Source organism: Aquiflexum sp. TKW24L (genome assembly GCF_023502205.1).
Taxonomy (GTDB): Bacteria; Bacteroidota; Bacteroidia; order Cytophagales; family Cyclobacteriaceae; genus Cognataquiflexum.
The window spans coordinates 57,672-109,613 of sequence record NZ_JAMFLG010000015.1; the positions used below are offsets into that span (position 1 = coordinate 57,672).

The window sequence follows — 51,942 nt, forward strand, 5'->3', positions numbered from 1 at the left end:
GACGAAATAGAATTTTCGATCAGCAAAAGGGAGTTTGTGACCCACACCGGTTATTATAAGGGCAAAAGACTGACTGTGATGAGTACCGGAATGGGTACCGACAACATCGAGATTTTTATGACCGAGTTGGATGCTCTAGTAAATATTGACCTGCAAACAAGGATCCCAAAGGAAAACCATACCACGCTCAACATTATTAGGGTGGGCACTTCCGGGAGTATGCGAAAGGAAATCCCTGCAGGAACGATACTTGCTTCAGAATATGGCATCGGGCTTGACACCCTAATGGCTTTTTATAACACTACTTACACTGAGTTAGAGCAAAAAGTTGGAAGGAAAATAAAGGAAGATCTTGAGCTTTCATTTACACCATATTGCGTAAGGAGTTCAAAAAAACTTCTAGATCTTTTGGGAGAAGGACTTTTGATTGGAAATACAGTTACCTGTCCGGGATTTTTTGGCCCTCAGGGAAGGGAAGTCAGAATCAAACCTGCCATTCCTGATATCATCGAAAGATTAGGGAATTTGGACTTAGAGGGATTTAAGCTGACCAATTTTGAAATGGAGACCTCAGGGTATTATGCGATGGGAAGGCTTTTGGGCCATGAAGTTTTGAGCCTTAATGCCATCATCGCAAACAGAATTACCAAAGAATTTACAAAGGATGCCTATGGCATAGTGGACACGCTGATCCAACATACACTAAAAAAATTGGCGGACAATTAGTCCGCCAATTTTTGTTTATGCATTGCTTTTCAAATAATAATGGTCTTTATCAAGCTTCAGGTGGTCCCAATCCCTGTAATCGATATTTTTAATCATCTCGTTCATTGCTTCCAGACATTCTTTTTTGGCAAGGTAAACGCCAAAAATCGCATCGTTGTTATTGACCAAAAATATCCTGTTGGCCTCAAACAATTTTTTCAAACTTTCCCACTGAGACAATACCAAAAGTTCGTCTTCATTACTGACAGACTGAATTATTTTAAACATTCCAAAAGTACAATGAATATTCATTTCTTTGTTATTAAATAATTTATCGAAAAATAACCCTATTCTGTGACAATTTCAACACATATTGGTACTTAATATTATGGATTAACAACAAAAATTAAAATTTAGTATAAAATTTCTTAATTTTTTACTGGATCAAATCTAATATGTATCTATAAAATTGGTTAACAGATTATTTTCAAGGACAAAAATATTGCCAAATCAAATAAATAATAGTGCAATAATTTACCTTTCCTTAACACATAAAAAATTGAAAGTCAGTTTGATTAAGGCTATTTCCTGTTTTGAAACTCCCGATATATCCTTCAATGAAGAATCACGAATATTTATCCGATAGCATATAAATACAATTCGATGGACTATTTCAACGAAATCCAAGATGCCCTGAAAACCTTGGCAAATCCAGAAAAAGCAGCCTTTCTGCCTAAGTTTTTCAAAACAGGAGTTGGGCAATATGGAGAAGGAGATTTATTTCTGGGAGTGATTGTGCCTGAACAGCGGCAGGTTGCGAAACATTATTGGAACATTGTCAGCCTCGAGGATTTAGAAAAATTGATCCAAAATCCTTTCCATGAAGTCAGACTCACTGCAATATTCATGTTGGTCATGAAATATCAGAAATCTAAAACACAGTCGGAAATGAAGGTTTATGTTGATTTCTACCTCAAACATAGGAGTCAGGTGAATAATTGGGATTTGGTGGACAGTTCGTCCCACCTCATCCTTGGGGATTACCTCTTTGACAAAGACAGAAGCATACTCTACGATTTAGGAAAATCCGGGATACTTTGGGATCAAAGGATTGCGATCATGAGCACTTTCTATTTTATCAGAAAAAAAGATTTTGGAGACACATTAAAAATTGCAGAAATCCTGCTCCATCATCCCCATGACCTGATTCATAAGGCTGTCGGTTGGATGATACGTGAGGTTGGCAACCGTGATTTCGAAACTGCAAATCAGTTTTTACTGAAGCATTATCAAACCATTCCCCGAACGATGCTGCGGTATGCGATTGAGAAGTTTAACCCAGAGGTAAAAGCATTTTTTATGAAAAAGGATTAAATCAGTCTCAAATCCATTAACTTAGGGCAACAACAAACCCTTCAGCCATGAAAACTTCCCTCCTATTTTCCGTCCTTTTTATTCTCGCTTTCTCCACCTTTGCCCAATCCATTCCTTCCAAGGAAGTACAACTCAAAACAGCCTTGATGGCCGCTCCTGAGGATAAAAGAGAAGGTGCGACGGTTTATGGGTTTGATGAAAAAGGGGGATTTATCGTATTGAGAAAGGGATCCAATGAAATGATTTGCCTCGCCGATGACCCAAACAGCCCCGGATTCAATGCTTCATGTTACCACAATACTTTGGATCCTTTTATGGAAAGAGGGCGACAGTTGAAGAAAGAAGGAAAAACCGCCAAAGAAATTTTTGACATCAGGGAGGAAGAAGCCAAATCTGGCAAACTGATCATGCCTAAAGATGGTGCAACTTTATTTGTCTTGAGTGCCGATGCGGCAGATTACAATCCCGAAACAGGTGAAGTGAAAGATCCTTATTTGCGGTATGTGGTGTATATCCCTTGGGCCACGGAAGCGAGTACAGGTTTGCCGCTGAAGCCATCAGGTCCGGCCATGCCTTGGATCATGGATCCCGGAACGCATAGGGCACACATTATGATCAATCCGCCGAGGGATTAAAAAACCAAAAATCCTCCGAATTTACTCAATTCGGAGGATTTTAATTTAGAGCATTTCAATAACGCAGGACTGCCATTATTACTTCTTCCACTTTGCCTGCGTCTTCATCTGGTTTCTATTTCTCTTGGCTTTGGAGTTTTTGTTGCCACGTTTCTTTTCGACTTTGTTGGGATTCGCTTTGGGAATGGCTTTTTTCTCGTGGAATCCCCCTTTGAAATCTGGATTCATTTTCCTCTTCTGCCCATCGATTTCCCTTTCGTATGCTTGCTTCTCTTCAAAAGGTGTTGGCGCTAACTCCACCTCCACCGGAATCTGCACGGTTGGCACCTCCATCCTGATGATTTCTTCTATTTTCTCAAAATGGTACTCTTCCGCCGGATTGACAAAAGTGATGGCAATTCCTTCATTTTCTGCCCTTCCCGTCCTGCCGATGCGGTGCACATAATCTTCATAGATAAGCGGCACGTCAAAATTGACGACATGGCTGACCATACTGATATCAAGGCCTCTTGCGGCTACGTCTGTCGCCACCAAAATCCGCACATCCCCTGCCTTGAAATCCTCCATGGAATTGATCCGGGTATTTTGGCCTTTGTTGGCATGGATGACACGCATAGACCCGAGTTTCTTTTTGTCCAGATAGCTAAATACCAACTCAGCATTTTTCTTTGACTTGGTAAATACCATGATCCTTTTGACATCATGTGCTTCCAGGATATGGATCAAAAGGTTGGTTTTGGTTTTGATATTGGGGATCAAATATTTGACCTGATGGATGGTTTCGGCGGTAGTAGCCTGCGGAGATACCTCTACGCGCTCAGGAAATTCCAAAAACTCGTAAGAAAACTTCTCCACCTTTTGTCCAAATGTAGCCGAGAAAAGCAGGTTTTGACGCTTTGTGGGGATGATCTCTAGGATAGACCTGATCTGCGGCATAAAACCCATGTCCAACATTTTATCAGCCTCGTCCAAGACCATCGTTTTGATCTCTTTGGTGACGATTTCTCCTTTTCTATATAAATCCAAAAACCTTCCCGGTGTGGAAATGATGATGTCCACGCCCTTTTGGAGCTTTTCGATCTGGGTTTTTGGTCCAAGTCCTCCATAAAGAGAGACGAACCTAAGGTCCGTATTTTTGCCAAAAACGATCACCGCCTCTTCGATCTGCATGACTAGTTCCCGGGTTGGTGCCAATATCAATGCCCTTGGAAGCATGTCTTGGGCATATTTGATTTTCATCAGGATAGGAAGAATGTAGGCGGCAGTTTTGCCGGTTCCTGTTTGGGCGATGCCCAATACATCATGCCCGGCAAGTGCCAAAGGGATTGCCTTTTCCTGAATCGGCGTGGGCTTGGTATATCCGGCCTCCTTGACAGCATCGAGAAGCTGCTTGTTTAATTTAAAATCTTCGAAATTTGGAAGGCTATCGGACATGTTTTGTATTTTTGAAGGGAAGAGAAACACCAAAACAGAAATTTAGCTGCTTTATATAATTCCTGTTAAAGGAAATTCAGCGATGCATTTCAGGTGTTAATTGGATCAAATTTTGGATTTCATAAAGAACTTTCATGAAAAGTATTTTAATCACAGGTGCAAATATAGTGAATGAAGGCAAGATAACCCTCGCCGACATTTTTGTACAGGACGGAATGATCTTTAATATAGGTCCGGATCTGTCAGATTTTGAAGCAGATATCCATATCGATGCTACAGGCAAATATGTGTTTCCGGGACTGATTGACGATCAGGTGCACTTTCGAGAACCGGGATTGACCCATAAGGCGGATATTTACACCGAAAGCAAATCCGCTGTAGCAGGTGGCGTCACCTCCTACATGGAGATGCCCAATACGGTCCCCCAAAGCACTACTATTCCACTTTTGGAAGAGAAATACAGCATTGCAGCCAATAAATCCCTTGCAAATTATTCCTTCTTTTTCGGCGCCACTAATGACAACATAGCCGAAATTCTTAAAGTCGATCCGGAAAATGTCTGCGGCGTCAAGGTGTTCCAAGGTTCCTCGACCGGAAATATGCTGGTGGACAATCCTGAAAGCCTCGAAAGAATTTTTGCACAGTGCAAATTGCTGATCGCCACCCACAGTGAAAATGATTTGATCATCAAAGCCAATCTGGAAAAGTATAAAGCCGAATATGGTGAGGATATCCCTGTCAAGTTTCACCCCAAAATCCGGAATGCAGAGGCTTGTTATGATGCCTCAAAGAAAGTGGTAGCATTGGCCAAAAAACACGGAAGCAAACTCCATGTTCTGCATATCAGCACGGCCAAAGAAGTTGACTTATTTGACAATTCCCTTCCATTAGAACAAAAACGTATTACTGCAGAAGCTTGTATCCACCACCTTTGGTTTTCGGAGGAGGATTATGAGGCAAAGGGAAATCTAATCAAATGGAATCCTGCAGTAAAGTCGGCTCAAGACCGGGAAAGAATTCTTCAAGGTGTATTGGAAGACAGGATAGATGTCATTGCTACTGACCATGCCCCTCATACTTTGGAAGAAAAATCAAGAAATTACAGCGCTGCCCCCTCCGGTGGACCATTGATTCAGCACAGCCTTGTCGCCATGCTTGACCTCTACCATAAGGGTAAAATCAAGCTTGAGCAAATCGTTCAGAAGATGTGTCACAATGTTGCCATTCTTTTTGAAATTGATAAAAGAGGTTATATCCGCCCCGGATATCATGCGGATTTGGTAATCGCTGACTTGGAAAGTCCTTGGAAAGTCGAAAAATCTAATATCCTCTCTAAATGTGGTTGGTCTCCCTTTGAGGGTCATGTCTTCAAATCAAAAGTCACACACACAGTGGTTTCCGGACATTTGGCTTATGAAAACGGTGTTTTTCATGAGGAAAAAAAAGGGGAGCGTCTAAAATTTTCAAGAAAAATTTGAGAAAGGTTATTGCTTTAGGGTTAGTGAAATATTACCTTTGCAGTCCAATCTGATAAAAGATCAGAATCCAATAAAATGGTGGTTGTAGCTCAGCTGGTTAGAGCGCTGGTTTGTGGATCCAGAGGTCGCCGGTTCGAACCCGGTCTTCCACCCCAAAACCCCCGTTATGAATGGGGGTTTTTTTATTTTTTACTATTTCAATGAACCCAAATGGCACAAATTTTGTATTAGTGGCTAAAATTAAATTTGGAAGGCAATGTTTACGTTATTTAAATCTTCTCCAAGATTTCCCAAGGTCAATCCGGTAAATCTTAAATTTGTGCAACTTTACTTTGTCAAATTTGAGGAATCTCTCCGGAACTTTGAGGAACTGCAAAAAGAGGGGGCACTCTCTTAATTAAGAAATAATTCAAGGTTATGGAAACATAACCTTTTTTTTTGTCCCAATAAATTTTTCTTTCACATGCAAAAAAGTATTTTTATAAAAATCTCAAACTTTTGAACAAATGAGTTACATCCACTTTGACAAAACCCAATTAATTAACCTCAATTACTCACTAGATAGGGAAATAATTCGAACAAATAGGGGAGGCTGCTATACAAGCACAACCATAATCGGGTGTAATACAAGAAAATATCATGGCTTATTGGTGGTACCTCAGCCTCAGATTGACGAACAGCTTCATGTTATGTTATCCACTCTGCATGAGACAGTTATTCAAAGAGGAGCAAGCTTTAATCTCGGGATCAGCAAGTTTCCGGGAAATTATTCACCTAGAGGCCATAAATATTTAGAGGATTTTGATACCGAGCCAATTCCAAAACTCACCTATCGTGTCGGTGGGGTATTACTTCAGAAAGAAATCATTTTGGATACCAACAGAGACCGTGTCATGATCCGATACACTTTATTGGATGCACATTCACCCACAAGAATCAGGATAAATCCTTTTTTAGCATTTAGGGGCTATCATAATCTGTCGAAAGAAAATGACAGGATTAAAAAAGACTTCGAGAAAGTTCCTAATGGCGTCAAATATCAACTTTACCCTGAATATTCACCGCTTTATTTGCAGCTGTCGAAGAGAACTGACTTTATTCCCAAACCTGAGTGGTATTTCAATATTGAATACATCATGGAAAGAGAAAGAGGATATGAATATCAGGAAGACCTTTTTGTGCCAGGATCATTTGAATTTGATATTGAAAAAGGAGAATCTGTCATTTTCTCAGCGGGGCTTACAGAAGCAGATACGAGTACCAGACAAAGGGCATTTGAAAAAGAGCTTGCCAGAAGGATTCCTAGAAATAATTTCATCAATTGCCTCAAAAACTCTGCGGGCCAGTTTATCCAAAAAAGGAATGGTAAGACCCATGTCATCGCAGGCTATCCCTGGTTTGGATGGTGGGGTAGAGACACTTTCGTCGCAGCTCCGGGCTTGGTTTTGACCCAAGGGGACACCGACACCTTCCTTGACATCATGGATACGATGGTAGCGGACCTCCATGGACCATTATTCCCCAATGTGGGAAGCGGTGTAATGAGGAACATGGCATCGATGGATGCGCCACTTTGGTTTTTTTGGTCTTTGCAGCAATACATTAAATTTACCGGTGATACCAAATCAATCAAGAAAAAATACCTTGACAAAATGAAAGGTATAATCGATGGATTTAGAAAAGGTACCGATTATAATATCCACATGCTTGACAACGGGCTAGTGTACGGAGGTCAGGAAGGGGTGGCGCTTACCTGGATGGATGCAGTCAATTCTGATGGTCCTGTGACACCAAGAATCGGTTGCCCTGTCGAGATTAATGCATTGTGGTACAATGCGCTTTGTTTTTATCATGAGTTAACCAATGATGCTGAAATCAAGGATTTGTCCGAGTTGGTCAAAAAATCCTTTAATGAGATATTTTGGGAGGAGAAGAAAGGTTATTTGGCAGATTATGTGAACGGAGACTTTAAGGATTGGTCAATAAGACCGAGTATGGTATTGGCCACCTCTCTACCATATTCTCCCTTGGAAGAAAGCCAAATGAAAAGTATCTTGGAAATTGTAAAGTCAAAACTTCTTACCACAAGGGGTTTGAGGTCTCTCGCTCCGGATGATCCTGGTTATAAGGGGTATTATCATGGAAATCAGTATACGAGGGATATTGCCTACCACAATGGGACAGTATGGGCTTGGCTTTTAGGGCCTTTCGTTGAAGGTTACCTAAGGCTACACGGCAAAGCAGGAAAACATTTTGTAGAAAAAATAGTGCAGGCATTTGACGATGTTATGCCGCAGTACGGTATAGGAACTATCGCTGAGATATACGATGGAGATCCTCCACACAGACCAAAGGGAGCTATTTCCTCGGCTTGGTCCATCGGTGAGTTATTGAGAGTGATGTATATTTTGGAAAAAGTTTAATTCGGTTTTATGAAGGTATTAATGTTCGGCTGGGAGTTTCCTCCACATATTTCCGGAGGCTTGGGCACGGCTTGTTACGGTTTGGTCAAAGGCCTAAACCATCACAAACAAGAGGTTATTTTTGTTGTGCCGAAGTTGTGGGGTGATGAAGAACCATTGGCAGATTTTGTCAATGCGAGTGATGTTGTCATTGATTACCGAGAAAAAAAATTTAAGAAAATATGGAAAAACCTCACCTACCTTGAAGTGAGTAGTTTTTTGGTTCCTTATTTAGGTCCAGAAGAATTTAAAAAATATACCGATTTTTCCATCCATGACAGGACTGATGTCGATGAGAGCGTTTTTTCCAACAAGTTTGAGTTTAGTGGAAAATATGGAAAGGACCTGATGAAAGAAGTTTCCAGATATGCCCTCGTCGCCGCTCAAATAGCCAAAGCCAAAGAACATGATGTCATCCATGCCCATGATTGGCTGGCATTTCCTGCAGGGATTGCTGCCAAAGAAATCAGTGGAAAACCGCTTATTGCGCATATCCACGCCACGGAGTATGACCGATCAGGTGAATCAGTAAACAAACCTGTCTATGACATTGAAAGGGCAGGAATGCATGCAGCCGACCATGTCGTGGCAGTAAGTCACTTAACCCGAAATGTAGTAATCAATAAATATGGGGTACATCCTGACAAAGTAAGCGTCCTGCACAATGCGGTTTTGGATGCCAGCATCATTCACTCTGAAACCAGGAAGCATGTTCCAGAAAAAATCGTCACCTTTTTGGGAAGGATTACATTCCAAAAAGGTCCTGAGTATTTTGTAGAAGCAGCCAAAAAAGTAATTGATAGAGATCCTAATGTTAGGTTTGTAATGGCCGGTAATGGCGATCTTCTCAATAAAATGGTGGAGCGTGTGGCAGAATTAGGCATGGGGACAAAATTTCATTTTACAGGATTCCTAAAAGGGAAAGATGTGGATGATATGTATGCCATCAGTGATGTCTATGTGATGCCCTCTGTTTCTGAACCATTTGGAATCGCTCCGCTTGAAGCTGTAAGACACAACACCCCTGTCATCATCTCTAAACAATCAGGTGTTGCAGAAGTGCTTATAAATGCTATCAAAGTGGACTTTTGGGATGTTGATGCCATGGCCGATGCAATTTTTGGATTGCTGCACTATGAAAGTATTTCAAAGATGTTTAAGGAGCTTGGAAGTGAAGAATTGAAAAAATTGAAATGGGAGCATGTCGCCGCCAAACTAGTTAAAGTATACGAAAAGACATTAAAACAATAGCCATGAGAACAATCTGTTTTTACTTTCAGGTTCACCAGCCTTTAAGAATTAAGCCTTATCGCTTTTTTGATATTGGAGATGACCATTATTATTGGGACGATTACAGTAACAAAAGTATCATCCGAAAAGTAGCCCAAAAATGCTACCTGCCCATGAATGCGCTTTTGCTTGACCTTATCCACCAACATCAAGGAAAGTTCAAAGTGGCTTTTTCCATATCAGGCGTTTGTTTAGACCAGTTTGAAGCATTTGCACCCGATGTACTTGAAAGTTTCAAAAAACTTGTAGCCACAGGACATGTTGAAATCCTAAGTGAAACAGATGCCCATGCCCTTTGCTCCCTGAAAAGTAAAGAGGAATTCAAAAGAATGGTCGGCAGGCATACCGAAAAAATAAAAAGGCATTTCAACGGCTACACGCCAAAGGTTTTTAGAAATACAGAATTAATCTACTCTGACAAAATTGGTGGAATGGTGGCGGAGATGGGTTTTGAAGGGATTCTGACCGAAGGGGCTAAGCATATTTTGGGTTGGAAAAGCCCAAATTTTGTCTACCAAAACTCAATAGATCCAAACCTGAAGATTCTTCTTAAGAACTTTCAGTTGAGTGATGACATCGCCTTCAGATTCAGCAACAAGACCTGGGCAGATTATCCTTTGACTACTGAAAAATTTGTCATTTGGCTCAATGCTGTGCCAAAAGAACAGGAAGTGATTAACCTGTTTATGGATTATGAGACTTTCGGCGAGCACCAATGGGCAGAAACCGGGATTTTTGAATTCATGAAAGCACTTCCAAATGCTGTTTTCAAGTATACAGATTTCGGATTTTCTACACCTTCGGAGGTGGTACAATACGGTACAGCTGTAGCTAAGATTCAAGTGCCAACACCAATTTCATGGGCTGATGAGGAAAGAGATTTGACGGCTTGGTTAGGAAATGACCTTCAAAATGAGGCTTTTTCCAAGCTTTATGAAATGGAAAACCGGGTCAAAAAAATTGAAGATGTTGAAATCCAAAGAGATTGGAATTACCTTCAGACCTCGGATCATTTCTATTACATGTGTACAAAATTCTTTTCGGATGGCCATGTTCACTCCTATTTTAGCCACTATGACACCCCATATGATGCCTTTATCAACTATATGAACGTTCTGAGTGATTTCATTCTCCGTGTCAAAACGAAAGAGTCTGAAATGGCTGAAGCGGAAAAATAGAGTAATATTTTATAAAAAATTAAAAGGCTTGGTAACACAAGCCTTTTTAATTCCCTCAAACTTTGAGCGATGAAAAGAACATTTTTCCTGATACCGATATTTGCCATGCTTGGATCTTGCACGGTCACAACAGAAAATAAAGTGGCTGTTGAAGAAAAAGAAGAATACATTGTCAGGTATGACAGACCTGATGCTGCCATTCTTCGCGGAGTTTACATCCCACAAGGAAAGGAATATTTTTACACTTCAGGTTTGGTTGCTCCTGTAAGGGATGAGAATGCTGTTGCCGGAACTTATGGGAGGTATGGCAATACCTATGAGCAAAGTATCGGAATTTTGAAAAGGATAAAAGACACTATTGGGGAAGGAAATTTTACAATGGAGGATGTAATCTTCCTGCGAGTCTATCTTGCACCTGATAAGGATGGGAAAATTGATTGGGATGCTTGGTTCAATGCCTATGGGGAGTTTTTTAATAATGAAGAAAACCCAAACAAAGTGGCAAGATCGACAATAGCTGTTCATTCCTTAGCCAATCCGGAATTATTGATAGAAATAGAAGCGGTTGCAGCAAAATGAGAAAATTTATTCCAATTTATTCTCTTGTCATTTCTTTATTTATAAGCTCTTGTGCTTGTGACGGGGAGACTATGGTCAAAGGAATGATGTGGGGATTTAATAAAATCGCGGGAGAAGGCTATATCCCCTCCAACGAGATTATGGCATTGGGAGAATTTGAAAGTGTGGAAGTCAATGTCTCCCAAATTTACGCGGATGGCGAAGATCAAAGTACAATCGAACTCAGACTTTTTAATGGAAAAAGTCCTGAAATGAGAGTGAGGGAAGATAACGTAGCGAGGAAATGTGCTGAATTGTATGCTCAAGGATATTCAAAAATCGAGGATTACAAGATCATCAAAATTTCATTTATCCAAACCGACCCTTTCAATGCTGAAAATTATGCCATCAGCGAATATACATTTGAAGTAAAAGACTTATTAACTTCCCAAAACCCTGAAGAAAATGGAATTTGACTATAATGCTGAATTTAAGCATCCAACCGTAAAAGCAAGCGATTGGTTTTTAACCATATTAATTGCCAATATTCCTGTCGTAGGATTTATCATGCTCATCGTCTGGGCAGTGGACAAAACAGGAAATCCAAATAAGGCAAATTGGGCAAAAGCCAAACTGATCTGGTATGCAGTTGGGTTGGGTATATTGGTTTTGTTTTTACTCTTGATTGGATTTGGAACGATTTCAGGTGTATTTGATGAAATCGATTGGAAGGATTTCTAATAATCAATTAAATCAATTTCTCCCCACTTTCGGAATCATCTATTGCTTTAGAAAGAAAATCATGAAAAGACTTTATTAACCTGAAGCCTTCAATTGCTTTTTTCTTAAAATCTCCAGAGGAAATATCCGAATCAGCAATTGGGTTGGATACAATGAAGCTTTTGTGTTTTAACAATTCAATGTATGGATGATCCTGTTCATAGCCTTTGGGCATATTTTTGAGTTTGTCTCCTTCCAATCCTGAAAATATCTTTTTAAACTTTGGCTCATTTAAAATGGATTCCAATTCCTTGCCCGAATAATCGATTTCCTGACGGATTTTTTTTAGGCTTTCCGATTCAGGCATCCATATTCCTCCGGCTAAAAAGCTTTTGCCAGGCTGCACATGTACATAGTATCCAGGCCCAAGGGATTTCTTTCCTCCAACGGAGAAATAAGCGGCAAAATTGGTTTTGTAAGGATCCTTATTCGCAGAGAACCGTACATCTCTGTTTTGTCTAAAAACACAATCCTTTGCCTTGAAAGAGGAAAGCGCTGGTTCCCAGACCGAAATCTGTGCAAGCATTTCGCCGACATCATTCAAAAATTCTTCTTTGACGGCTAGATACCAAGATTTATTCTCATCCATCCAGGATTTTTGGTTGTTTTGAGAAAGTGCCTCGAGAAATTTTAAGTATTGATTAGCCATATCCAAATTTAACTAATAACAGGAAAGGGAGTGATAAGTTTTTCCAAATTTAGCTAATGAAAAAAGCCTGATTTTATGATCAGGCTTTTTTCTATTTTGTAATTTCAATTATTCAAAATGTGTTTATTCACCCATTCAATCTCTTCCTGACGGATGGTGTGCTGCATGTCGGCAAAAATCAAAGTTTCCACGTATGCCCCGAGTTTTTTCATCAATTCCGCTGAGGCCTCGATCCTACTTAGAGGAACATGTATGTCTTGTTGACTCGATCCGATAAAAACAGGGGTGCCAAGAAAATCACCTTTGTACTTTGAAGGATTCAATTTTTCACCTATCAATCCCCCTGTGAATGCAATCACTCCTCCATATCTTTTGGCATTTTGTGATGCATATTCTAAAGAAAGACAAGCTCCCTGAGAAAACCCGATAAAGTAGATTTGATCAGAAGTGAATCCTTTTTCATGAATGTCTTGGATAATTTCATCTATGATTTGCATAGATTTTGAAAAGGCAGGTTCATTATTGGCGTCCGGAGCCATAAAGCTAAACGGATACCAGGAACTCGCGAGAGCTTGTGGTGCCAATAATGCAAATTCATCCAAGTTTAGATATCTGTTCAATCCCATGATACTGACAGGGTTTGCCCCTCTTCCATGGATCATGACCGCAACTTTTGTCGCTTGTTCTAATGGCATTCCGGCTTTTGTAATTTCAGGCATATTTTTCAACATTCAGTTCAACTTTAGCCAATCTTGCTTCCAATTTTGACCTTTGAGACTCAATCCACTCAGGCAATTTCAATAATTCACCCAAATGTGCTTCATCCTCATCGATCGCAAATCCGGGTTCGTCGGTCGCAATTTCGAACAAAACACCACCCGGTTCCCTAAAATAGATAGATTTGAAATAATTCCGATCTTTCACTTCTGTGACCTGATAGCCATTTCGAATCAATTTTTGTTGGATCTCCAATTGGCTCGCTTCATTGGCTGTACGAAAAGCGATGTGATGGACGGTCCCTGCACTTTGGGTCCCTTGTCTTCCATTTGGATCGATGACAATGTCAACAATATCTCCGGGATCACCTTTTGTTCCAAATCGATACCGTCCACCATCCTCCGCAATAAATCTGTAATCCATAAATTGGGTAAGCAACTTTTCTGTCAACTCTTTAGCTTTCAGATTTAATGTAGCCCCATAAAACCCCCTGACCGCAAATTCCAAAGGAATGTTTCCATAAGTCCAACCCTTCCTTTCGTCCTTGTTTGTGGCAATCAATTCAATCCCCATACCATCATGGTCTTCAAACCTTATCAATTTTTCACCAAATCTTGATAAAGGCGTAGAAAAAGGAATGTTGTATTTGCCCAATCTTTCCATCCAAAACCCTAGAGCATCCAAAGGGACAGAAAAAGCAGTATAGGTCAATTCACCTGTACCTTTGGTTCCTTTTCGCGCACCTTCAAATGGGAAAGTCGTGAACACTGTTCCCGGTGCACCCAATTCATCTCCAAAATAGAAATGATAGACATCAGGAGCATCAAAATTGATCGTCTTTTTCACTAGCCTCAATCCCAAAATACCTGTATAGAAATCCAGATTTTTTTGTGGATTACCTGCAATAGCCGTGATATGGTGGATTCCAGAGATTAGAGCTGCCATAGAGTAAGGGTTTTTAGTTGAGTTATTGGTTATTGGTTATTGGTTATTGGGGTAATTTCCAATAACCATTTCCAAAATTACTGTTTTACAATCTGAATGTTAGCCAAAATTCTAACTTGGTCACTGACGACTATGCTTCCGGCTTCAGTCACTGCATTCCATATTAAACCAAATTCTTTTCTGCTTATTTTTCCTTCTAATTCAAATCCTGCTTTGGTTTGGCCATATGGATCCTGCACGATGCCACCAAAATCAGCACTTAGTTCAACTGTCTTGGTAACATCCTTGATGGTCAATTCACCTACTAATTTGTCTCCTTCCAAAACTCCGTTAAAAGACATTTTAGGATATTTCTCAGCATCGAAGAAATCTGCAGATTTTAAATGGTTGTCTCTGTCAGATTGGTTGGTATCAATACTAGAGATATGGGCGTCGAAAGAAATTTCTGCTCCCTGAAAATCATCAGAAGTACTTTCCGCTCCACCTTCAAATGATTTGAAATTACCGGTTACAGTCGAAATCACCAAGTGTTTTACTTTGAATGATACTTCTGAATGTGTTGGGTCAATAGCCCATTGTGTTGCTGTTACTGTTGCAGTGCTCATAATTTTGATTGTTTTAGTTAATTATAGTTTAGATTTTATTCCTGTTTAATTTATCCTTGATTCGATATTTTGAACTTTGCTTTTATTGAACGTTCTAGACATTAAATGTATAGACACGTTTTTATTTAAATTTTTTTTATCCTCTCAATTTATCCAAAAGCATATTCAATTGTTTCACTTCTTCTTTTTCCAATTGGATCAGAGCTTGGTTTTGGATTAATATTTCTTCCTGAAGTTGGTTTAGCAATTCCAAACCTTTGTCAGTAATCATGATATCAACTTGCCGTCTGTCTAAAGGACATTCGTTTCTTTCGAGTAATCCTTTTTGCTTCAGTTTCTCGACCAACCGCGATGCATTAGACATTTTATTAAGCATCCTATCCTGAATCGAAGAAACTGTAATCGGATTTCCGTTTTGTCCCCTCAAAATTCTTAAAACATTGTATTGCTCAGGAGAAAGACCAAATGGTTTGAAAAGACTATTTTGTTTTGTGACGATAAAGCTGTGTGTGAAAAGGATATTCACGATGGCTTTGTTATGTTCATCTTTAAATTCCTTCTGCTGTATTTCGTCTTCTAACTTCATTTGTATAAAATGTCTTTGTATTAATTGTATATACATACAAATGTAACAAAAGGTTTTGAAAGAATTACATTTTTCTAAAATTTATTTGATTGTATCCAAAAAAAAAATCAAAACTGCCTCATCCAATCCCCCATGAGCCTATTGATTTCATCCGGTTTTTCGATGCAGCTACTGTGGCCCGCTCCCAGAACCATGTGCAAAATCGAATTGGAAATCGACATTTGGATAAACTTTGCTTTTTCGGGTTTGGTAGCCACATCTTCATCTCCCACTATGATCATGGTAGGACATTTGATTTGTCTGATTTCATCTTCTATTCCCTTCCTGTGGATTACAGCCTCCACGGATTTGGTGATGGTTTTTTTATTGGACTGAAGTTCTTTGATCCATTTTTTATAGGCCTCTCCGTTTTGCGGATTTTCGAGCCAACTTTGTGCAAACATAATCTTCATCACCGAACCTGCGACGGTAGGAATAACACCAAACCATTTGACGATCCCATTCAGAAGTTTATACTTTGGAAAGTTTTCTACCGGTTCAGGACTTGCCGATGTTTCTAATAAAACCAGACTTTTGACTTTATCAGGAAATCTGGCCGCCAAGCGCATTCCCACAAATCCTCCCATAGAAAGCCCAACAAAATGGACCGGTTTGCCCACAAGTTTGTCTATCAACTCCATAGCATCTAAAGTCAGCAAATTTATGTCAATAGCTCCGTCAGTTACTTCAGATTGACCCTGTCCTCTGTGGTCATAGGCAATGACAGTATAATTTTGCTTCAAAAAATCAACCTGACTTTGAAACATCTTATGGCTCCAAAGCAATCCATGAGAAAAGACGATTACTTCTTCGCCCCCTCCTTCTTGGATATAAAAAAGCTTGGTAGAATTGAGTTGAATGTGTGACATAATATTGTTGTACGAAGTATAGTGTACCAAGTACCAAGTATTGGAAAATATATTTGGATTAACTTTCTGATTCCGGCCCCATTCATTTTAAACCTAAGTCAACCTGAGCTTCCTTGGTACTTCGTACTTGATACTTAGTACTTGTACTTGATTTTTGATTCTTGCTACTCATTTTCACCAATCCAAACCAGGCTGTTTCAATTTTCTATATTCTTCCCGTTCTTTGTGCTGTTGTACGACAGTACGGACATCCTGCAAGAGTTGTTTGGCATCATAGACTATCCCATCTTTCACGGTATATTTCACGCCTCCTACCCTGATAGGCTCATTGTTTTCATCTATCCGTATGGCACCCGTCCCATAGAGTACTTTGAGGTTTTGAAGGGGATTTTCTTCCAAAATCACAAAATCAGCCAACTTCCCAACTTCCACAGTTCCGATTTCATTTTCCATTCCCAAAGCCTCCGCAGCATACATGGTCGAGGACCTGATGACTTCCAAAGGATGAAATCCAGCTTCCCTGAGCAATTCCATTTCCCTGATATAGGCAAATCCATACAATTGATAAATGAAGCCGGAATCCGAACCGGTAGTCACGCGGCCACCACGGTTTTTGTATTCATTGACAAAGGTCATCCAAAGGCGGTAATTTTCCTTCCATTGGATCTCCTCCTCCGTGGTCCAATCAAACCAATACGATCCGTGCGATTCTCGGCTTGGTTTGTAAAAGCGCCATAAAGAGGGAAGTGTATATTCCTCATGCCATTCCGCCCTTCTTGCCCGCATCAGGTCACGGTTGGCTTCATAGATATTGAAAGTAGGGTCCAAGGTAAAATCCAGGTCCAAAAGCTCCTGCATCACCTTGTTCCAATGCTCTGAATATGGCGGTGCGGCCTGTTTCCACAGTTTCCCCGCTTCTGCAAAACGATGCTGTTCATTCTGATAATTATAATCCAGCCTGTAATCCTGAATGGTCCTATCAACAAAAAGTGCTTCAGGAAGGCCATACCAGTGCTCCATTGTAGTCAGTCCTGCCCTTGCAGAATGGAGGACATTCCATCTCGCCACGTCCATCTGCGCATGATGCATCGAAGATCTCAAGCCGATTCTTTTGTTCTCTTCCAAAGCCGCTTGCATTACTTCAGGTTTAGCACCAAAGAATTTGATGCCGTCTGCTCCATTTTTGGCGTTATCATTTACCCAAGCCTTGGCTTCAGCTGCATTGGTGATTGGTTTTTCGGAACCTTGCCCAAAACTTGTATACGCAAACAAACGCGGTGCTGTGATGGTGTTGGCTGCAGATTTTTTCTTATGGTCAAGCACCCAACCCAGTCCATTACTTGCAGAGGGGTCTTTTACAGTAGTGATGCCATGAGACATCCAAAGTTTGAAAACATATTCTGCCGGCGTACCCTGACCTGATCCTCCTATATGCCCGTGCATGTCAATGAATCCCGGCAAAAGATAATGTCCTGCTAGTTCCATCACTTTGTCATTTGGTCCGGCTTTTGGTCTCCGGTCTTCCTTGATGGGAATACCGGGATAGCCTACGACTGTTATTTCCGTGATCCTGTTTTTTTGGACGACGATATCGACAGGACCGATAGGAGGTGAACCTGTCCCATCGATCAATGTCACTCCGCGAAGGATCAGCTTGTCATATGGACCTTCCCCTTCCTTTCTTTCAGGGGAAGGCATGACCTGTGAAAAAATTTCTGATGTAAATAAAAACAGGCTACATGCAAATAGGATCAATGATTTTTTCATGGTAGGTGGATTTGAAAGATTCAAAATAATCCTTTTCACCCCAATAAAAAAACCGACCCTCCCAATGAGAAGGATAGTCGGTTTTAGGTTTAAGAAGCCGTCTTTACTTACTCTTTCCTAAAAGTATACCGAAGACCGATACTGGCTCTGAGGGTTAAGTCACCATTTGCAACTAGGGGAGTCCCTTCCATTAAAATTGAAAATTGCCTGTGGTTGGATATAGGCTTAAAGTCCATACCCAAAGGTAGTCCTATCCTACCATCATCCGCGTCTGTGTATCCAACCATTAATCCAATGTGTAGGTTATACCATTCTGTCCGGCTGACATTATAATGGCCTAAAGCCTCTACTCCTAATACATAATTAACTACATCTCCGGCAAGAAATCTCGCCTCCCCAAAAAACTTCTTATCCACATCTGTGCCTACACCGATCTGGGACAAAACCCCTCCCGGGTAAACCCCGACATGCACTTGTGCATGAGCCTGAATAGAAATAAAAAGGGCAAAAATCAAAATAATGGCAAAGAATCTGAATTTATTCATGTTTTTTATTGGTTTGATTTATATAAGGCAAAAATAGTTTTTAATCCCAGTCTACCAAATCAAATATTGGTAACGGTAACAATTTAAAATGCCTCTGAGAATACATTCCCAAAGGCATTTTCCAAATTATAGAGAATTTAATAAATTGAAAGAAATCTTTCGAAAGCTCTTAAAATCAAACAAAAACAATTGATTACGAGACAATATCTACTAATATCCAATATCAATTTAATATCTGATTGCTTTGAATAGACGGTTAATATGGGAAATTCTAATTTACTCACATAAGAAATATTACCCTCTCAAAATCTCCATCGGAGGCATCTTCACAATTTTGCGACCATTGAGCCAGCCCAGGAGAATGGTCAAAGCTGTAATGGCTACATAAACTATCAAAGCTTCTTTGTATGCTCCTCTAAATGGCAACTCAAATACAAACTCACTCAATAACCATGTTGCCAAAAAGGACAGTAAAATCCCACTCAGCGAAGCCAAAGAACCCAAAAAGAAATATTCCAAGGTATTGATCTTGCTGACCAAACCGCTGTCCGCACCGAGTGTCCGCAGCAAGATACTTTCCCGCATCCTTTGGTATTTGCTGATGATCAATGAACTGATCAAAACCAAAATACCGGTAATGATGCTGAAAAAAGCCATGAATTGGATTACAAAACTGATTTTGCCAAGAATCTCTTCCAAGGTTTCAACTATCGCACCCAAATTGATTACCGAGATATTTGGGAACTCTCTTACAATCTCCGACTGCACATCCGCGGCCTGACGGTCATTGATGGTTTTGGTGATCAGCACATGAAACTTCGGCGCATTGTTCAAAACATTTTCGGGAAATAATACCAAAAAATTTGTAGAAACCTGATTGAATTTGATATCCCGGAAGCTCCCCACATAGGTCGTAATCGGTCTTCCCTGGACATTGAAAATAATCTGATCTCCCAATTTGATCCCCGTCCGCATGGCGTAGCCTTGGTCAAAAGAAACAAAAACCGAATCTCCGGGATTGGATACTTTATAAAGCTGTCCTGTCACCAGCCTTTCAGAACTGATCAAAGTGTCTCTGTAGGTTACCCTAAATTCCCTGTTGTATAATCCCCGGGATCGTTTTTCTTCCTCAGGCAAAGTGTCGTTCCCTTTTTTGGTCAGGCCATTGATAGACTCCAATCCCATGGTTACAATAGGTACCTGCTGCATGATGGGCAGGTCTTTGCTTAGGATTTTATCTGCGACTGCCTCAACCTGATGCGTTTGGATGTCAAAAAGCAGCATGTTTGGTTGGTCCTTTTTGTCTGCAAACTTTGCTTCATCCAACAATTGGTTTTGGACAAAAAACAAGGTGCTGATCATGGCTGTACCCAAACCGATGGTTGCTATCAAGGAAACGGTTTGGTTATTTGGCCTGTATAAATTGGCTAAAGACTGTCTGATAGGATACTGCAGTGAAATCGGAAGGAATTTTCGGATCAGCCACATGATTCCAATTGCTACAGTCCAAAGAATCAAGAATGCAAAAACCACAAATCCGGTAAAGCCGAGCGATTGCTTCCATCCATTGAGCAGGTAAAAGCTGAACCCGAAGACAAACAAAAGAATACCAAACACAACCGCCCAACGCAAGGGATCTTTGTTGATCTTGGTTTCCCCTTCCTCAGGCCGCAAAGTAGCCATCGGAGATACCTTTCTGATTTTCAACAAAGGCAACAAGGCAAATAAAATAGATACCAATAATCCGGTGATTACACCAAAGCCTATACTTTTCCAAGAAATTGCAATGGTAACATCCACCGGAAGGAAATCCGCAAATACTGCCGGTAAAATAAACTGCAAAATGCTCCCTAAAAGTGATCCGAATACTGCTCCCGCAAATCCCATAATCACGATCTGAACCAAATATATTTTCATTGCCGTCCAAGCAGAGACGCCAAGACATCTCAAAACTGCCACTGAAGCTAATTTTTCCTTTACAAAAACATTGACTGCACTAGCGACACCCACACAACCCAAAAGCAAGGCAATAAAGGCAACCAAACTCAGAAAGTTCGATAGGTTTTGGAAGGAACGGCCTGTCTGCCTTTTCCGGTCTTCAATGGTGTCCGCATCGACTTTTTCTTCCTCCCATTGCTCCTCGTATTTCTTCACCAAATCGTCAGGATTTGTCAAGTCATCTAATTGGTAATACCTGACATATTCCAGCCTACTGCCGTATTGGATCAGACCGGTAGCCTCCACGTATTCCATAGGGATGTATACCGCAGGTGCTACAGTGGCTGTAATCCCTGTTTGGCCCGGGACTTTCTGTAATTCGCCTTCGATATAGAATGAAACATTCCCGACTTTGATACTGTCCCCTATCACAGCATTGAATTGTGCCATGAGGAGTTTTTCCACCAAAGCTCTTTTGCCCCCCTTTCTAAAGGAAGCTTCTGCCTCAGCGGGGATGGTTTCTAGTTTTCCGTAAAAAGGGAAATTTCCTTCCAGCGCCCTTACCTGCGTCAGCCGACTTGCGCCAGTTGAAGGAAAAGCCACCATACTGGCAAAATTGATCTCTTCAGCAGTTGCAATCGCCAAGGAATCGGTAGGTTGTGGCCCGAGTGGTTTGTTATTTTCCAATACCAAGTCTGCCCCGACAAGTTCTTTGGATTGTTGGTCGATTCCTCTTTTCAGGTTTTCACCAAATGAACTGATACCTACCAAGGCCGCAATCCCTACGACCATCGAGGATACAAAAAGGAGGAGCCTTGAGAAATTTTTTCTAAAATCCCGGAAGGCCATTTTCAAAACCCAAGAAAAATCAGACATGGCTGCCCTCCTGGATTTTACCGCCTTTGATATTGATGATGCGGTTTGTACGCTTTGCTAATTCCGGATCGTGGGTCACCAAAATCAGCGTAGTACCTTGCTCTTTGTTCATGTCGAAAATCAGGTCTTCGATCATTTCCCCGGTTTCAGTATCCAAGTTTCCTGTCGGTTCATCGGCAAAAAGTATTTTCGGTTCATTGGCAAAAGCCCTTGCGATAGATACCCGCTGCTGTTCTCCACCCGAAAGCTGAGATGGATAATGGGTAATCCTATCTCCCAATCCAACTTTGGTCAATAACTCAGTGGCTTTTGCTTTGGCGTCCTTTTTTTTCTTTAATTCAAGAGGAACCATTACATTTTCCAAAGCAGTAAGCGTGGGAAGGAGTTGGAAATTCTGAAAAATAAATCCAATATTTTTGCTCCTGACCGCGGCCCGTTGGTCTTCGGAAAGCTTCTCAAAAGCATTACCATCCAATACCACAGAGCCTGTACTCGCTGAGTCTAATCCAGCACAGAGTCCGAGCAAAGTGGTTTTTCCGCTTCCCGAAGGACCGACGATAGAGATGCTTTCTCCGGCTTGGATATCAAAATTGACCTGATCTAAAACAGTTAGTTTTCTTGTGCCGCTTTGGTAGGTTTTGGACACATCCTTTACACTCAATATGCTCATAAAAATCTTTTGGAATTGGTTTTTACAATAACACCATCAAACGTCCAAATGGTTTGATTCGTTGGGTTTAAATATAAAAGGAAAGGATGGGGTTTGAACAAAATCCACAGAAAATAGTAAATTTGAAGAAAGGAATAAAATGAAATATCAAAATCGAATCACCATTGATCCAGAAATTTGCCATGGAAAGCCCTGCATTAGAGGGATGCGATGGCCTGTTGAAGTTTTACTAGACCTATCTGCATCAGGGATGAGTATGGAAGAAATAATGGAGGATCATCCGGAGTTAGAAAAAGAAGATTTCTTAGCTGTTTATGAATTTGCAAAACTGGCAATCTCGGGTAAATCATTCGGAGGAATGAATACTACCGCCAACGCCTAAATAATTATTAATAATTAGATATAAATAAAATGATCAAAGCAACCATAAATATTCTACTTTTTATTCTTGTTGTTTTTTCTTCGTGTACCGCAAAAAATGAAAAAGAGTCTGAGACAGAATCAATCTCAAAACCTGAAACACCTCAATCAAAGAAACTGATCCTCTTCTTCGGGAACAGCCTCACAGCCGGATATGGGATTGAGGCAGAAGATGCTTTCCCAGGATTGACTGCTGCGAGGATTGACAGTCTTGGCTTGGATTACAGGGTCATCAATGCCGGATTGAGTGGCGAAACGACCGCAAGTGGTTTGAGCCGTTTGGATTGGTTTTTGGAAGAAGAACCTGCGATTTTTATTCTGGAATTAGGCGGAAATGATGGATTGCGCGGAATCACTCCCTCGGAAACAAAGAAAAACCTAAAAGGCATCATCCAATTGGTAAAGGGGAAATATCCTGAAACAGTTATTGTTTTGGCCGGAATGCAGATTCCCCCAAATATGGGACAAGAATACACGAAAGAATTTTCTGAGATATTTCCCCAAGTAGCTGCAGAAGAAAATGTCCAATTGATCCCATTTTTATTGGAAGGTGTGGCAGGAAATCCTGACCTGAATCTGCCTGACGGAATCCATCCTACTGAAGAGGGACATTTGATAGTTTTTGAGACTATCTGGAAAAGCTTAGAAAGCCTTCTTTAAAGTCCCAAGATTTTCAATTTCCTGTTAATTTTTCAGTCTTTTTTTTTTTTAAGTCTATCCGCTTTCTTCAAGTAGCCAAACAAAAAACAGTTGGAGGACGATTAGCAGTTCTGTGGACATTGGACGGTCGTCTATGGAAGAGTTTCCGCATAAGATAAAGTTTCTTCAACCTCAAAGCAGAGCTTTACGGAGACTCATATAATTTATTGAAGTAGTCGCCTACAATCTTTTATTCTGTTTTTTTCATTATTTCATATAAAATCATTAAATTATGGGTGAATCTCTAAGTTTTTATTTCAACCCAAAACCACTACTTGAATGAAAAAGATTTTAAAGATCATTGCTTACCTGGCGACAGCCTTAGTTCTAATAATTATTGGAGTTGTTGCCTATGTTTCATTTGCCCTTCCAAATGTCGGTCCCGTAGATCAAGACTTAAAAGTCGAAATCACACCTGAAGCTGTTGAACGAGGTAAATACCTTGCCAATCATGTATTGCTCTGCATGGATTGCCATTCCGAACGGGATTATTCCTTATACTCAGGCCCACTCATCCATGGAACAGAAGCAACAGGCGGTGATCGATTTGACCAGACGATGGGATTCCCGGGTGTTTTTATCTCTCCGAATATTACCCCATTTGGCATAGGAGACTGGACTGATGGCGAACTATTCAGGCTGATTACTACGGGAGTAAGAAGAGATGGGTCTCCCATTTTTCCGATTATGCCATACCAAAGCTACGGCAAAATCGATGCAGAAGATATCAATGCTGTAATTGCCTATATCAGGACTCTGGAACCTGTCGAAGTCGGTAGGCCAAAAGGTGAGCCGGATTTCCCATTTGGACTGATCATGAGAACAATGCCGGTCAAGGCTTCATTAACTAAAAGACCCCAACCTTCTGACCAAATTGCATATGGAGGTTACCTTGTGACAGCAGGTGCATGTGCCGATTGCCACACCAAATTTGAAAGTGGATCATTTACAGGTGAACGATTAGCGGGAGGCCGTGAGTTTGGGTTTCCTGATGGGATTCTTTCTTCCGCCAATTTGACACCTCATGCCACAGGATTGGGAAATTGGACTGAGGAAATGTTTGTACAACGGTTCAAAATGTATGGAGAAAACTATGTGCCCAAAAAACTTAACCAAGGAGACTTCCAGACCATCATGCCTTGGATGATGTATGCAGGTATGAAAGAAGATGACCTTAAGGCAATATTCGCTTACCTTCAATCGCTACCGCCTACAGAAAATCCAATAGAAAAATTTAAACCTAACAGTTAAAAAGAAAGAGCCTGACCATCAAATCAGGTTTTTTTTTGACTAATAAAAAGCGTCTTCGAACTGTCTGAAGTTCAGATTTCCTTTTTGATCTCGGTAGACACCAATGATATCAAATCTTATATCCTTGTGCCAATCCCGTTCATGAACAAAATTATCGGCGGCTTTTATCAAGAGTTTGCGTTTCGTACTATCCACAAATTCTTCAGCATAGCCGAATCCCGTCCCGCTTCGGTATTTTACTTCTACAAAAACAAGAATCCCCTTATGCTTAAAAATCAAGTCGATTTCCGCATGACCACTCCGGTAATTTGCCTCTACAAATTCATATCCTCGGCCTGATAACCACGCTTTGACCAAGTCTTCTGCTTCCTTTCCTTTATCATTATGTTCTGCCATGGGGATATTTGTTTATTTTTGGGGTATAGAAAAGAACCATCATTTTTCAATAGGTGTTCTCCAAGTGCTATAAATAAAAACTGTGAATCAAGTTATCAATAAAAAAGTTAAGTTCATCGATCTCGGTATAAAGGATTACAAAGAAACCTGGGATTTTCAGGAAGAGATCTTTGCCAAGACCGTCTCACTCAAAATCCAAAACCGTCAGTTAGATCCGGAAACCCAATTGCCAACTGACAATTACCTGGTTTTTGTAGAGCATCCACATGTCTATACTTTGGGAAAAAGTGGTGAATTGTCACACCTGCTTTTGGATGAGAAAGGATTGGAGGAGAAGAAAGCTACTTTTTATAAAATCAACCGGGGAGGTGATATCACCTATCATGGTCCGGGGCAGTTGGTTGGTTACCCTATCATCGATCTTGACAATTTCTTTACCGACATCCACAAATACCTGAGACTTCTCGAAGAAGCTGTCATTTTGACTTTGGCGGAATATGGGATCGAAGCGGGAAGAATCACCGGATTGACCGGAGTTTGGTTGGATTATGTCGAACAGAAAAACCCTCGAAAAATCTGTGCCCTTGGTGTAAAATCAAGCCGATGGGTTACCATGCATGGCTTTGCCTTCAATGTCAATGCAGATATCGGGTATTTCAACAACATTGTTCCTTGTGGAATAACTGACAAAGCTGTCACCTCCATGCATTTAGAACTTGGACACCCTATAGACGAAACCGAAGTAAAAGATAAAGTTAAAAAGCATGTTGTTGATTTATTTGGGATGGAGTTAATTTAAAGTCTGGATATACGGTGGAAATATAATTGAAATACAATGGAAATAAGGTTGATATATAATTGAAATACAATTGAAATAAAGTTGATATAGCTACTGTAAAATAACGTTTGATTCTATATTCTCAAATCTCAAGTCTTATATCTCACCTCTAACCAATGAAAAAAGACATCGCCTTTCACCCTGTCACCGGAGTCAAGCTAGCCATTGCCAAAGAAGAAACCAACGGCAATACCGAATGGTCAGTATATATCATCAACCTGAACCTGATCGAACTAAATACGGTAATGATTACCTCCAAAGGCTATGGCCAAATTGAAGGGGAAGAAAAGAAAACCTCGGTTTTGAGGCATATGATCCAAGAGCTCGGTTCAGAATCCATCGCCAAGGTTGAGCCGATTGACCCTGCACTTTTTGCTTTGACCAATGAATATTGGGTGAGTTATTATATCCTCGATAAGATTTTTGACAAAAAATTCATTTTTCCTGAAGGCAGCATGGATAATTCCAATTTGAGAGTTATCCCTGAATTGGGCTTGGAAGGCGTCTTGCACAGTTAAAATCAATCCATCCTAATTTTTTGGTTATTATTTGAATACTGCATTTGATTTTTTCGCGATATCCTAATATCTTAATATTTCAATATCTAGGTTGCCAATTAATCCGATCAATTACGCCTAGATGTCTTATGCAAATAGAAAAAAGTTATGGGAAATCTTTTGAGTGAATTGGGAGATATCCTATTCTTGGATATCGAGACCGCTTCTTTGGAATCAGAATTTGCTGAATTGCCACCGCGACTACAGGAAGAATGGATCAAAAAAGAAAAGCAAATCATTCCCAAAGAAGAAAATGTGGATCCCGGTAGTTTATTTTTCCAAAAAGCAGGAATCTATGCTGAATTTGGCAAGGTCATCTGTGTGGGAGTCGGTTACTTCCATTATTTGGAGGATGAAAACAAATTGGAATTCCGAACCAAAAGCTACGGGGAAGAATCAGAATACGACACCCTCGCTGCTTTTTGTGAGTTGCTCCAAAAGAAAAAATGGATCCTTTGTGCCCACAACGGAAAGGAATTTGACTTTCCCTATCTCAGCAGAAGAATTTTGGTCAACAGGATTCCGCTACCCGAACCATTGCAGATTGCCGGCAAGAAACCTTGGGAAGTCCGTCACCTCGATACTTTAGAGCTTTGGAAATTTGGGGATTACAAGCATTATACGAGGCTGGAATTGCTTGCTGCCATTTTTGACATCCCCACTTCCAAGGAGTCCATCGATGGTTCTCAGGTCAATGAAGCCTATTATATCCAAAAAGACCTGGAATCGATTCGGGAATATTGTCTGCGGGATGTTGTCGTCACCGCTAAGATCTATTTGGCTTTTCAAGGACTGCCACCTGATATCGAAATGGAAGTGATTAATAGGGATAATGAGGGATGATCCCTAAAAGTCACAATTGAAAAGAGTATATTAAATCCAAATTGGAACCAATTCCGCTTTAAGTTTTTTATTAACTTTAGAGAAAGTAAATGATCAATGGAATCGACCGCAATAAAAAGCTTGAAAGAAACGGTTTTGGAAAGGATTGAAATTCTTTCTTTGGAGGAACTGAATGTTCTAGCTACTTTTTTGAATGAATTAGAAAAAGAAAACTCCTTGAAGGAAGAAATTCTCTCCTACAAGGGCTTTCTAAAAACCATGGATGAGGATTTTAAAACCGAATTAACAACAGGTCTTCCTGAAAAGCGATTGAAGGGATCTAAATCACACAAAACCTTTTGAGAAAATCCATTTTAGATACAGACACACTTATTAATTTTTTTGATGATGATGAAAATACATCTCGAAATTTGAGTAGTTACCTTTCCCTTCATTCAGCATTGACCATTACTGAATTGACTCTTTTTGAGTTTTTTCAGGAACTAGAATACCAACAAGCTCAAAAGCAAATGGAGAAGTTTGAAACATTTATCAACAAATGCCAAATCCTTAATATTTCTCGTAATTCGGTAAGGTTATCAGCAAAAATATATGTAGACCTTAGGAGAAAAGGGATTACAATTGGCGAAATTGACTTACTTATTGCAGAAATTGCAATCCATTCCGACCTACAACTAATCACAAACAACACAGCCCATTTCTCACAGATTCAGGGCTTATCATTACACAATTGGAAATAAACTTTCATGGGAAGAAAATCAAATAATCAGGGCCAACAGGGCAGAAAAAGCGGAAAAGTGATCGATGCCGCCCAACTGGCCAAAAAAGTACTCAATTTTTTGGATAACAATTACGGCAAAGAATTCAATGCCAAACAGATTATCAAGAAACTTGAAATCCGGGACTCCATTGCCAAAGGCGGTGTAGAACCGATGTTACATAAACTCGCCGCAGCAGGCAACATCTCCAAATCACCGAGAAATTATTTTGCCTCGGTCAAAGAACCGGAATTCATTGAAGGGGAAGTGGATTTTGTCAATCCACGCTTTGCATTTATCAAACCCGATTCAAAACATGGATTAGAGGAAGATGTCTTGATCAAAGAAGCCGACCTCAAGCATGCACTTGACGGAGACAAGGTCAGAATCATGGTTTATCCTGTCAAAGGAAGCACCGGCAGGCTGGAGGGAAAAGTACTGGAAATTGTCAGCAGAAGCAGGGATGAGTTTGTCGGCAGGGTAGAAATATCCCCGAGATTCGCCTTTGTCGTGCCTGATTTCAAAAAGATGCATTATGACATTTTCGTCCACAGAGGTGACCTTGGCGGTGCTGAACATAACCAAAAGGTAGTTGTAAAACTCTCCGACTGGCGCGAGGACGACAAAAACCCAACCGGAAAAGTCACTCGAGTTCTCGGCAAAGCTGGAGAACATGAGGTTGAAATCCATTCTATCATGGCGGAGTTTGGCTTGCCATTCGAATACCCCCAAGAAGTCGAAGATGAAGCAAACCTGATCCCCGAGGAAATTTCACCTGAAGAAATCAAAAACCGCCGTGATATGCGGGACATTCCCACATTTACCATTGATCCGGCAGATGCCAAGGATTTTGATGATGCGATATCCTACAGGGTTTTGGACAATGGAAACCTTGAAATCGGTGTTCACATCGCTGATGTGACCCACTATGTCAAGCCAAAAACCAAATTGGAGAAAGAAGCTTATGAAAGGGCTACTTCAGTTTACTTGGTAGACAGGACTATCCCGATGTTACCGGAAAGACTTAGCAATGGACTTTGTTCGCTAAGACCCAACGAGGACAAACTGACATTCTCCTGTGTTTTTGAAATGGATGAAAATGCCGATGTTCTGAATACTTGGATAGGTAGGACAGTAACGCACTCCGACAGGCGATTTGCTTACGAAGAAGGTCAGGAAAACATCGACAAGCAGGAAGGCGATTTCTATCAGGAACTCACACTCTTGAATGGTCTCGCCAAAAAACTCCGGAAAAGAAGATTTGATAAAGGAGCAGTCAATTTTGAGACGGTTGAAGTCAAATTCAAACTCGATGAAAAAGGGAAACCACTTGGCCTTTTTGTTAAAGAGAGAAAGGACATCCACAAACTGATTGAGGAATTTATGCTGTTGGCCAATAGGACGGTGGCAGAATATGTCTTCAATAAAAACAAAGGAAAGGATACATTTGTCTATAGGATTCACGACCACCCGGATGTGGAGCGGTTGGAGACTTTTGCCAATTTTGCCAAAAAATTTGGCCATGAATTAAAGATCGGTGAAGGGACAAGGATCTCTATGGCGCTAAACAAACTGATGGAGGAAATTCTCGGGAAACCGGAACAAAATGTCCTCGAACAGCTTGCAATTAGAAGCATGGCCAAAGCCAAATATACAACAGAAGCAAAAGGCCACTTTGGCTTGGCATTCCAACATTATACCCACTTCACCTCCCCTATCCGGAGGTATCCGGATATGATGGTGCACCGCTTGTTGCAGCATTATCTTGATGGAGGCAAATCGCCTGAGGCAGAAACGTGGGAAGACAAATGTCTCCATTCATCCGAAAGGGAAAAAAGAGCTGCCGACTCAGAAAGAGCGTCAATCAAATACAAACAAGTGGAATTTATGTCCCTTGCTGAGGAAAAAGATTACGACGGTATCGTCACCGGTGTGACAGAGTGGGGAGTTTTTGTAGAAATCACCGAGACCAAATGTGAGGGGATGATCCGTGTTCAGGACATGAAGGACGATTATTACCAATTTGACGAAAAAAATATGCGTCTCATTGGGACAAGAAATAAAAAAATGATCACTTTGGGTGAAAAAGTAATGGTCCGCGTAGTGGCTACGGACATTGACAGAAGAACCATAGACCTGGAATTTGCAGATAATGAACCAAGAAATAAGCGTAGATAAAATCTTACAGGATTTAGAAAAACATATCCAAAGACATTCTTACGGAAAATCCCCTCACGAACTTTATGAGCCGATTTCGTACATCATGAGCTTGGGCGGAAAAAGAATCCGCCCTTTGCTTACACTGATGGCTTATTCACTGTATAAGCCCGACTACCAAAACATCATGAATCCCGCATCGGCGGTGGAGGTTTTTCACAACTTTACCCTGATGCATGACGATATCATGGATGATGCGCCCCTTCGCAGGGGAAAGGCAACTGTCCATGAAAAATGGAATGCCAATACGGCGATTCTTTCCGGTGATGTGATGTTGGTCAAAGCTTATGATATGTTATTGGACATTGAACCCAACAAATTTTGGGAATCCATCCGCTTGTTCAATCAGACAGCTGCCGAGGTTTGCGAAGGGCAACAGCATGACATGAATTTTGAATCTCAAAAAACTGTCTCAGAAGCTGCCTACATCGATATGATTAGGCAAAAGACAGCTGTTTTGCTTGGATTTGCACTTCAGTTTGGGGCCATCTTGGCAGATGCTTCGATCGAAGATGCTCAAAAACTATATGATTTTGGAGTCAATATCGGTATCGGTTTTCAGCTCAAAGATGATTTGCTAGACGTCTATGCCGACAAAGCCAAATTTGGTAAGCAGGTCGGTGGTGATATCATTTCCAACAAAAAGACTTTCCTGCTGATCAAAGCAAAGGAATTGGCTGGGGGAGATGCTAAAATCAAATTGGAGTCCTGGCTGGAGGCTAAGACTTTTAACAAAGAAGAAAAAGTAGCTGATGTCACGGCCATTTATGATTCCCTGGAGATCAAAAGCCTCACAGAAGCAAAAATGAAAGCTTACTTCGACAAGGGCTTTGAGCAATTTGCTTCTCTGGAAGTCCCTAACAAAGACATCTACAAATCCCTTCTTCAACTCACCCAAGACCTGGTGCACCGGGAAAAATAATCTGACATTACTTCATGGAATTATCCGCAACGGTCCTCATCATTGCTCTTACAGTCTTGACTTCATACTTAGCTTGGCAAAAGCCCAACCTGTTGGAAAGGTGGATGTTTACGCCCTACCAAATCCAAAAAAGGAACCAATGGGATCGGTTTGTTCTTTCTGGATTTATCCATAAAGATGGGACCCATTTGCTCTTCAATATGTTTACCTTCTATTTTTTTGGAAGGGTGGTGGAAAGTTTTCTTACCATTAAGTTTGGGCAAACGACCGGCATAGGATTGTATATTCTATTCTATCTCGGGGCGATAATCATCGCAGATATCCCGACCTATTTCAAGCATCGGGAGCATTCCTATTATCGGGCGCTTGGGGCATCCGGGGGAGTTGCTGCCACCGTATTTGGCAGCATTATTTTGATGCCGTTGTCAGATATCTGCTTGTTTGGTTTGCTTTGCCTTCCGGGTTTTGCGCTAGGTGTTCTGTTCTTGATTTACAGCATCGTCCAATCCAAAAAAGGGGGGGATGGAATCAACCACGATGCACACTTATATGGAGCACTTTTTGGAATAGTTTTTATCCTGATTGTTTCGCCACAAAGTGCATTGAATTTTATAGATCAATTAAAAAGCTTCAGGTTGTTTTAACCTGAAGCTTTTTTCCTTTTAATCCATTCAATTATAATTTTCCGGGATAACCATCATTCATTTTCAATCATTATATATGGATACCTTTGTATTTTTAAACTGCACCTAAATATCAATCAATATCCAATATCAAAAATCCAATTTGAATGGCATAAGGGATTAAACCAAATGAATCCTATTTATCCTTTTGAAGTTGTCTGATGTTTTTATCAGTAACACTCCTCATCATGGTATTCCACCTGTCTTTCCCTCTTTCCTCAGAAAAAACATCAGGACCTGGAACACCAACCCTCATACCTAGAATCCGCTCTGCTGATTTGCCTGTCCCCGAAATATTAAAGTAAAGATCAACTGCGATAATGTTATCTGTAAATCTGGATATTTTGTCAATGGATTTTCGGATCTGAGCTTGTAGACCTTCAGGTAAATCTACCTGAGGCGCCTGCACATCAATTTTGATTCCGTTATAATTTTCCGTGTAATTCATAATACAACTTTTTGAGTTTTTTATTAATTTGAAATTCTTTCTTGATAAATAAAGCTACAGTAAATTTTAATTTTTACCCAACCATATACCACGAACAACAGGAAAATTTTTGACATCGACTTGATTTTAAATAACATTGCTTAATGGCCTCACCTTAGTTTTTTGCCATTTGCCAAAATTATAGTCAATCATCAAGAAGTTTTGTCCTTTTCATCTAATGGCACTTTATGCTTGATTGAATGCTTCAGACATTGACTTCAAATAAAAGCAACATCCGCTCTTTGAATCATGGGTATAATAGCCTGTTAATTTCATCCAAAAAAATTTTAGCCGGTAACAAATCCAAATTTGAGTTTTCTACATATTACCTTTCCTTTTCATTATTCATTAGGAATTTCCGCTCATTTGGATAAAAAAAAACACCAATTAAGGACGAATCATTATAATTGGGTTTTGATCCTCTCAGCTTAAAGTTTTGCTCTATCCGGTCTCTCAGGCGGTACCTAGCTCAATTATAAAACCTTTACCATTCCGTGATTTTTTTGTGATAACTCATAGGCAATTTTGATCAAATCAAAATCAAACTTATTATGAGAAAAGCAATCCTATTTCTAGCAGTTGTCCTCTTTGCCGCATGTTCTGAAGACACAGATCCAGTTATCATCGATTCTGCCCTACCAAACGGCACTCTTTCAGTACAGCGTGCGGGAACATTCATAGATCAAAACGGTGCGGGAAGTGCGGGGACGGCTTCGATCGGGCCTGACACTCAAGGAACTGTATTTTTGGCATTCAACAATGCTTTCAAGACGGCTTTGGGAACAGGAACTGTAACCGTGTACCTGTCAGCATCTGATACTTTTACCCCTGATCCGGCAAATGGCAATCCCAATTTATTATTGGTAGGTCCTGTTAGAAATGCAGGGGAAAACTTCTTCAAGGTACCAACAGGAGCCGAAATAGGTAAGTATTCCCATGTAATCCTTTGGTGCGGATCGGTAGGGATTCCATTTGGAAATGCAAGGTTGCAATAATTACCCAACAGCATCCCGGAGCCACCGGGATGCATAACTCTACAACCATGAAAAATATAAAATTCATCCCGATTTTGGCATTGGTGTTTGTTGTCCAGGAAGTCAGTGGTCAGAGTGGATGGACAAAATCAAAAGGGGAAGGTTTTTTCCAAACCTCATTTTCGACATTTAATTCGAAAGATTATTTCACCCTTGATGGCGAAAAACTTGTTACCAACAGGTTTCACCAGCAAAGCATTGTCTTTTATGGTGAATATGGGGTAACGGACAAATTTACCATCATTACCAATCTGCCTTTGCAGAACTTCAATGGTTTTGAAACTACCGAAACTGTCTCAGGTCTTGGAGATCTCAGAGTGGAATTCAAACACTCCTTGCTGAAGAAATATTTTCCATTGGCCATCAGTGTCGCTCCCGAAATCCCGACAGGCAGGGCCAATAATTTTGCAAACAGTACGGTCAATGATTTTGAAAGAATCAACCTTCCGAGCGGGGACGGAGAATTCAACGTCTGGACTACATTGGCTACTTCGTTTGCATTGGGGGATTTCCCATTTTATGGATCTCTATTTGGGTCTTACAATTACAGGACACAATATGATGGGATTTCTTTCAGTGATCAGATTGCAGTTGGGGTGGAATTGGGCTATAAGATTGCGGATAAGGTGTGGGTCAATGTCCGGTTGAATGGACTGACCTCCGTTGACGAGATTACCGAAGTGACAGATTTTGTAAGGGGTGATGGCACAGAATACACCAGCTACAGCTTGGGTCTAAGTGCTCCGATCTATAAGGACTTCCACTTAAGTCTTACCTACCGCAATTTCAATGACTTCCTGTTCCAAAGAAAAAACATCTACTCAGGTGGAGTTTTTGGTTTTGGTGTCTTTTATAACCTCAAACCGCCTACAGAATGAATAACATCAATAAAATAACAGACTTTAAGCCAGGAATAAGCGTCTATCCCATTGGTTTGATGTTTCTGCCCTTCAAAAAACTGGGGAAATTCCAAACTTTGTACCATCAGGGAGATTTGGCAAACAAGCTTTTCATGGTCAAAAGTGGTGCTGTGAAGCTGTGTGAATTGTCTGAGGGTGGTGATCAGCTTGTTCATGACATCAAAACTGAAGGAGAAATATTCGGAGCATGGGAGGCCTTATTGCATCCTGACATGCATTTTAATAATTCTGCCATCGCGCTATCTGATGATACCGAAATCTATTTTATCAAGCTTTCCGAAATCAATTTTGACAATGTTCCCAATTCGATGGCAAATCTTTCAAGGCTCTTTTTGGAAGATCTTAAAAAATTGAATTTCCGGCACCAAAGGCTTTTAAACAATGATGCCGCATACCGCATCAAAGAAACACTCCTTAACCTGGCCCAAAGAGCAGGTCAAAAATTTGGAGATGAAACCCTACTAAAATTATGGCTCTCTCACGATGACATTGCAAAACTAGCTGATACCAGCCGGCAAACCGTGACAGCAGTCATGAATGACCTTAAAAACAAAAAGAAAATCATTTATTCAAGAGACCGGATTCTGTTCAGAAGCCTATCAAATTTTCACAATTAAACCAATTCAACATGAAAAATTTAAGTATGATTTTAGTTTTAATGACGGCTTTTCTGCTGTCCTGCGATAACATGTCAGAAGAAATTCCGATGGATGATCCAGTGCTGGTGACCGGACCTCTTGAAGTGCTCAAAAGCGGAACCTTATCAAACCAGAGCGGAGCGGGGACGAGGGGAACCGTTCAACTCGTAAAAGACCATGCGGGAAAGTTTTACATTTCCCTAAGTGACAACTTCACAACCAAGTTTTCCACAGGTACGGTCACTGTGTACCTGTCTACCTCTTCTTCATTGAGATTAAATGAAAGCGGAAGTTTCCAATTGTTAGGATTGGCAAATAGGCCGGGTGCGCATTTCTATGAACTTCAGGGCAGTAAAGACGATAAGTTTACACATGGTATTATCTGGTGCGGAGCTGCAGCCATTCCTTTTGGAAATGCTTTATTGGAATAACATTTTATGAGTATTCGCATGAATGCACGTAACAAAATTATCGATAAAGATTTTCTTGGGGCTTCAGGAAATCGGTCAATCAATTTTACAGCTACTTTTTTTCTTAGCAAAAAAAGTAGCCAAAAAAGCCAAGACGGCCTACCGCACAATCTGGCTATTAAAACTCACGTTTTAATCCCTTATCCGCGCGCATGGCCTGTGCCGGCCTCCCGAAACTTCGGGATCATTCCTCCCCACCTCAAACATATGGAGTTCAGTTTTAAAGTAGAAAATTTCGAAATTTGTCGGGGACATTCAACAATGAGGATGCACATATAACATTTTGTTTGGTCTATTTATAATAAAAAACGGGGGATGAAGATTCATCTCCCTTTTTTTTGTTTGTCTCAAGAAGGAATCTAAGACAAGCCAATTCATTTCAGCTTAAACAGGTTAGGTCCCAAATTTTGTAATTCACCCAGCCGCAAAAAAAGGACTTTACCATTAATTGGACTGCATTGGATCAAGTACAAAAACAAATTCGGTAAAAGTGGCAGAATCTGAAAAGACCTGGATGCTAGAATTGTGGACTTCTAAGATCTTTTTGACAATTGCCAAACCCAAACCTGAGCCTTCAATTCCTTTTTTATCTCTATCGACCATGTAATATCTTTCAAAAAGGGACCCCAGATCTTTTTGGGGTATTCCCGAACCGGTATTTTTGATACTTACACAGACTCTATAGGTGGTCTCGCAATAAAATGCTCTGAGGGTTATCTTTCCGTTTTCGGGAGCATATTTGACAGCGTTGTCAATGAGGTTTTGGATGACCCTGTCCAATAAGTAAAGGTCCGCTTTCACAACAGGAAGTGAAGGGGAAATGTCAGCGACAAGGTCTATTTTTTTGGCTTTGGCCAAAAGTTCAAACTTAAGGCAAGCGTCAAAAAGCAATTCCTGTATCCTAAAAGGCTCTAAATTTAACTGCATCTGACCGGATTCAAGTTTGGACAGCTCAAATAGATCTGCTACCAGTTTGGTAAGCCGGTCTGAGGAATCAGAGATGATTTTCAGGTATTGCTCCCTTTCAGCTTCAGTGATCTGATCACCCTTGATCATCATGGTTTCGACGTATCCGTTGATCACAGCCAAAGGATTGCGGAGATCATGGGATACATTGGCGATCAATTCTCGCCTTAGGCTGTCCACTTTTTTGAGTTCCTCCATATTATGAAGGATATTGTCTGCCATTTGGTTGAAAGTAGAGGCAAGTAAGGACAGTTCCGAGTTGGTTTTCATTTGGGGGATTCTTACCTGAAGTTCTCCATCCTTAAACTTACTTACCGTTCTGACGATTTCTCTAAGGTTTTTGGTAAGGAGCGCAGTCAGGATTAATCCTATCAATAAGGCAACAACCATGGTTACCAGAAATGATTCCAAAGTCAATTTGAGCCAATAGCTGCCCAATAGACCTGAGGCTACTTCTTCGAATTTTTCACTTGCCAAGGTGATATATACATACCCCAAAAGTCTGCCCTCTTCCATAACCGCAGTAGCAGAAAATATTGTCTGATAGCCATTTGACCTAGGATCATCTCCGAGAATAAACTTAGATCCTCGCGATTCGATAAATTCCTTTACAGGTTTGACATCTACCCTTTTGAGTTTGACCTTGGAATCCAATACCACATAGGAAAGGATCTCCCCTTCAGGATCCAGCAGAAATACTTCAATACTTGGATTCACAGCCATCATGGAATGCATGATTACACCCAAGGCCTCCTCGTTGACCTCTCCGTTTTTGAATGGTGGTGCTTCTTTGACCAGATACTCAGCCACTGAAGCGTTCAATTTTTGAGTGGTTTCCAGGAAATAGTTTTTGGAAGCATTGGTTGTGATCAGGATGTAGGCAAAGCCCACCACCATCATCACAAGGGTGAAAACCAAAGAAAATCTCCAAAATAAACTTTTCATACTATTATATTTTTATGGTCAAAAGGATTTTACCATTCGTCATTAAAGCGGTAGCCGATGCCCCAGGTTGTCAATATAAAGTTTGGATTATTGGCATCAATCTCGATTTTTGACCTCAGGCGGTTGATATGGGCATTGACGGTGTGCTCGTAGCCACTGAAGTCATATCCCCAGATCAGTTCCAAAAGCTCTGATCTGCTGTAACTCCTGCCGGGACTTTTGGCCAATAGCATCAGCAGGTCAAACTCTTTGGGAGTCAGGTCAATTCTCTTTTGGTTTAGCAAGACTTTTCTCCTTTTTTCATCTATTTCCAGATTTTCAAACCGAACTGCAGCCTCATTTTTATTGCTCAATAGGACAAACTGGTCCTGTCTTCTCATGATGGCTTTGACCCTGGCAATAAATTCCCTGATTTTGAAAGGTTTGGTGATGTAATCATCAGCACCCGATTCCAATCCCATCACTTTATCAATTTCTTCGGATTTGGCTGTGATCATCAGGATAGGTGTAAAATTATCCAATGCCCTGAGTTTTTGGCAGATGCTTATGCCGTCCATTTCGGGAAGCATGATGTCCAATATCATCAGGTCAAAGAAACCTGAGGAGGCAAGTTCATACCCCTGCCGGCCATTATTTGAAACCTGGATCTGATAGCCCAAGTCCTTGAGATGAATCTGAATGAGTTGGCTGATATTTGGATCATCCTCGACTACCAGTACCTTTTTCATATTTGGCATGTTGTATATACCAATAAAATTAAATCGAAATATTCACGAAAGTATCACGAAGGGAGATGAAGGTATTTAATGTCATAAAAAAACCTCAGACCTGATAGGCCTGAGGTTATTGAAACCATGTTTTGCTTTTTACTTCACATCTTCCAAGGTATTGCTGATGACCAATTTCAAGTGGTCTTTGTGTGCCTTTGAAGAGATGTTACCGGAGGAATTGTTCACTTTGGTTTTGACATAATTCAGATTATACAATGCGGCTGATTTGGCAAAGTTATTATACCTGTTGCTTTGAGGTCCGGTCAGCATCCCTTTCAGGGTGTTGACATATTCTATCTGCAGGTTTTGTCTGAAAGTGTTGACATTGCCATTGATGTCCGCATCGAAGATTGCCTTGGTCAAGTCATTCATGTAAGTGGCCATGTTGTATTCATTGCCATACAATTCTGAATCCACCATTCTCTGCAAAGTATTGGGATGGGTCATGTGGGCCAAGACACTTCTTTGGGAATTCAAAACCTGTTGGTGGATTTTTGGATCTTCCGGTCCGCCAAAGAAATTGAAGCCTCTTCTTTGTCTTGCAAGGTGGTTGATCAAATCTTCAGGAATCTGATAGGCATTTGGAGCCAACATGTACTTGCTGATCGCATCCAAGGCTCTTTTCTGATCCTTAACGCTTACAGGAGTGAAAGGCTGCGTGCCTCCATCCTGTCCCGCCATGGCACGGTCCACATAGACACCACCAACATATCGTGACATCACGCCGCCTGCAGTTGTATATGTACCCATAAGGACGCTGTATGCCTGAGTCAGTTCTTGGTACGATTGGCCTTCGGCGGAATATTTTTCTTTGATACCTTCCATGAGTTTTTTGGAAGTTTCCATCATGTGGATGGAATATCCAATCTGATCATTGGAAAGATCCCCGATCATGACTCTTGGATCGATGGCTTTGCCCGGAGCCCTCATATCATCTGCATCATTTCCAAAAATAAGTTCAGGCCTAGTGGAAAGTGCCAAAATCGCGTCCAACTCCCCTTGGGATTTGACAGGAGTATATCCTGCCTGTATCGCCCACACATCATAAGGACCGACAGTGGTAGAGAAATAATGACCTTGCGTGCTTTTGTCAGGAGAAATATTGATAGCCAAGTAATCCATCACAGAACCTGCTAGTGCTTTTCCTTCAATCACATTTTTATCAGCCAATTCTTTTGGAGAAAATAGCTGGGAAGCTTTCATGTTGTGGCTCAAACCAAGGGTATGCCCCACTTCGTGCATGAGCAATTCAGCCATGGCTTCTTTTTTCATTCCTTCCATTTCAAGGTCAGATGCACCGTGGGCTCTTAGAAAAGCCTGACCAAACATCATGTTGTTTTGAAGATGTGCGCCTACAAAACAGAAATGAGGCTGATTGCCATGGGAAGATTGATTTTCCAAAGCCGCTTCATCACCAAAAAGTTTGTCATACACCACCCTGTTGGTATGGTATACAAACTCCAACATGATGTCTGCTCCTAAAATCTGCCCTGTTCGGGGATTGACGAAACTTGGTCCATAACCACCAAAGGGAGGGTTTGGAGAGCTTGTCCATCTCAATACATTGTAGCGGATATCTCCGGCATCCCAATCTGCATCATCAGGTTGGATTTTGACCTGAACAGCATTTTTAAATCCGGCTTTCTCAAAGGCTTTGTTCCATTCCAAGACTGCATCCATGATGGTTCCTCTCCATTCTGTAGGGGTAGAGTTTTCGATCCAAAATACAATTGGGTCTACAGGTTCAGAAATAGCTGCATCGGGATCTTTCTTTCTCAAATCCCATCTGTGAACCAAATCCCGGAAGGGAGTTGCGCTGGCAGTGGTCATGTCGGTCACTTCAGTCGCGAAAAATCCGACTCTCGGATCATCAAATCTTGGTTCATAGCCATTGTCCGGCAACTCGATCAAGCTATGGAAAACCTTGATGCTGACATTTCTTCCGTCAGTTACGGCAGAAGATCCACCGTTCAGAACTGAAGGGTTGTTGTACACATATTCTACTGCGAGGTCTGTGTTTTTCTCATAACTTCTGATGGCGAGTACTTTTGTTTTCTCACTGTCAAGGTTGCCTAACCTGAATGCCATTGGAGATTCGCCCGGGAAAGGTGGGTTTTTGATCTGTGAAAATGTTTCTTTCAAAAACAGGTTGTCTGCTTTGATAAGAATTGATCCTTTATCCGTGTCTTCAGCTTCGATTTTAGCACTTGCCATGATTGCTTGGCTGATGTTGGCATCGGCTGATCTGCTCAGGGGATTTTCAGGATCGAAATAATGCGACACATTTTGTTTCACAAATTCAACTCTGTTGAAATACCTGACGATCTTAAAGATGTTGTTTTCTCCATAAGCACCTCTAAAAGTTCCGGCATCAGTGACACCATCTCCAATCTGGGCAAAATAGATAAACTCTTTGCCCAACTGCTCTTTGCTGACTTCCATTCTCAGTTCTCCGCTGACGGTATCCTGATAGAAAGTGAATAGGCCTTCAAACTTGGTGTTGCCTTTGGTCAGGTCAGCGATGGTTTTTTTCTCAGGTTTTTTTTCCGGAGCAGGAGCTGTGACTGCAGGCGCATCGGATTTCTTTTTCTTTTTTTGTGCCAAAGCCTCATTCATAGGCATGGCCACAGCCACCATCACCATCGTCATGGCGAGGAGTAAATTTCTTTTCAGTTTAAACATAGAGTTCTCAATAATTAGGTGGTAGAAATAGTTATTTGGGACTGGAAAATAATGGGTGGTAATGTACAAATTCTTTTGAAGTCCTTAAAATCTCAAAATGTTTCAGGGAAAAGTTAAGAATAATTAACAAAAAAATCCCTGCCGAAGAACTCAGCAGGGATTTTAGATTTGAATTCCAATCTCAATTTTTATTTAAAAATGCGCAATCATGCTAATAAAAATGATCAAACAGTTAAATCATGACAAGAGACCGAAATGTCCGGAACATCCTACTTCCGACTTCCGTCCTCCATGCAAAGAAATATTGGGTTCCCGGCAAAGAAACGCTTAACCATCTCTATTTCTTCTCTATTTCTGCTTTCAATTCCTCGATATTCAGAACTTTGGAAATCTGGGTTTTTTCAATTTCCTTGAATTTTGTCAATTGGATATTGATCAGGTTAGTGATTTCGGTCCGCACTTCTTCGGCGCCATCGGTCGGTCGGTAATCTCCCGTTCCGGCCACAGAATTCAAATGTGCCAACTTATTGTTCAACCTGATCGGGAAGTTCAGTGGATCTTGTCCGCTTTGGTTTTGGGTTTGGTACAATTCTTTTTCTATGTCCGTAATACCCTGGATGATGGGATCAATCCTTCTTTTCTTTTTGGGATCTTTTTCCACCAAAGCATTGAGCTCGTCTCTGTATTTTCTGATGATGATAATGGTTTCATGGGTTTCGGTCAGCTTGTCCCTGACATTCAGAAGGAAATCATATTGTGCCAAAAGGTCCTCCTGCGTGGATTCATACCTCGGGTCCGCCAAAACCTTGAATGTATGTTCCTCAGCCTTGCCATCCACTATCAATCTGACGATATAGTCTCCAGGAACAACCTTTGGGCCACGAAGCGGGCCTGACCACATGATCATTCCCTCAAAACTTTTGGCATCAGGGATACGCAGATTCCAATTGATTTCATTCGAACCGGTTTTGTACTTCAAAGTATCTTTTTCAATTCCCTTGGAAGAATATTCCTTGAGTAGTTTCCTTTTGCTGTCATAAAACTCCACCCGAACTTCCTCTTTGGGTTCGTCCTTGAGGTGATAATAGACCAATACGCCCCCGGGCCTGTTGGTGCCTTCTGTTTTTGATTCGCGTTTTACCCCGTCCATCCTGTATGAATCCTGCGGCTTGAACAAGTGAGATGGCTTCGCACCAATTTCATTTGACATTTGATGCAGGACAGTCAGGTCATCGACAATCCAAAAACTCCTGCCTTGGGTGGCGGCGATCAAATTATTATCCTTGATGGTCAAATCTGTGATGGGCACGATGGGCAGGTTGAGCTGAAAAGGTTTCCAATCCGCACCGTCATTGAAAGAGATGTACATTCCGGTCTCTGTGCCGGCATATAGAATGCCTTTTTTGGAGGGATCAGCCCTAATGACCCTGGTGAAATGCTGTCCGTCAATACCATTGGTAATTTTGGTCCAGGATTTACCGTAATCAGAGGTCTTGTACAAGTAAGGTGCAAAATCACCGTTTTTATAGCCTGTTGCTGCAAAGTATAATCCACCTTCCTCAAAAGGATGTCCCTCGGTGCTGTTGATTTGGATCCATTCAGGAAGGCCTTTTGGAGTTACATTTTCCCAAGTCTTTCCGTTGTCCTTGGACACATGGACCAATCCATCATCAGATCCTGCCCAAAGCACTCCTTTTTTCAGGGGTGATTCGGACGCCGTAAAAATGGTGCTGTAGTATTCCACTGAGGTATTGTCCTTGGTAATCGGACCGCCGGAGGGGCCTAATTTTTCTTTTGCATTTCTCGTCAAATCCGGGCTGAAAGTCTCCCAAGATTGTCCGCCATCTGTTGACCTGTGAAATTGATTAGAAGTCGTGTAAAGGACTTTCGGGTCATGAAGGGAAAAGAAAATAGGAAAATTCCATTGGAAGCGGTACTTCATATCTTCCGCACCATGCCCCATAGGATTGTTTGGGTATACATTGACCGTTCTGGAGGTTTTTGTTCTATGATTTTCTCTAGTCAAATAACCTCCATACGATCCACCATACACGATGTCGCTGTCATTCGGATCAGGTGCTATCCACCCACTTTCTCCACCCGCTGTAGGTTCCCAGTCATCTTCAGTAATCCCTCTTCCATCATTTCGGTGACTGATGCGCAGTGTTGAATTATCCTGCTGCGCACCGTAGATTCTGTATGGGAAATGATTATCCGTAGTTACCCTGTAAAATTGGGAAGTCGGCTGATTCATATAAGTCGTCCAAGAAGCTCCACCATCGAAAGAAACCTGGGCACCGCCATCATCAGCGATGATCATCCTTTGGTTATCTTTTGGATCAATCCACAGGTCATGATGGTCCCCGTGAGGTGCATCATAATTTTTGAATGTCTTGCCTCCGTCGGTAGATTTATGGTAATCGACATTCAGGACATACACTGTACTGTCACTTTGCGTATCGGCATAAAGTCTGGTGTAGTACCAGGCTCTTTGTCTGAGATTTCTGTCTTCATTGGTCTTTTCCCAAGTCGTCCCGCCATCATCTGACCTGAACAATCCGCCTTTTAGGTTTTCGACCATGGCCCAGATCCGGTTTGAGTTGACCGGTGAAATGGTGACTCCGATGATTCCCAATGTACCTTCAGGCAATCCTTTGTTGGTAGAAATTTCGGTCCAATTTTCACCGCCATCTGTACTCTTAAACATTTTGGATCCGGGACCACCACTCTCTAAGCTATAGGGTGTTCTTTTCAATTCCCAAGTGGTAGCAAACATGATATCCGGATTTTTTGGATCCATCACCAAATCCACGGCTCCTGACGTAGGATTTACAAAAAGTTTTCTGTTCCAGGTTTTCCCTCCGTCAATAGATTTGTACACCCCTCTTATCTCTGTTGGTTTGAATATGTCACCCATCACAGCCGCAAGGACAATATCCGGATTGGTAGGATGGATTCTGATTCGAGATACAAAGCGGGATTCTTCCATTCCCAGACTTGCCCAAGTCTTTCCGGCGTCGGCACTTTTCCAAAAGCCATAACCATAGGAAACATTGCCCCTGACGGTCTTTTCTCCACCACCGACATAGATGATATTGGGATCAGAATCTGCCACAGCAACTGCCCCAATAGAACCGCCGAAATACCCGTCGGAAATATTTCCCCAGGTTTTTCCTCCGTCGGTGGTTTTCCATACCCCACCACCTGTAGCGCCAAAGTAAAAGGTATTCCTCTCGGAAGCTACTCCTGCCACCGTAGCTGATCGTCCGCCACGGTGAGGTCCTAAATTTCGCCATTGAATGGCTTCGTAGATTTTTTCATCATACTGCTGTGATTGGACTTGATGTCCAAATCCTATCCCAAGTAGGAGGAATACAGATAAAGCAAAATGTAATATTCTTTTCATATTGATATAATGGTTGTCATTGGAAATATAAGATTGAATAAAGGTGACAGAATTTTGGCATGCATATTCATAAGGAAGTCTCAATTTGTTCCTTGTTATTTTACCTTATCATAAAGTTTATTTAAATGGGGAACTCCATTTTCCATCCATTCCGGTGCAGGCAAATTCATCAGGTAATGATCAAAATAAGCTTTCATTCTCACCTGAAAGTCCTTTTGATTGGCTTCATTAGAAAGATGGTGACCTTCATTGGGATATGAAAGAAATATCACCTCTTTCCCCATTCTTCTTGCTGCATTATAAAGTTCCAAGCCTTGTCCCCAATCCACAGCTCCATCTTTTGTACCATGCAAGATCAAAAAAGGAGTTTTGATATTGGGAATATGGCGCATAGGATTTTCCCGGTTATAATCTTCCCTATGTGTCCAAGGCGTAACTCCCCGACCCATTCTTACCTGACCTATTTCCATAATCCCATGATGAACCGTCCCCGAACTTCCATATATGTTATTATAGAAGCTTTCAAGATTGGTCGGCGGAGCACCTGTGACGATACACTTGAACATGTCAGTTTGGGTAAGAATAAAAGAAGTCTGGTAACCACCCCAACTATGTCCCTGAAGACCTATATTGTTTTTGTCAGCATAACCCAATTCAATTAATTTTTTGGCGGCTGAAGTTACTGCATCCAAGGAACTTGTTCCGGGTTTACCCTCTTCAAATATAATATCAGGCATGAAAACCATATAACCATTGCTTGCATACGTAGAAAAATGAGGTCTGTCATCATATACAGGCATGGAATAAGCATGGTGACGGTCAGACATTTTTTCATAAAAATACATAATGGTAGGATACTGTTGCCCTTCGATATAACCCGCAGGCATTGTCAGCGTCCCTTGCAAACGTTGACCTTTACTATTGGTGAAATCAACCAATTTTCTACGACCCCAAGCATACTCTCCTTGTTGGGGATTTGCGTCAGTGATTTTTTGGATATTTCCAAATTTTGAATCTGAGGTGAAAAAGTCAGGAAACTCTTCGAAGGTTTGTTTGGTGAAATACAATTTTTCAGCCTTTTCCGGCTTTTGCAATGAACCTATCATCGCATCTACATAGAAAAGAGGTGCCGGATTTCCGCCCAATTTAAGTTCGTAATAGCCATTTTTCTTGGTCCATTCCCCGTAGGCTTCCAATAATATTGGTTTTTTGGTATCTATCCAGTCTTCTTCTTTATCCAATTTAAAGTGCCTGAACCTGATTTCCTCTTTGTCACCTATCTTGGTAATATTTTCAGCTTTGCTTCCGTCCAAGGCCAACATCCAAAGGTCAAATTTATGGTTCAAAATGACATTCTTCCCGTCTTTTGTCCAACCTGCAACTCCATAAGGGGGTTTTTCATGGGGATAAGGATGTTCCAAATCCATGAATTTTATATTGGCTTTTGATGAAACATTAATCTTGGTGTTGGTTTCAAGATTGTAAGCAATAATTGAGGTATCTTTTTGGTACAGGTAGTATTTCCCGTCCGGAGATTGTTGCAATGGCCTATTTACCAATTTTTCAACCAAAATACGCTCCCCATTTTTGACATTTACTCTATACATATCTGCCGGCGACACTCCCCAATTGATGTCACTGATATAGGGTTTTTCGTCTAGTCCTATTTTAAACATATTGTGTCCTGAGGACAAAACTGTTTTTAAACCATCGTCTGAAAGCCTGACAAATTTGTTTTGCCCAAAAAGATAAATAGAGGAAAATGTTGCGTTCCGGTCTCTGTTTGCACGTACTATTTGCACTGATTGGATATAGCTGTCTTTCCAATGCCATACATCCACATTTGGAATGGTGTCTTTATCCGCCTTGAATTTGATTTCTTGCTCCTTGATCCCAAACCAAACTGAACTTCCATCCTGCAAAAAACGCAGATTAGATTTTTCGCTAATGACAAATTGCTTTGGGAAATCGGGATTTTCAGAATTTAGGGTTTGAATTACCGGCTTGCCATCGATTTCAGAAACTAGAAGCAACTCATTCACCTGCTGCTCTAATGAGTCAATTTTTTCTCCTTTCAAAACAGCAAACCGATTGCCCTTGCTTGACCACTCCTTCTTTTTACTTTCTTTATCATCCCAGACCAGCCCCAGATAGGATTTTTGATCAGAATCTAGGACGTTAGTAGACATGGTGGTTAAGTTCATTAAATAAATACCGTTTCCTATCTTGTCCTTAGCATCTACTATGTACGCCAAGTGGGAAGACTTTTTATTCAATGCAAATTCTGAAACATTCCCTATCACAAAAGATTTGCCCTCCGTAGTAATGTAAACCACTAAATCTGATCCTTTATGGGACTCTTTATCTCCCTCTTCCTTTTGACGGTGAACCAACCAGTATTTTTCGTCGGATGAAAAATCCATGGAATTGGCAGATTCAACCTCAAATGAATCACCTCCAATGAGAGATTGTAAATATGCTTTTTGAAGAATAGGTTTTTTCCCCTTTTTGAGTTTTTCAGTCTCAGCCTTATTGGGTTTGGTAAAATAGGAGAAGAAATTACTATTTTCTGAAAAACTCGGATTCAATCCAAATGGAATCCGTTTTAGAATTCCATCAGTCAGGGATTTGAGGTGGAGTGTATCGTCTCCACCGTTAGGTCTCAGTGCATAAGCAAACCACTTACCATCGGAAGAAGGAGTGGCCGTGACAATTCTGGTCCACCTTGCATAATCTTTAATTTCCAAAGGTTTGTTTTGGCCAATGGCTTGATTTGAATATATCAAAAACAAAATCAGAATTTGTATCTGGAGAGATTTCATGGATATAATTTTATTGAGTTCATCAGCTATGAAGTTCAACTGCTGATTTCACAATTAAAAATCTTTTTACATGACAGGCAGTTGAATGGAAAATCAAAAAAAAAGCTAACGGCTACCTTCCCAATTATTCTAATTCCAAAAATTTACTTAGGGTAGTAAAACAGAAAAGGCCTCCCGATGATGGGAGGCCTTTTTTGATTTAATGGAAGTAAATGTTATGCTTCAGCAGGAACAACAGTGACGTAAGATTTACCGTCAAATTTCCTTTTGAATGCTACTTTTCCCGGTACAAGCGCAAACAAAGTATGGTCTTTACCAATACCTACGTTTTCACCTGGATGATGCTTTGTACCTCTTTGTCTGATGATGATGTTTCCAGCGATTACTGCCTCTCCACCAAATTTCTTCACACCAAGTCTTTTGCTGTGTGATTCTCTACCATTTCTGGAACTACCGACGCCTTTCTTGTGAGCCATGATTTTATACGTTTAGGACTTCTTGCGAAATCTTATAATGAAATGCTTTCAATCAATACTTTTGTAAAGTCTTGTCTATGACCATTTTTCTTCTTGTAACCTTTTCTCCTCTTCTTTTTGAAGACGATTACTTTGTTACCTTTTACATGATCAAGAATTTTTCCTGATACCATGGCCCCTGCAATGGTGGGTGCCCCAATTGATACGATACCATCAGCCTCAGCCAATAATACCTGATCAAATTCCACGGAAGCGCCAGCCTCGCCCTGCAACAATGGTGCATAAACGTGCTGATCTTTAGTTACTTTGAACTGCTTTCCTGCGATGTTGACAATTGCGTACATAAATTGATTTTAATTGCTTTAGGAAATCGAGGTGCAAATATAAAAATTCTTTCATTAAGAAAAAAGTATGCCCAAGAATTCCTCATTATTCTTGCTTAGACAGTTTGAGATGTAGTCTCGATTTCAAAATATATACGCTTTTACTTTTTATTTCAGACATATTATTCGGGTATATTATAATATTTTGACTTTTGTTCAAAAATCTTCTTAAAAATAGGTCGAATAAAAAATTTTGGCCATGCTAAAAAAAGTTTTGGTGGCCTATACGGCGATAATTGATTAAAGTTAATATTTATATTATTGTATATAATACATTGATTAAATGCATATTATATATTTATTGACTTTTATTCAAAAAACGAAAGAATTAGACTCGATAAGGGTTTTATTTTTGGAATTTGTTCATCATATTTGTTGGAGGCTGTTCCAAAGAAACGGCCTTTTCTTTCCAGCACGAATTAGAAAAAATAATATAGCCTTCTCCTTTCAAAAACAGAAGACTAACCTCAAAAAATTTAAGAGTAATGCAACATTTTGAACCAATTCTCCAAGAGAACAAAAACCGATTCGTTTTATTTCCCATCCAGCATGATGATATCTGGCAGTACTATAAAAAAGCCGAGGCAAGCTTTTGGACTGCAGAAGAAATTGACCTGAGTCAAGATCTAAAAGACTGGAAAAACCTAAATGATGGTGAAAGGCATTTTATATCTCATGTATTGGCATTCTTCGCTGCAAGTGATGGCATAGTGAATGAAAACCTTGCTGAGCATTTTGTGTCTGAAGTTCAGTATACTGAGGCGAAATTTTTCTATGGATTCCAGATTGCAATGGAGAACATCCACTCCGAAACCTACAGTTTATTGATTGATACTTACATTAAAGATAACGTCGAAAGAGACAGGCTACTCAATGCCATAGAGCATATCGATTGCGTCAGGAAGAAAGCAGAATGGGCATTGAGGTGGATTGACAATGGTAATTTTCAAGAAAGGTTGATTGCTTTTGCTGCTGTAGAAGGTATATTTTTCTCCGGATCATTCTGTTCCATATTCTGGATGAAGAAGAGAGGATTGATGCCGGGACTAACATTCTCTAATGAACTGATTTCAAGAGATGAGGGATTGCATTGCGATTTTGCCTGCCATTTATATACGGAGCATGTGGTCAATCATTTACCAAAAGAAACAGTATCAAGGATTATCCAAGACGCTGTAAATATTGAAAAAGAGTTTGTTACAGATGCATTACCGGTAAAATTAATCGGTATGAATTCTGATTTGATGTGCCAATATATTGAGTTTGTAGCGGACAGGTTACTTTCGGAGCTTGGCTGTGCCAAAGTTTGGAACAGTACCAATCCATTTGACTTTATGGACATGATTTCCCTTCAGGGCAAAACCAACTTCTTTGAAAAAAGGGTTGGGGATTACCAAAAGGCCGGGGTGATGAAGTCCAAAGAACTGGTCGAATCACCTAAGTTCTCCATTGGAGAGGATTTCTAATTTATTTCACCACCAACCCAAATCCACTTGTCATGTTAGTAATAAAAAGAGATGGCCGTCGCGAATCAGTACGGTTTGACAAAATAACCGCCAGGATTGAAAACCTTTGTTATGGCTTGGATATCAATTATGTCCATCCTATAGAAGTTGCAAAAAAGGTAATTGATGGCCTTTATGACGGAGTCACCACAACAGAACTTGATAACCTTGCTGCTGAAGTTTCGGCATCTTTAACTGTTAAGCACCCTGATTATGCGATTTTAGCTGCCCGGATAGCCATATCAAATCTACAGAAAACTACCTCCCAGTCTTTTTCAAATACGATGAAAAGACTGTACACCTATGTCAATCCAAAGACGGGAGAAAATGCTGCATTGATCGCTCCAGATGTATATGGCGTGGTAAAAAACCATGCTGCAATGCTTGATGAAGCGATTGATTACAACAGAGACTTTGACTATGATTATTTCGGATTTAAGACTTTAGAAAAAAGTTATTTGATCCGCTTGGATAATAAAGTTGTGGAAAGACCCCAACACATGCTCATGAGGGTTGCTGTAGGGATTCACAAAGAAGACGTTGATGCAGCGATAGAGACCTATCACCTGCTTTCCCAAAAGTGGTTTACACATGCCACTCCGACACTTTTCAACGCAGGAACACCAAAGCCACAGCTTTCTTCTTGTTTCTTACTGACAATGAAGGATGACAGCATTGATGGAATCTACGATACTCTGAAGCAATGTGCAAAAATCTCACAATCAGCAGGGGGTATTGGTCTTTCAATTCATAATGTTAGAGCTAAAGGCAGTTACATCCGAGGTACAAATGGTGTTTCTAATGGTATTGTTCCCATGTTGAGAAACTTTGACATGACGGCTAGATACGTCGATCAAGGCGGTGGAAAGAGAAAAGGAAGCTTTGCCATTTACCTTGAACCTTGGCACGCAGATGTGAAGGATTTCTTGGAACTGAAAAGAAATCATGGTAAGGAGGAAATGAGAGCGAGAGATCTTTTCTATGCCATGTGGATTCCGGATCTATTTATGAGACGTGTGGAAGAAAATGAAGAATGGTCTCTTTTCTGTCCAAATGAAGCACCTGGTTTAGCGGATTGCCACAGTGAAGAGTTTGAAAGGCTTTACGAAAAATATGAAAGAGAAGGAAGAGCAAGGGAAGTCGTAAAAGCCCAAGAGCTTTGGTTTGAGATTTTGGAATCTCAGATCGAGACAGGGACTCCATACATGTTGTATAAGGATTCTGCCAACAAAAAATCTAATCAGCAAAATCTTGGAACGATCAAATCTTCCAATCTTTGCACAGAAATACTTGAGTATACTGCACCTGATGAAGTTGCTGTCTGTAACCTCGCATCCATTGCACTTCCAAAATATGTAACCACTGGTCCTGATGGTAAAAAATTCTTTGACCATCAGAAGTTGTATGAAATCACGAAAGTTGCGACCAGAAACCTGAATAAAGTAATTGATGTCAATTACTATCCGGTTGAGGAAGCAAAGAGATCAAACTTCCGACACAGACCTATCGGGCTTGGAGTTCAAGGTTTGGCAGATGCCTTTATCATGCTGAGAATGCCGTTTGAATCTGCGGAAGCAAAAGGGCTTAATGAAGATATCTTCGAAACCATTTACTTTGCCGCCATGGAAACATCTATGGAATTGGCAAAAGTCCATGGCCCTTATGAAACCTATGAAGGATCGCCTGCCTCCAAAGGAATATTCCAGTTTGATATGTGGGGTGTAACTCCAAGGTCCGGTAGATGGAATTGGAATTCACTGAAGGAGCAAGTAGTAAAGCATGGTGTGAGAAATTCCTTATTGGTGGCCCCAATGCCTACTGCCTCTACTTCTCAAATCCTAGGTAACAATGAATGCTTTGAGCCATATACTTCCAATATTTATACTAGAAGGACTCTGTCAGGAGAATTCATCATCGCTAACAAACATTTGATGAAAGATTTGATTAGCCTTGGCCTTTGGAATGACAATATGAAGAACAGGTTGATTGCGGCGAACGGATCTGTTCAGAAGCTTCCGGGTGTTCCTCAAAACATCAAAGATCTTTATAAAACAGTCTGGGAAATTTCTCAAAAAATCATCATAGACATGGCTGCAGATCGGGGTGCATATATCTGTCAATCACAAAGTATGAATGTATTCATGCAGGATCCAAACTTTGGTAAATTGACTTCAATGCACTTCTACGCTTGGAAAAAAGGTCTTAAGACAGGGATGTATTATCTAAGATCTCAGGCTGCTACTGCAGCGATCCAGTTTACAGTTGATAAAGGAGCCTTGGAACCTGAGAAAACCGTCATCGCATCTACACCTACAATGGACCTGACCAAAGGGCAGAAGCAAGGCGCTATTGCATGTTCACTTGATAATCCTGATGATTGCGATATGTGTGGAAGTTAAAAGGTAAAAATTTAGAGTAATTTATATAAATCCAAAAGCGTCTGATATTATCAGGCGCTTTTTTTATGCTTTAGGAATAATAAACCAAGTGGGCTATTTTTTTGTAATCTTTGTCTTTGTTGTTTAACAATAAGAGTTGAATAACAGAAGCTTCTAATAATATCACTACAGTAAATTCATCCAATTTGAGTTTTGACGATTCTCCCCGATAATTCCATTAGAATTGGAAATATCGATTCAATTCTTTGTAATCGTTCAATTTCTTAATAACCCTTATCTCCTTTTTGTCCCCTTTGTTTCTTTGTGGTCAGCTAATTTCTGTGAATGGTAAGGAGTGTGGACAGCCCTAAACGCG

General features: G+C 40.7%; 48 protein-coding genes and 1 tRNA gene (1 of these 49 cut by a window edge). 28 read left to right on the forward strand and 21 right to left on the reverse strand.

From position 1 onward, the window contains the following. On the forward strand, window positions 1-726 hold the 3' portion of the coding sequence (locus tag M3O96_RS11640) for a nucleoside phosphorylase (RefSeq protein ID WP_249720762.1). The gene continues 144 nt to the left of window position 1, outside the view; the window shows 726 of its 870 coding nt (coding positions 145-870); the start codon falls outside the window, past its left edge; its stop codon occupies window positions 724-726. Window positions 727-741: 15 nt separating this feature from the next. On the opposite strand, the gene M3O96_RS11645 is transcribed toward M3O96_RS11640, so the two are convergent. Continuing rightward, window positions 742-993 (reverse strand): hypothetical protein, encoded by a 252-nt coding sequence (locus M3O96_RS11645; protein ID WP_249720763.1) that lies wholly within the window; start codon window positions 991-993, stop codon window positions 742-744. 375 nt (window positions 994-1,368) lie between these two features. Between M3O96_RS11645 and M3O96_RS11650 the strand changes: the two genes are divergently transcribed. Both M3O96_RS11650 and M3O96_RS11655 read left to right on the forward strand, forming a co-directional pair. Beyond that, entirely contained in the window at window positions 1,369-2,079 is a 711-nt protein-coding gene (locus M3O96_RS11650) for a DNA alkylation repair protein (protein WP_249720764.1), read from the forward strand. 47 nt (window positions 2,080-2,126) lie between these two features. Continuing rightward, window positions 2,127-2,714, forward strand: a complete 588-nt coding sequence (locus M3O96_RS11655; protein WP_249720765.1) for a hypothetical protein — start codon at window positions 2,127-2,129, stop codon at window positions 2,712-2,714. A 78-nt stretch (window positions 2,715-2,792) separates the two neighbouring features. On the opposite strand, the gene M3O96_RS11660 is transcribed toward M3O96_RS11655, so the two are convergent. Continuing rightward, a complete protein-coding gene (locus M3O96_RS11660) occupies window positions 2,793-4,148 on the reverse strand; it encodes a DEAD/DEAH box helicase (RefSeq protein ID WP_249720766.1) in 1,356 nt (451 codons plus the stop codon). Between the two features lie 134 nt (window positions 4,149-4,282). Here M3O96_RS11660 and M3O96_RS11665 point away from each other — a divergent pair, with 134 nt between their 5' ends. The 8 genes from M3O96_RS11665 (at window position 4,283) to M3O96_RS11700 (ending at window position 11,855) form a co-directional block, all read left to right on the forward strand. Then, entirely contained in the window at window positions 4,283-5,626 is a 1,344-nt protein-coding gene (locus M3O96_RS11665; RefSeq protein WP_249720767.1) for a dihydroorotase, read from the forward strand. A gap of 78 nt (window positions 5,627-5,704) precedes the next feature. Continuing rightward, window positions 5,705-5,781, forward strand: a tRNA-His gene (locus tag M3O96_RS11670). A gap of 351 nt (window positions 5,782-6,132) precedes the next feature. Next, window positions 6,133-8,049, forward strand: a complete 1,917-nt coding sequence (locus tag M3O96_RS11675; RefSeq protein WP_249720768.1) for an amylo-alpha-1,6-glucosidase — start codon at window positions 6,133-6,135, stop codon at window positions 8,047-8,049. Window positions 8,050-8,058: 9 nt separating this feature from the next. Further along, entirely contained in the window at window positions 8,059-9,339 is a 1,281-nt protein-coding gene (locus M3O96_RS11680) for a glycosyltransferase family 4 protein (RefSeq protein ID WP_249720769.1), read from the forward strand. A 2-nt stretch (window positions 9,340-9,341) separates the two neighbouring features. Beyond that, on the forward strand, window positions 9,342-10,556 hold the full coding sequence (locus M3O96_RS11685; RefSeq protein WP_249720770.1) for a glycoside hydrolase family 57 protein: 1,215 nt from the start codon (window positions 9,342-9,344) through the stop codon (window positions 10,554-10,556). Window positions 10,557-10,625: 69 nt separating this feature from the next. Beyond that, window positions 10,626-11,135, forward strand: a complete 510-nt coding sequence (locus M3O96_RS11690; RefSeq protein WP_249720771.1) for a RidA family protein — start codon at window positions 10,626-10,628, stop codon at window positions 11,133-11,135. Further along, complete coding sequence (locus M3O96_RS11695; RefSeq protein WP_249720772.1) at window positions 11,132-11,590, forward strand: hypothetical protein; 459 nt, start codon at window positions 11,132-11,134, stop codon at window positions 11,588-11,590. Before M3O96_RS11690 ends, M3O96_RS11695 begins: the two co-directional genes overlap by 4 nt. Further along, window positions 11,580-11,855 carry a hypothetical protein gene (locus M3O96_RS11700; RefSeq protein WP_249720773.1) on the forward strand — a complete coding sequence of 92 codons (276 nt, stop codon included), beginning with the start codon at window positions 11,580-11,582 and terminating at the stop codon, window positions 11,853-11,855. Before M3O96_RS11695 ends, M3O96_RS11700 begins: the two co-directional genes overlap by 11 nt. 7 nt (window positions 11,856-11,862) lie before the next feature. On the opposite strand, the gene M3O96_RS11705 is transcribed toward M3O96_RS11700, so the two are convergent. From M3O96_RS11705 to M3O96_RS11750, 10 genes are all read right to left on the reverse strand, one after another. Then, complete coding sequence (locus tag M3O96_RS11705; RefSeq protein ID WP_249720774.1) at window positions 11,863-12,543, reverse strand: DUF2461 domain-containing protein; 681 nt, start codon at window positions 12,541-12,543, stop codon at window positions 11,863-11,865. A gap of 104 nt (window positions 12,544-12,647) precedes the next feature. Then, window positions 12,648-13,262: an alpha/beta hydrolase gene (locus M3O96_RS11710; protein WP_249720775.1), complete on the reverse strand. Its 615-nt coding sequence runs from the start codon at window positions 13,260-13,262 to the stop codon at window positions 12,648-12,650. Continuing rightward, the gene (locus M3O96_RS11715) at window positions 13,255-14,205 is read right to left on the reverse strand and encodes a ring-cleaving dioxygenase (protein ID WP_249720776.1); all 951 of its coding nucleotides are present in this window, start codon (window positions 14,203-14,205) and stop codon (window positions 13,255-13,257) included. The genes M3O96_RS11710 and M3O96_RS11715 overlap by 8 nt, the downstream gene beginning before the upstream one ends. Window positions 14,206-14,282: 77 nt before the next feature. Next, on the reverse strand, window positions 14,283-14,810 hold the full coding sequence (locus tag M3O96_RS11720) for a YceI family protein (protein ID WP_249720777.1): 528 nt from the start codon (window positions 14,808-14,810) through the stop codon (window positions 14,283-14,285). Window positions 14,811-14,946: 136 nt separating this feature from the next. Next, window positions 14,947-15,396, reverse strand: coding sequence for a MarR family winged helix-turn-helix transcriptional regulator (locus tag M3O96_RS11725; protein WP_249720778.1), 450 nt, complete (start codon window positions 15,394-15,396; stop codon window positions 14,947-14,949). A 107-nt stretch (window positions 15,397-15,503) separates the two neighbouring features. Further along, entirely contained in the window at window positions 15,504-16,304 is an 801-nt protein-coding gene (locus M3O96_RS11730) for an alpha/beta fold hydrolase (RefSeq protein WP_249720779.1), read from the reverse strand. A 174-nt stretch (window positions 16,305-16,478) separates the two neighbouring features. Beyond that, a complete protein-coding gene (locus tag M3O96_RS11735) occupies window positions 16,479-18,071 on the reverse strand; it encodes an amidohydrolase family protein (RefSeq protein WP_249720780.1) in 1,593 nt (530 codons plus the stop codon). 107 nt (window positions 18,072-18,178) lie between these two features. Then, window positions 18,179-18,616, reverse strand: coding sequence for a hypothetical protein (locus M3O96_RS11740; RefSeq protein ID WP_249720781.1), 438 nt, complete (start codon window positions 18,614-18,616; stop codon window positions 18,179-18,181). Window positions 18,617-18,910: 294 nt separating this feature from the next. Continuing rightward, window positions 18,911-21,430: an ABC transporter permease gene (locus M3O96_RS11745; protein WP_249720782.1), complete on the reverse strand. Its 2,520-nt coding sequence runs from the start codon at window positions 21,428-21,430 to the stop codon at window positions 18,911-18,913. After that, the gene (locus M3O96_RS11750; protein ID WP_249720783.1) at window positions 21,423-22,100 is read right to left on the reverse strand and encodes an ABC transporter ATP-binding protein; all 678 of its coding nucleotides are present in this window, start codon (window positions 22,098-22,100) and stop codon (window positions 21,423-21,425) included. Before M3O96_RS11750 ends, M3O96_RS11745 begins: the two co-directional genes overlap by 8 nt. 139 nt (window positions 22,101-22,239) lie before the next feature. Here M3O96_RS11750 and M3O96_RS11755 point away from each other — a divergent pair, with 139 nt between their 5' ends. The 3 genes from M3O96_RS11755 to M3O96_RS11765 all read left to right on the forward strand — a co-directional run bounded on the left by M3O96_RS11755 (window position 22,240) and on the right by M3O96_RS11765 (window position 24,470). Further along, window positions 22,240-22,482, forward strand: a complete 243-nt coding sequence (locus M3O96_RS11755; RefSeq protein ID WP_249720784.1) for a DUF433 domain-containing protein — start codon at window positions 22,240-22,242, stop codon at window positions 22,480-22,482. A 29-nt stretch (window positions 22,483-22,511) separates the two neighbouring features. Beyond that, a complete protein-coding gene (locus M3O96_RS11760) occupies window positions 22,512-23,180 on the forward strand; it encodes an arylesterase (RefSeq protein ID WP_249720785.1) in 669 nt (222 codons plus the stop codon). 318 nt (window positions 23,181-23,498) lie between these two features. Beyond that, the gene (locus M3O96_RS11765; RefSeq protein WP_249720786.1) at window positions 23,499-24,470 is read left to right on the forward strand and encodes a c-type cytochrome; all 972 of its coding nucleotides are present in this window, start codon (window positions 23,499-23,501) and stop codon (window positions 24,468-24,470) included. A 39-nt stretch (window positions 24,471-24,509) separates the two neighbouring features. Here the strand turns inward: M3O96_RS11765 and M3O96_RS11770 are convergent, their stop codons facing one another. Further along, window positions 24,510-24,866, reverse strand: coding sequence for a YraN family protein (locus M3O96_RS11770; RefSeq protein ID WP_249720787.1), 357 nt, complete (start codon window positions 24,864-24,866; stop codon window positions 24,510-24,512). An 82-nt stretch (window positions 24,867-24,948) separates the two neighbouring features. On the opposite strand from M3O96_RS11770, the gene lipB reads away from it, so the two are divergent. The 8 genes from lipB (at window position 24,949) to M3O96_RS11810 (ending at window position 31,645) form a co-directional block, all read left to right on the forward strand. After that, a complete protein-coding gene (lipB, locus tag M3O96_RS11775; protein WP_249720788.1) occupies window positions 24,949-25,665 on the forward strand; it encodes a lipoyl(octanoyl) transferase LipB in 717 nt (238 codons plus the stop codon). 155 nt (window positions 25,666-25,820) lie between these two features. Continuing rightward, window positions 25,821-26,222: a hypothetical protein gene (locus M3O96_RS11780; protein WP_249720789.1), complete on the forward strand. Its 402-nt coding sequence runs from the start codon at window positions 25,821-25,823 to the stop codon at window positions 26,220-26,222. Between the two features lie 147 nt (window positions 26,223-26,369). After that, the gene (locus M3O96_RS11785) at window positions 26,370-27,104 is read left to right on the forward strand and encodes a 3'-5' exonuclease (protein WP_249720790.1); all 735 of its coding nucleotides are present in this window, start codon (window positions 26,370-26,372) and stop codon (window positions 27,102-27,104) included. Window positions 27,105-27,200: 96 nt separating this feature from the next. Next, on the forward strand, window positions 27,201-27,446 hold the full coding sequence (locus M3O96_RS11790) for a hypothetical protein (RefSeq protein WP_249720791.1): 246 nt from the start codon (window positions 27,201-27,203) through the stop codon (window positions 27,444-27,446). Next, complete coding sequence (locus M3O96_RS11795) at window positions 27,443-27,844, forward strand: PIN domain-containing protein (RefSeq protein WP_249720792.1); 402 nt, start codon at window positions 27,443-27,445, stop codon at window positions 27,842-27,844. Before M3O96_RS11790 ends, M3O96_RS11795 begins: the two co-directional genes overlap by 4 nt. 6 nt (window positions 27,845-27,850) lie before the next feature. Continuing rightward, a complete protein-coding gene (gene rnr, locus M3O96_RS11800) occupies window positions 27,851-30,040 on the forward strand; it encodes a ribonuclease R (RefSeq protein WP_249720793.1) in 2,190 nt (729 codons plus the stop codon). Next, a complete protein-coding gene (locus M3O96_RS11805; protein ID WP_249720794.1) occupies window positions 30,015-31,001 on the forward strand; it encodes a polyprenyl synthetase family protein in 987 nt (328 codons plus the stop codon). Before rnr ends, M3O96_RS11805 begins: the two co-directional genes overlap by 26 nt. 14 nt (window positions 31,002-31,015) lie before the next feature. Continuing rightward, entirely contained in the window at window positions 31,016-31,645 is a 630-nt protein-coding gene (locus tag M3O96_RS11810; protein ID WP_249720795.1) for a rhomboid family intramembrane serine protease, read from the forward strand. Window positions 31,646-31,820: 175 nt separating this feature from the next. Here M3O96_RS11810 and M3O96_RS11815 read toward each other — a convergent pair whose 3' ends face one another. Beyond that, window positions 31,821-32,132 carry an HPF/RaiA family ribosome-associated protein gene (locus M3O96_RS11815; RefSeq protein ID WP_249720796.1) on the reverse strand — a complete coding sequence of 104 codons (312 nt, stop codon included), beginning with the start codon at window positions 32,130-32,132 and terminating at the stop codon, window positions 31,821-31,823. Window positions 32,133-32,722: 590 nt separating this feature from the next. Between M3O96_RS11815 and M3O96_RS11820 the strand changes: the two genes are divergently transcribed. From M3O96_RS11820 to M3O96_RS11835, 4 genes are read left to right on the forward strand one after another with little or no spacing between them, the layout of a single operon-like run. Continuing rightward, window positions 32,723-33,166, forward strand: a complete 444-nt coding sequence (locus tag M3O96_RS11820; protein WP_249720797.1) for a DM13 domain-containing protein — start codon at window positions 32,723-32,725, stop codon at window positions 33,164-33,166. 47 nt (window positions 33,167-33,213) lie between these two features. Then, window positions 33,214-34,083 carry a hypothetical protein gene (locus M3O96_RS11825; RefSeq protein WP_249720798.1) on the forward strand — a complete coding sequence of 290 codons (870 nt, stop codon included), beginning with the start codon at window positions 33,214-33,216 and terminating at the stop codon, window positions 34,081-34,083. Next, window positions 34,080-34,742, forward strand: coding sequence for a Crp/Fnr family transcriptional regulator (locus M3O96_RS11830; RefSeq protein WP_249720799.1), 663 nt, complete (start codon window positions 34,080-34,082; stop codon window positions 34,740-34,742). The genes M3O96_RS11825 and M3O96_RS11830 overlap by 4 nt, the downstream gene beginning before the upstream one ends. An 11-nt stretch (window positions 34,743-34,753) precedes the next feature. After that, on the forward strand, window positions 34,754-35,194 hold the full coding sequence (locus tag M3O96_RS11835) for a DM13 domain-containing protein (RefSeq protein WP_249720800.1): 441 nt from the start codon (window positions 34,754-34,756) through the stop codon (window positions 35,192-35,194). A 483-nt stretch (window positions 35,195-35,677) separates the two neighbouring features. On the opposite strand, the gene M3O96_RS11840 is transcribed toward M3O96_RS11835, so the two are convergent. The 7 genes from M3O96_RS11840 to rplU all read right to left on the reverse strand — a co-directional run bounded on the left by M3O96_RS11840 (window position 35,678) and on the right by rplU (window position 47,644). Further along, window positions 35,678-37,144 (reverse strand): sensor histidine kinase, encoded by a 1,467-nt coding sequence (locus M3O96_RS11840; protein ID WP_249720801.1) that lies wholly within the window; start codon window positions 37,142-37,144, stop codon window positions 35,678-35,680. 29 nt (window positions 37,145-37,173) lie between these two features. Further along, the gene (locus M3O96_RS11845) at window positions 37,174-37,872 is read right to left on the reverse strand and encodes a response regulator transcription factor (RefSeq protein ID WP_249720802.1); all 699 of its coding nucleotides are present in this window, start codon (window positions 37,870-37,872) and stop codon (window positions 37,174-37,176) included. Between the two features lie 138 nt (window positions 37,873-38,010). Then, entirely contained in the window at window positions 38,011-40,596 is a 2,586-nt protein-coding gene (locus M3O96_RS11850; protein WP_249720803.1) for a zinc-dependent metalloprotease, read from the reverse strand. 337 nt (window positions 40,597-40,933) lie between these two features. After that, the gene (locus M3O96_RS11855; RefSeq protein WP_249720804.1) at window positions 40,934-44,002 is read right to left on the reverse strand and encodes a WD40/YVTN/BNR-like repeat-containing protein; all 3,069 of its coding nucleotides are present in this window, start codon (window positions 44,000-44,002) and stop codon (window positions 40,934-40,936) included. 95 nt (window positions 44,003-44,097) lie between these two features. Next, window positions 44,098-46,824 (reverse strand): alpha/beta hydrolase family protein, encoded by a 2,727-nt coding sequence (locus M3O96_RS11860; RefSeq protein ID WP_249720805.1) that lies wholly within the window; start codon window positions 46,822-46,824, stop codon window positions 44,098-44,100. 215 nt (window positions 46,825-47,039) lie between these two features. Then, complete coding sequence (rpmA, locus tag M3O96_RS11865) at window positions 47,040-47,300, reverse strand: 50S ribosomal protein L27 (RefSeq protein ID WP_249720806.1); 261 nt, start codon at window positions 47,298-47,300, stop codon at window positions 47,040-47,042. Window positions 47,301-47,332: 32 nt separating this feature from the next. Further along, the gene (gene rplU, locus M3O96_RS11870) at window positions 47,333-47,644 is read right to left on the reverse strand and encodes a 50S ribosomal protein L21 (RefSeq protein ID WP_113925275.1); all 312 of its coding nucleotides are present in this window, start codon (window positions 47,642-47,644) and stop codon (window positions 47,333-47,335) included. A 524-nt stretch (window positions 47,645-48,168) separates the two neighbouring features. Between rplU and M3O96_RS11875 the strand changes: the two genes are divergently transcribed. After that, window positions 48,169-49,149 (forward strand): ribonucleotide-diphosphate reductase subunit beta, encoded by a 981-nt coding sequence (locus M3O96_RS11875; RefSeq protein ID WP_249720807.1) that lies wholly within the window; start codon window positions 48,169-48,171, stop codon window positions 49,147-49,149. 32 nt (window positions 49,150-49,181) lie between these two features. After that, entirely contained in the window at window positions 49,182-51,587 is a 2,406-nt protein-coding gene (locus M3O96_RS11880; protein ID WP_249720808.1) for a ribonucleoside-diphosphate reductase subunit alpha, read from the forward strand. Window positions 51,588-51,942: the final 355 nt, after the last annotated feature.

Excerpts from the sequence above, each read along its gene's own strand:
- rpmA (WP_249720806.1), bottom strand. The coding sequence starts at position 47,300 with ATGGCTCACAAGAAAGGCGTCGGTAGTTCCAGAAATGGTAGAGAATCA.
- M3O96_RS11705 (WP_249720774.1), bottom strand. The coding sequence starts at position 12,543 with ATGGCTAATCAATACTTAAAATTTCTCGAGGCACTTTCTCAAAACAAC.
- M3O96_RS11665 (WP_249720767.1), top strand. The coding sequence starts at position 4,283 with ATGAAAAGTATTTTAATCACAGGTGCAAATATAGTGAATGAAGGCAAG.
- M3O96_RS11790 (WP_249720791.1), top strand. The coding sequence starts at position 27,201 with ATGGAATCGACCGCAATAAAAAGCTTGAAAGAAACGGTTTTGGAAAGG.
- M3O96_RS11750 (WP_249720783.1), bottom strand. The coding sequence starts at position 22,100 with ATGAGCATATTGAGTGTAAAGGATGTGTCCAAAACCTACCAAAGCGGC.
- M3O96_RS11680 (WP_249720769.1), top strand. The coding sequence starts at position 8,059 with ATGAAGGTATTAATGTTCGGCTGGGAGTTTCCTCCACATATTTCCGGA.
- M3O96_RS11840 (WP_249720801.1), bottom strand. The coding sequence starts at position 37,144 with ATGAAAAGTTTATTTTGGAGATTTTCTTTGGTTTTCACCCTTGTGATG.
- M3O96_RS11805 (WP_249720794.1), top strand. The coding sequence starts at position 30,015 with ATGAACCAAGAAATAAGCGTAGATAAAATCTTACAGGATTTAGAAAAA.
- M3O96_RS11710 (WP_249720775.1), bottom strand. The coding sequence starts at position 13,262 with ATGCCTGAAATTACAAAAGCCGGAATGCCATTAGAACAAGCGACAAAA.
- M3O96_RS11785 (WP_249720790.1), top strand. The coding sequence starts at position 26,370 with ATGGGAAATCTTTTGAGTGAATTGGGAGATATCCTATTCTTGGATATC.
- M3O96_RS11745 (WP_249720782.1), bottom strand. The coding sequence starts at position 21,430 with ATGTCTGATTTTTCTTGGGTTTTGAAAATGGCCTTCCGGGATTTTAGA.
- M3O96_RS11760 (WP_249720785.1), top strand. The coding sequence starts at position 22,512 with ATGATCAAAGCAACCATAAATATTCTACTTTTTATTCTTGTTGTTTTT.
- M3O96_RS11700 (WP_249720773.1), top strand. The coding sequence starts at position 11,580 with ATGGAATTTGACTATAATGCTGAATTTAAGCATCCAACCGTAAAAGCA.
- M3O96_RS11685 (WP_249720770.1), top strand. The coding sequence starts at position 9,342 with ATGAGAACAATCTGTTTTTACTTTCAGGTTCACCAGCCTTTAAGAATT.
- M3O96_RS11875 (WP_249720807.1), top strand. The coding sequence starts at position 48,169 with ATGCAACATTTTGAACCAATTCTCCAAGAGAACAAAAACCGATTCGTT.
- rnr (WP_249720793.1), top strand. The coding sequence starts at position 27,851 with ATGGGAAGAAAATCAAATAATCAGGGCCAACAGGGCAGAAAAAGCGGA.
- M3O96_RS11810 (WP_249720795.1), top strand. The coding sequence starts at position 31,016 with ATGGAATTATCCGCAACGGTCCTCATCATTGCTCTTACAGTCTTGACT.
- M3O96_RS11650 (WP_249720764.1), top strand. The coding sequence starts at position 1,369 with ATGGACTATTTCAACGAAATCCAAGATGCCCTGAAAACCTTGGCAAAT.
- rplU (WP_113925275.1), bottom strand. The coding sequence starts at position 47,644 with ATGTACGCAATTGTCAACATCGCAGGAAAGCAGTTCAAAGTAACTAAA.
- M3O96_RS11780 (WP_249720789.1), top strand. The coding sequence starts at position 25,821 with ATGAAAAAAGACATCGCCTTTCACCCTGTCACCGGAGTCAAGCTAGCC.
- M3O96_RS11835 (WP_249720800.1), top strand. The coding sequence starts at position 34,754 with ATGAAAAATTTAAGTATGATTTTAGTTTTAATGACGGCTTTTCTGCTG.
- M3O96_RS11715 (WP_249720776.1), bottom strand. The coding sequence starts at position 14,205 with ATGGCAGCTCTAATCTCTGGAATCCACCATATCACGGCTATTGCAGGT.
- M3O96_RS11770 (WP_249720787.1), bottom strand. The coding sequence starts at position 24,866 with ATGGCAGAACATAATGATAAAGGAAAGGAAGCAGAAGACTTGGTCAAA.
- M3O96_RS11815 (WP_249720796.1), bottom strand. The coding sequence starts at position 32,132 with ATGAATTACACGGAAAATTATAACGGAATCAAAATTGATGTGCAGGCG.
- M3O96_RS11660 (WP_249720766.1), bottom strand. The coding sequence starts at position 4,148 with ATGTCCGATAGCCTTCCAAATTTCGAAGATTTTAAATTAAACAAGCAG.
- M3O96_RS11830 (WP_249720799.1), top strand. The coding sequence starts at position 34,080 with ATGAATAACATCAATAAAATAACAGACTTTAAGCCAGGAATAAGCGTC.
- M3O96_RS11655 (WP_249720765.1), top strand. The coding sequence starts at position 2,127 with ATGAAAACTTCCCTCCTATTTTCCGTCCTTTTTATTCTCGCTTTCTCC.
- M3O96_RS11725 (WP_249720778.1), bottom strand. The coding sequence starts at position 15,396 with ATGAAGTTAGAAGACGAAATACAGCAGAAGGAATTTAAAGATGAACAT.
- M3O96_RS11860 (WP_249720805.1), bottom strand. The coding sequence starts at position 46,824 with ATGAAATCTCTCCAGATACAAATTCTGATTTTGTTTTTGATATATTCA.
- M3O96_RS11825 (WP_249720798.1), top strand. The coding sequence starts at position 33,214 with ATGAAAAATATAAAATTCATCCCGATTTTGGCATTGGTGTTTGTTGTC.
- M3O96_RS11855 (WP_249720804.1), bottom strand. The coding sequence starts at position 44,002 with ATGAAAAGAATATTACATTTTGCTTTATCTGTATTCCTCCTACTTGGG.
- M3O96_RS11675 (WP_249720768.1), top strand. The coding sequence starts at position 6,133 with ATGAGTTACATCCACTTTGACAAAACCCAATTAATTAACCTCAATTAC.
- M3O96_RS11765 (WP_249720786.1), top strand. The coding sequence starts at position 23,499 with ATGAAAAAGATTTTAAAGATCATTGCTTACCTGGCGACAGCCTTAGTT.
- M3O96_RS11690 (WP_249720771.1), top strand. The coding sequence starts at position 10,626 with ATGAAAAGAACATTTTTCCTGATACCGATATTTGCCATGCTTGGATCT.
- M3O96_RS11730 (WP_249720779.1), bottom strand. The coding sequence starts at position 16,304 with ATGTCACACATTCAACTCAATTCTACCAAGCTTTTTTATATCCAAGAA.
- M3O96_RS11695 (WP_249720772.1), top strand. The coding sequence starts at position 11,132 with ATGAGAAAATTTATTCCAATTTATTCTCTTGTCATTTCTTTATTTATA.
- M3O96_RS11720 (WP_249720777.1), bottom strand. The coding sequence starts at position 14,810 with ATGAGCACTGCAACAGTAACAGCAACACAATGGGCTATTGACCCAACA.
- M3O96_RS11755 (WP_249720784.1), top strand. The coding sequence starts at position 22,240 with ATGAAATATCAAAATCGAATCACCATTGATCCAGAAATTTGCCATGGA.
- M3O96_RS11735 (WP_249720780.1), bottom strand. The coding sequence starts at position 18,071 with ATGAAAAAATCATTGATCCTATTTGCATGTAGCCTGTTTTTATTTACA.
- M3O96_RS11645 (WP_249720763.1), bottom strand. The coding sequence starts at position 993 with ATGTTTAAAATAATTCAGTCTGTCAGTAATGAAGACGAACTTTTGGTA.
- M3O96_RS11850 (WP_249720803.1), bottom strand. The coding sequence starts at position 40,596 with ATGTTTAAACTGAAAAGAAATTTACTCCTCGCCATGACGATGGTGATG.
- M3O96_RS11880 (WP_249720808.1), top strand. The coding sequence starts at position 49,182 with ATGTTAGTAATAAAAAGAGATGGCCGTCGCGAATCAGTACGGTTTGAC.
- M3O96_RS11845 (WP_249720802.1), bottom strand. The coding sequence starts at position 37,872 with ATGAAAAAGGTACTGGTAGTCGAGGATGATCCAAATATCAGCCAACTC.
- M3O96_RS11740 (WP_249720781.1), bottom strand. The coding sequence starts at position 18,616 with ATGAATAAATTCAGATTCTTTGCCATTATTTTGATTTTTGCCCTTTTT.
- M3O96_RS11820 (WP_249720797.1), top strand. The coding sequence starts at position 32,723 with ATGAGAAAAGCAATCCTATTTCTAGCAGTTGTCCTCTTTGCCGCATGT.